The organism is Bosea sp. F3-2, from assembly GCF_008253865.1.
Taxonomy (GTDB): Bacteria; Pseudomonadota; Alphaproteobacteria; order Rhizobiales; family Beijerinckiaceae; genus Allobosea.
Genome location: NZ_CP042331.1, coordinates 5,045,078 through 5,102,360 on the forward strand (window position 1 = coordinate 5,045,078; position 57,283 = coordinate 5,102,360).

Below are 57,283 nucleotides of genomic sequence, written 5' to 3' on the forward strand. Positions count from 1 at the left end.
CGGCCGGCTCGCGATGACGAAGGTCAGGAGCGCTTGCGCTTGCTCCGGCGTATCCGCGATCACCGGACCGATCACTTCGCCGCGGCCGAACTGGCGCAGCGCGGCGTAGCCGACGACCTGGCCGGCTTCGCGCAGGACGGCGATCCGCCCGGATTCGGCCAGGAGCTTCAGCAGAGGGCGCCGGTCCATGCCCAGCGCCAGGCGGTCGAGCTCGACCACGGCGGAGAACTCGGCGGGGTCGGCCCAGCCCAGGTCCATGGCACTGATCGCGGCGTCATCCGGCAGCGGGGCGGGAATGCCCTGGTGCTGGCGGATCTCATGGGTCGCGTGGAAGCCCAGCTTTTCATAGAGGGGCACACCCTCCGCGGTGGCGATCAGGCGGCATTCCCGCCCGCCACAGGCCTCGAGAGCAGCATCCATCAGCCTGCGGCCGAGGCCGCGCCCGCGCGTGCTGGCCGCCACGATCACCATGTTGATGGTCGCGCACGTGTCCCCGAACGGGGTCAGCATGGCGGTGCCGACCACATCATCTCCCTGCAGCGCGACGAAGCCGTGGCTGAGCGACAGGAGCATGGCCCAGTCCTCGCGCCGATGGGGCCAGCCCGCCTCGCGCGACAGGCGCAACGCACCGTCGAGATGGCTTTCGTCGCATGCAACGAGGTCGATCGTATCCTGATCCATGATGCTCGCCTGGTTCGTCTGCATCATGGATAAGCCGCTCGCGGGCGCAGTTCCTCCCGAGGATAGGCGCCGCGCGGTATCTTCGACCGTAGGAATGCGCGCCGGCCGCATGGAATGCCACGGCCGGTTCGAGCGGTGCCGGCGAGCGGTGCGGAAAGCGGCGCCTGCGACGGTGCCGCGCAACACTCTCTGCCAAAGCCTCCAAGGCGGACGGCAGTTTGTGCTTCGAGCCGGCGGCAATGCGGTGCTCGCGCTGTCCGGCACGCGGTTATGATCCCAGTCATAACGGACACAAATGTTTCGCCACAGGGGACCTGCGCGGATGACTGTCTTCAAGCCCAAATATGTGACGTTCGATTGCCACGGCACGCTGATCTACTTCGCGATGGCGGATGCCGCTCGTTCGCTCTATGGCGCCAAGCTGGACGAGCCGCGCATGCAGAAGTTCATCGCCGATTTCTCGGCCTACCGGCTCGATGAGGTCCTCGGCGCCTGGAAGCCCTATGAAGAGGTCGCCTACAATGCCCTCGAGCGCACCTGCCGCAGGAACGGCGTCCCCTTCCGCCCGGAGGATGCGCGCTGGGTCTATGAGCAGGTCCCGACCTGGGGGCCGCATCCCGACGTTCCGGCCGGGCTCGCCAAGGTGGCCAAGGAGATCCCGCTCGTCATTCTGTCAAATGCGATGAACGACCAGATTCCTCACAATGTCGCCAAGCTCGGCGCGCCGTTCCATGCGGTCTATACGGCCGAGCAGGCCCAGTCCTATAAGCCGCGCATGAAGGGCTTCGAATACATGTTCGACATGCTCGGCTGCGGTCCGGAAGACGTCTGCCACGTCTCCTCCTCGTTCCGCTACGACCTGATGACGGCTCACGACCTCGGGATCAAGAACAAGGTCTGGGTGAACCGCGGGCACGAGCCGGCGAATCCCTACTATGGCTACACCGAGATCAAGGATATCTCCGGCCTGCCCGGCGTCTTCGGTTTGTGAGGCTGCATCGATGCAGTTCAAGTCCTATTGGCACGATACGGCGGCGCCCTTTTCCGGGGGCGCCGCCGGCCCGGTCGAGGGCGCCTATGACGTCGCCATTGTCGGTGGCGGCTTCACCGGCCTTTCCGCCGCCCGCCAACTGGCCATGGCGGGGGCGAAGGTCGTCGTGCTCGAGGCCGGCACGGTCGGTTGCGGCGCCTCCGGCCGCAATGGTGGGCATCTCAACAACGGCCTCGCTCACAGCTTCACCGCCGCGAAGACCGCGTTAGGCGTGGAGCGAGCCGTTGCGCTCTACAAGGCTTTCGACGATTCCGTCGACACGATCGAGCGGATCGTCGCGGAGGAGGGCATCGATTGCGCCTTCCGGCGCGCAGGCAAGCTCAAGCTCGCCTCCAAGCCCGAGCATGTCGCTTCGCTCACGCGCAATTTCGAAGTGCTGCATCGCGAGGTCGATCCCGACACGGCCATGCTCAGCCGCGCGGAGCTCGCCGCCGAGATCGGTTCCGACAGCTTCCACGGCGCGATGCTCTCGAAAAAGAGCGCGATGATGCATATGGGCCGTTTCGTCGCCGGCCTGGCCGATGCGGCAGTCCGGCACGGCGCGGTCATCCGCGAGCATGCGCCGGTTACCGCGCGACGGCTGGAAGGCGGCCGCCATGTCCTCGACACCCCGCGCGGCAGCGTCTCCGCGAAGGAGGTGCTTGTCGCAACCGGCGCCTATACCTCCAACCCTTTCGGCTGGTTCCGGCGCCGGATCATCGCGGTGGGCAGTTTCCTCATCGCGACACGGCCGCTGAGCGCAGCCGAGGTCGCAGCCACCATGCCCGGCAACCGGACGGCGGTGACCTCGCTCAACATCGGCAACTACTTCCGGCTGGCACCGGACAACCGGCTGATCTTCGGCGGGCGAGCGCGCTTTTCCGCGACCTCGGACCAGACCTCCGACGCCAAGAGCGGCGCCATCCTGCGCGCGAGCCTTGCTGGCATCTTCCCGCAGCTGAGGGATGTCGAGATCGACTATTGCTGGGGCGGGCTGGTCGACATGACCAAGGACCGTTATCCCCGCGCCGGACGCGAGGACGGCGTCTGGTACGCGATGGGCTATTCCGGCCACGGCGCGCAGATGTCGACGCATCTCGGCATCATCATGGCCGATGCGATCCTCGGCCGGCCTGATCGGAATCCCCTGAAGGGCCTGTCCTGGCCGGCGGTGCCCGGGCATTTCGGCAAGCCGTGGTTCCTGCCGCTGGTCGGGCTCTACTACAAGGCGCTCGACCGCATCCAGTAGCGCGCTGTTCCTTGCTGAAAGCCGCCGTTATTCCGGGCTTGACCCGGAATCCATCGTAGAGTGCCGAGCCCTATGATGGATTCCGGATCGGCGCCGCTCTCGCGGCTTGTCCGGAATGACGGACAGGTTCCTCCATCGACGCGGCTCGCTCAGCCGAGGCCGCCGATATGGAAGGCCTTGACCTCGAGATATTCCTCGATGCCGAGCTGCGAGCCCTCGCGGCCGAGGCCGGACTGCTTGACGCCGCCGAAGGGGGCGACCTCCATCGAGATCGCGCCGGTGTTGAGGCCGACCATGCCGAACTCCAGCGCCTCGCCGACGCGCCATGAGCGCCGGATGTCCTGCGTGAAGAAATAGGCCGCAAGCCCGAAGGGCGTGCCGTTGGCGATGGCGAGCGCCTCCTCCTCGCTGCGGAAGCGGAAGAGCGGTGCGACCGGGCCGAAGGTCTCCTCGCTTGCCAACAGCATCTCGGTGGTGGCCTCGCCCAGCACGGTCGGCGTGGCGTATTGCCCGCCGTTGGGCATGTCGGCGGCGCTGGCGAGGCGCCTGGCGCCCTTCGACAGCGCGTCGTCGACATGGCGCTCGATCTTCTCCAGCGCGGCGGCGTTGATCATCGGGCCGATGTCGATGCCCGCATTGGTGCCGGGGCCGACCTTCATCGCTGTGACGCGGGCGGACAGCTTCTCGGCGAAGCGGTCGTAGATCCCGTCCTGCACCAGGATGCGGTTGGCGCAGACGCAGGTCTGGCCGCCATTGCGGAACTTGGACGCCAGAACGCCGTCGATCGCGATGTCGAGATCGGCATCGTCGAAGACGATGAAGGGCGCGTTGCCGCCCAGCTCCAGGCTCAGCCGCTTGATGCTGTCGGAGGCCTGTTTCATCAGCAGCGCGCCGACGCGCGTCGAGCCGGTGAAGGAGATCTTGCGGACCGCGAGGTTGCCGGTGAGCTCGGCGCCGATCTCGGTCGGCATGCCGGTGACGATGTTGATCACGCCGGCCGGGATGCCGGCCCGCTCCGCCAGCACGCCGAGCGCCAGCGCCGAATAGGGCGTGAGCTCCGAGGGCTTGATCACCACGGTGCAGCCCGCGGCGAGCGCGGGCGCGACCTTGCGGGTGATCATCGCGTTCGGGAAGTTCCAGGGCGTGACGATGCCGCAGACGCCGACCGGCTGCTTCAGCACGACAATGCGGCGGTCGGCCGTCGGCGCGGGAATCGTCGAGCCGTAGATCCGGCGGGCTTCTTCCGCGAACCACTTCACGAAGGAGGCGCCATAGCGGATCTCGCCGCGCGATTCGGCGAGCGGCTTGCCCTGCTCGCGGGTCAGGATCAGCGCCAGATCCTCGATGTGCTCGATCATCAGCGCATGCCAGGCTTCCAGCAGCGCGGCGCGCTCGGCATTCGTCTTGGCCCGCCATGGGCCGAAGGCCGCGGCGGCGGCTTCGATCGCGGCGCGGGTGTCGTCGCCATCGGCATCCGGCACGGAGCCGATCGCCTCCTGCGTGGCAGGATCGATCACGTCGAGCGTGCGGCCGGAAGCGGCGGCCCGCCAGTCGCCGCCGACGAGGCATGCCTCGCGCAGAAGGGCGGGGTCGCGCAGGTCCTGGATGGTCATGGTTCTGGTCTCCTTCAGCCGAGCGCCGAGAGCACGGCGGCGGTGATGTCCTTGGTGCCGTGCTTGCCCGGCTCGGTGCCGATGCCGCGCACTGTCGCGGCCTCGATTGCTGCCATGACGGCCGCGGCGGCAGCGGTCTCGCCGAGATGCTCCAGCATCATCGCGCCGGACCAGATCGCCGCGATCGGGTTGGCGATGCCGAGATGGGCGATGTCCGGCGCCGAACCGTGGACCGGCTCGAACATCGAGGGCGCGTTGCGTTCTGGATTGATGTTGGCGGAGGCCGCGAAGCCGAGCCCGCCCTGAATGGCCGCGCCGAGATCGGTGAGGATGTCGCCGAAGAGGTTGGAAGCCACCACCACATCGAGGCTTTCGGGCACCATCACCATGCGCGCGGCCATGGCGTCGATATGGTAGTTCGTGACCTCGACGTCGGGATATTCGGCCGCGAGCCGGGCGGTGATCTCGTCCCAGAACACCATGGAGTATTTCTGGGCGTTTGACTTGGTCACGGAGGCGAGCTTGCCACGGCGCTTGCGCGCCTGCTCGAAGCCGAAGCGCAGGATGCGCTCGACGCCCTTGCGCGTGAAGATCGAGGTCTCGACCGCGACCTCGTCGGCCGTGCCGGTGTGAACGCGTCCGCCGGCGCCGGCATATTCGCCCTCGGTGTTCTCGCGGATGCACAGGATGTCGAAGGCGCTTGCACGCAGCGGCCCCTCGACGCCCGGTAGCAGGCGATGCGGGCGGATATTGGCATATTGCACGAAGGCCTTGCGGATCGGCAGCAACAGCCCGTGCAGCGAGACCGAATCCGGCACGCGCGCCGGCCAGCCGACGGCGCCGAGCAGGATGGTGTCGAAGCCGCGCAGCGTCTTGATACCATCAGTCGGCATCATCGCGCCGGTCTTCTCGTAGAAGTCGCAGGACCAGGGGAAGGTCGTCCCCTCCAGGGAAAAGCCGGCGCTGCGGGCGGCCCGGCCGAGCACCTCCCAGGCGGCTTCGGTGACGGCGACACCGATGCCATCGCCCGGGATCAGCGCAATCTTGTAGGATTTCATGGGTCTTCTCTTTCAGATCGCGATGAGCACGCTCTTGGATTTGCGGTTTGCAAGGTAAGCCTCGCGGCCGAGATCCTTGCCGAGGCCGGATTGCTTGTAGCCGCCGGTCGGCAGGATGTGGTCGCGCGAGCGGCCGTAGCGGTTGACCCAGATGGTGCCGGCCTGCAGGCGATTGATCGTACGCAGCGCACGCGAGAGGTCGCGCGTGTAGAGGCCGGCGCAGAGCCCGTAGGTCGGGTGGTCGGCGAGCGCGAGCCCTTCCTCTTCGTCGCGGAAGGTCTGGACGGTCAGCACCGGCCCGAAGATTTCCTCGGTTACGGCCGGGGAGGTGGCGTCGACGCCTTCCAGCAGCGTCGGGGCGTAGAAATAGCCCGGCTGGTCGAGTCGATCTCCGCCGAGCCGGCAGCGGGCACCGCGCGCCACGGCCGTGTCGACGATGCTCTCCATGCGACCGATCTGGCGTTCGGAGATGATGGGCGAATAGGCGCTCGCCCCATCCCAGGTCGGGCCGGGCCGGATCTGGCCCATGCGGTCGGCGATGAGGGTAACGAGTTCCTCGGCGACGCTCTCCGCGACGATCAGGCGCGATCCGGCGACGCAGGCCTGGCCGGCATTGCCGAGGATGCTGCGGGCGATGGCGCCGGCGGCCTGCGCCAGGTCGGCATCGGCGAAGACGAGCTGCGGGCTCTTGCCGCCGAGTTCGAGCGTCATCGGCTTGATCCCGGTGCGGGCGATGTTCTCCATGATCGCTGCGCCTGCGACGGTCGAGCCGGTGAAGCTGACCTTGGCGATGTCGGGATGGCCCGTGATCGCCGTGCCGGTCGTACGACCATCGCCGAGCACGATGTTGATCAGGCCCGCGGGCACGCCGGCGCGGACCGACAGCTCCGCCAGATAGAGCGTGGCGAAGGGCGTCATCTCGGAGGGCTTCAGCACCACGGCATTGCCGGCCGCCAGCGCCGGGCCGAGCTTCCAGCCGGCCATGTTGACCGGGAAGTTCCAGGGCGTGATCGCGCCGACCACGCCATAGGGCTCGGTCGCGATCATCCCGAAGCTGTCGGCGGCGGTCGGGACGAGGCTGCCGCCCTCCTTGTCGGCGAACTCGGCGAAGAAGCGAATCTGCTCGGCCGTCACCGGGATGTCGACGACCATGAGTTCGGAAATCGGTCGCGTCGAGGCGATCGCCTCCAGGCGTGCCAGCGTTTCCGCCTCGGCGTCGATGAGATCAGCCCAACGATGTAGCGCGCGGGCTCGTTCGCGCGGGGCCAGGTGCGCCCAGCCGCTCGTGGCGAGGGCCTGCCTGGCGGCGGCGACGGCCCTGTCGACGAGATCGGCATCGGCGACGGGGCAGGCGGCGAAGGCCACCCCGTCGGACGGGCGATGAAGGTCGATGCCGCCCTTGGCATCGACCCATTCGCCGCCGATGAAATGGCCGCCCGGAAGCGTGACCGAGGAAGGATCGAAGCTCAGCGACACGACGGACATCTCCGGATGGTGGTCGTGTCAGCCTAGATCGATCCCGCCCGCAGTTTGCGCCTGTGAGTGCGCTCGCATCGACGGGAAATCCCGTTTGCCGCACCTGCCACGGCGGAATCTTCGGCGCGAACTCAGCCGACGATGACGTAGATCTTCCGCACGGTCTCGATCGTCTTCCAGACGCCGACATAGCCGGGCTTCATCACGAAGCTGTCGCCGGCTCGAAACGTCCGCGGCGGCTGGCCTTCTTCGGTCAGCTCGACCACGCCGGAGAGGATGTAGCAGAACTCCATCGTCTCGCCCTTGATCGAGCGGTTCTCGCCCGGCGTCGCTTCCCAGACGCCGGTGCGGACCTTGCCCGTGCCGTCGCGGGACTCGTCCTGAGCCCAGGTCTTGAACGAGGGATCGCCGGAGATCAGGCGATCCGCAGCCGCCTTGGAATGCTTGGGCTCGCCGGTTCCGGCGAGGTCGAGCTTGACGAGGAGGGACATGGGAAACCTTTCGTTCGGGGGCTGGTGAGGGGTCAGTAGCCACGGCTGCGATCGACGAGGCCGATCGGCGGCAGGCCGCAGTGGTGACGGCGGAGGTTCTCGATGACCGCCTTGGCCGCAGGCTCGGCCTCGACCTTGCTCGCGATATGCGGCGTCAGGATCACCTTGGGATGCCCCCACAGGCGATGCTCGGCAGGAAGCGGCTCCGGCGCCGTGACGTCGAGGACGGCGCCGGAGAGATGGCCGCTGTCGAGCGCGTCGATGAGGGCGGCATGGTCGAGATGCTGGCCGCGGCCGACATGGACGAGGCCCGCCCCGGCCGGAAGTTTTGCAAAGAGCTCCGCATCGAGGATGCCGACCGTCTCCGGCGTGAGCGGCAGCAGGCAGATCAGGATGTCGGTCTCAGTGAGTAGGGTGGACAGGCCATCTGCCCCATGGAGGCAGCGGATGCCGTCGATCGCGCGCGGCGACCGGCTCCAGCCGGAGATCGGGAAACCGAAGGGCTTCAGGCGCTCGATGACGGCCGTCCCCATCATTCCCAGGCCCAGCACGCCGATGCGGCGATCGGTGGCGGGTACGAGGTCGTAAGGCTGCCAGTGCGCGGCCTTCTGCTGGGCGATATAGAGCGGCCATTGCCGATGCAGGGCGAGCACGCTGAGGGTGACGTATTCCTGCATCATCCGAGTGATGCCCTCCTCGACCATGCGGACGACGAGGACATGCTCCGGCAACCCTTCCGTCTTCATCTGGTCGATGCCGGCGCCGATGGAGAACAGGATTTCGAGATTGGAGTAGCGGGCGAGATCGTCCGGAGCCGTCCAGGTGATCAGGTAGCGGATCTCGGCGGGGTCGTGGTCGTCGCTGCTTCGGACGAAACGGATGTCGGGCAGTTCCTCGGCGAAACGCGCCGCGAACACCCGCGCACGTTCGTCGGTGGAGTTGAAGAGGAAGGTCAAGGCGTTCTCCGGGAGATCGATGGCCTTAAGGAGCCTGCCGCGCAAATTCCGTGCAGAGCCGGCGAAGCAACCCGACGCAGTCTGCAAGCTCGCCGCGCGTGATGTATTCGTCCGGCTTGTGGGCGCGCGCGATGTCGCCAGGACCGCAAATGATTGCGTCGATGCCGGCGGCCTGGTAGAGGCCGGCTTCGGTGCCGTAGCTCACGGCTGGCAGGGGCGGGGAGCCCGCGATCCGCGACAGCAGCTGGGCGATTGGCGCCTCGGTTGACAGCGACAGCGCGGGATAGGCAGCGATCGGCTGCCAGCTCGTCTGGAAGCCGTGCGCTCGGGAGCGTTCGAGAGCCTCGCGGATCGGTTCGAGGAGCGCCGCGGGCGAGGCGCCGGCGATGGCGCGGGCCTCGATCTCGATGATGCAGCGGTCCGGAATGATGTTCAGCGCCTCGCCGCCGCGGATCATGCCGATCTGGATGGTGGAATAGGGCGGCTCGAACACCGGATCGAGCGGGCCGCCGCGCAGCCGTGTGGCCGCCTCTTCCGCGGCCGCGATTACCCGTCCCATCGCATGGATGGCGTTGAGGCCGAGGTCGGGGCGCGAGGAATGGCCCGATCGGCCTTGGATCTCGACACGTGCGGCCGCCTTGCCCTTATGGGCGAGGATGGGCCTGAGCCCGCTCGGCTCCCCGATCACGGCTGCCGCAGGCGGGGCGCAGAGCGACGGAAGCTGTGCGATGAGATGGGGAGCGCCGCGGCAGCCCGCCTCTTCGTCATAGGAGAAGGCGAGATGGATGGGCCGGGCAGGCTTCAACGCCACGAGGGCCGGAATGACCGCAAGCGCCGCCGCCAGGAAGCCCTTCATGTCGCTGGTGCCGCGGCCGAAGAGCCTGTCGCCTTCGGCGCGCAGCTGGAACGGATCGGCGCTCCATTGCGGCTCCTGCGCCGGCACGACATCCATGTGCCCGGACAGGATGAGGCCCGGCACGTCGCGTGGGCCGATCGTGGCGAAGAGGTTCGCACGATCACCCTCCGGACCCGAAAGGACCTGCACCTCGACGCCGAGATCCTCGAGATACTGCGCTATCCAGCCCGCGATGGCCGCATTGGGCTGCCCCACGACGGAGGGGAAGCGGACCAACTCCGCCAGGATCTCATCCGGCCTCACGGGCGGCTCCGACACTTGCTGCGTTCTCTCACTTAAGGTTCGAGACGGATTCACCGATCAGGTTGTTTCAACCTGATCGGATCCGGCTCTAGCCGCAGCATAGGGTGTTCCGAGCGGCCATCGCTGCGGTCCAGAGCCATGATACGGTCATCCCTGCCGAAATGCTGCGAAAGAACGGTGCTTCCTTTTGCCGATTTGCTTTAAACCGGGCGGCAGCCCATCGGAATCGCCAGCCGGGCGAAGCCGCGGGAGCATCGGAGGCCGCGTTGGAGACGATCGCTCGACTGCATCTCGATACGTTCGAGCTCACGCTGCGCGACATCCAGGACGTCGGCACCGAAAAGCTGCACGCGCTTTCGGTCTCGGTGGGGTGGTCGCACCGCGAAGGTGACTGGCAGACGCTTCTGGACCTGGGGCAGGGCATCGCGGCCGTCGACGAAATCGGGCGTGTCGTCGGTACCGTGATGTGGCTGCACTACGGGCCGGATCACACCATGATCTGCATGCTCATCACCGTGCCGCGGCTGCAGGAGCAGGGAGCTGGGCGCTGGCTCATGGACAGGGCCCATGAGCTGAATGGGGCGACGACCAATTTTACCCTTACAGCGACGCGGGAAGCACGGCGGCTCTACCGCTCGATGGGCTACGGCTACGAGCAGAAGGTCCTGCAATGCCAGGGGCAAAGCGCGCCGGGGGACCGCCCCGGCGGTCGTGTGGAGGGTATCGTCCGGCCGGTTCGTTTCGAGGACTATGAGAGCCTGCTCAGGCTCGATCACGCGGCGAATGGTTACGATCGGTCAGCGGTTTTTCGTCGGCTTGCTCCAGAGTCGACCGGCCATGCGCTCGTCCGCAACGATGAGATCATCGCCTTTGCCCTGTGTCGCCGGTTCGGGCGAGGGCATGTGATCGGCCCTGTCGTCGCCGCGACGGAGGACGATGCGATCGCTGTTTCGCTGCCGCATGTCGCGGCGCATGCCGGAAGCTTCCTGCGTGCGGACACGCCGGCGAGCAACACGGCCTTCACGAACTTCCTCGTCGCCAACGGCATGCAGATCCATGACACCGTGACGTCGATGGGGCTGAAGAGCGCGTCATTCAAGCCTGTGAAACCGGAAGGCCCGCGACGGATCGCGCTGGCCAGCCAGGCGCTTGGCTGATCCCGCGCCTAGAGCATTTCCGTGATTCGGAGAAACGCGGAAATGCTCCAAGTCTTTGTTTTGTCGCATTTTCTTCACGCGAACCGGTATCCACTTCGCTCGAAAATGCTCTAGGTTGCACGCTGACCGGAGATGTCGCGACGCTAAGCCTCCTCCGTCAAATGGAACGCGTCTTCGGTCCTGACGAATCGCTGTCGTCGAAGCGGGGCTCCATGCCGGTCAGTGCATCGAGCTCCCGAGCGATCCGGGCCTGCAGCCAAAGAGCCACCTCTGCAACGACTGGGTTGAGTGGCTTTGACCGGGGCGCAATCAGGCTGTGATGTTGGCCTGTGCGAATGATCAGGTCCGAGGCGGGAACCAATGTCCCTTTCAGCAGGGTGCTCGACACCACGCTGAGCCAGCCGAGAGCGATGCCCTCTCCATTCAATGCGGCCTGAAGGATTACGGAATAATCCGTGAACTCGTGCCACACTCCTTTGGAGGTGCTGCGATTGGCGACGTTGCCCCATTCCTTAGCCCATCGGTGCATCGCATGGTCCGTGAGCCACAAGAACACGTGTCCGGCTCCGTCGCCCTTATGGTCCAGCTTGCCTCGCGCCTGGAGATAAGCGGGGCTGCAGACGGGAAAGACGATCTCGGGTGCAAAAAACCAGCGATGATAGCTTTGGTCATCGTCGGCCACGATCCGGGTCGCCAGATCAACGTTGTCCGGGATGCCGCGCAAAACGCCTGGAACCAGGTCGAAACGGATATCGATCTGCGGAAAAGCGGCATTGAATTCGCTGAGACGCGGCAGCAGCCAATGAGCCACGAACGAACTCGACACGGAAAGCGTGACGATCGGCTTCGTCGCGTTCTGCCGGCGTTGAATGGCCTGAACCGTTTCCGCGATCCGTCCGACCGCATCGCCGACCACACCGTATAGGTCGCTGCCGTCGGCGGTCAGATCGAGCCCCCGCGCGCGGCGTTCGAAGAGCTTCGCCCCGATGGCGGCTTCCAGCTCGGCGACGCCGCGGCTGACGGAAGGTTGGGTGACGTTGAATTCCGCTGCCGCAGCCGTGAAGCTGCCGGTGCGCGCCGCAGCCTCGAAGATCAGAAGCCCTCGCGCGGAGGGTACAAGGCGGGACAGGAGAGCCATACGCTCAGCGTATGCTTCTCCCAGGTTTTTTCAATCTACTCAGATTCTAGAATCTTCTTCACTGTTCGAGCCGATACGCCCAGTCGACGGCGGTTTCGCGTTGTTCCGGCATCAGTCCGAGGAAACGCCAGCACGTGCATAGAGGGGAGGGGCATTCGGTGAGTGCAGTGGTCGTCATGGCAGATCGTCCGTCGGTTGCGGCACGCGATCCCCTGCTCGAGCCATTCGCGATCAAGAAGCTGCGCTTTCGCAACCGCATCGTCAGCACCAGCCACGCGTCGATGCTGGACGAGGGCGGCCTGCCGCGGGAGCGCTATCAACGTTACCATGAGGAAAAGGCGCGCGGCGGCCTCGCGATGACGATGATCGGCGGCTCGGCGATGACCTCACCCGATTCCAGCTGGGGTGGTGGGCAGCTCGATCTCTCCAGCGACCGCATCGTTCCCCATCTGGCGGCACTCGCCGAGCGGATCCATGGCCATGGCGCTGCGGTGATGTGCCAGGTCTCGCATCTTGGCCGGCGCGCAACCTCCTATGCCGCGAACTGGCTCCCGGTGCTCGCGCCGTCGCGCGTCAGGGAGGTGCGCAACCGCAACTTCCCGAAGGAGATGGACGATGCGGACATCGCGCGGATCGTTCGAGACTACGCAGATGCCGCCCTGCGCTGCGTGCAAGGAGGGCTGGACGGCGTCGAAACCGTGACCGGCGGCCATCTCATCGGTCAGTTCCTGTCGCCACGCACGAACAGGCGCACGGACGGTTTCGGCGGCTCGCCCGAGAATCGGGCCCGCTTCGGGCTCATGGTCCATGAAGCGATCCGCAAGCGCGTCGGCGATGATGTCGTGGTTGGCATCCGCTTCGTGATCGATGAAGGTGTTGCCGACGGTTCAGATTTCGAGGATTGCCTGCAACTCGCCCGCATCTTCGAGCGCGAGGGGCATATCGACTACTTCAACTGCATCTACGGCCGCATGGATACCGACCTTGCTTTGGCCGAGGACAACATGCCCGGCATGTTCCAGCGCAGCGCGCCCTATCTCGGCAAGGTGGCGCAGTTCCGCCGCGAGACGGAGCTGCCTTTGATCCATGCAGGAGGCATCCGCGATGTCGCCACGGCCCGCCATACGATCCGCGAGGGCGTCGTCGATCTGATCGGCATGACGCGCGCCCATATTGCCGACCCGCATATCGTCAACAAGATCATGCGCGGCGAGGAGGAACGGATCAGGCCCTGCGTCGGGGCCTCCTACTGCCTCTACAAGAAGGTCAATTGCATTCACAACGCCGCCAGCGGCCGCGAAACCGTGCTCGGCCATGAGGTGGAGCCCGCCTCGCGACGCCTGAAGGCGGTCGTGATCGGTGGTGGGCCGGCTGGCCTCGAAGCCGCGCGAGTCTGTGCCGAGCGCGGGCATGCGGTCGTTCTGTTCGAGGCCGCCCCAAAGCTGGGCGGGCAATTGCTCGTCGCGACGGCAGCGGCCGAACGGCGCGATCTCATGGGCATCGTCGATTGGCGGATCAGCGAGCTCGAGCGCCTTGGCGTCGATATCCGGACGAACTGCTATGCGGAGGCCGACGCCGTGCGTGGGGAGGAGCCCGACCTGGTCATCGTTGCCACGGGCGGCATTCCGGACACCGATTGGCTGGAGGGCGCGGAACTCTGCGATACCGTTTGGGACGTGCTGACCGGCACGGTGCCGGGCAAGAGCGACGTGCTCGTCTATGACGGGACCGGCCGCCAGGCCGCGGCGTCCTGCGCCCTGCATCTGGCCCAGCAGGGCAAATCCGTCTGCATCGCGACCCCTGACGATGCCCTCGCCATCGAGATGTCCTATATCGACAAATCGAGCTTCCGGAAGCGCTTTGCCGAACTGGGCATTCGCTCGATCGTCGAGGTCAGGCTGGAGAAGGTCGAGCGCCGAGGCAACACCCTGCAGGCGACGTTCCGCAACGAGCTGACAGGGGCGGAAAGCCGGCTCGAAGCCAGCCAGATCGTCGTCGAGCATGGCACTCTGCCCGCCGCCGACATCTATCACGAATTGCGGCATCTCTCCGCCAATGACGGCGTGACCGACGTCGCCTTCATGATGGGCGGCGAGGAAGCCACCGCGCCCGCGCCGGGCAGCTTTCTGCTGCACCGTATCGGCGATGCCGTGTCGAGCCGGGACGTCTATTCCTCCATCTACGAAGCCTACCGGCTCTGCTCGAAGCTCTGAGCGGCGCGAGGCCATTCTGAGTTGATGTTTCCTGCCCCCACGGCCTCGCGCTTATATTTCCGAACGCGAAGTCGTGGCTTGCGCGCCAGAACCCTATTCCTTTGCGTCATTCTGCTCACCCGGGACGGCAGCTCTTGGCAGATCCGTGCTTACGTAGAACAAGCGTCTCGGAAGCCGTGTCAAAATTTACCATCCTCGCGAATAGTCCCGGATGTTTAACGCCTGCCAGTGTCTTGCTGGCTATAGTCCGAGTGGCGCTGATAGACTCGGAAATATCTCGGCATGTGCGGTTTTGGCGGCTATTTCGGGACCGTCCCGGATGGAAGGGCGCTCCTTGAGAGGATGACGGCCGCCATTGCGCATCGCGGCCCCGATGAGCAGGGATTCTTCACCGCAAAAATCGCCGGCCTCGGCCATGCGCGGCTATCGGTCGTCGGCCTGGGCGATGGCCAGCAGCCCATGTCCGACACGACGGGCGAGCTCACGATCGCCTTCAACGGCGAGATCTTCAACTATGTGGAACTGCGCGAGCAGCTTCGCGCCAAAGGCCGCCAGTTCCGGACAGCCAGCGACACCGAGGTGATCCTGCATCTCTATGACGAGATGGGGGAGGATTGCGTCTCCGTACTCAATGGCGATTTCGCCTTTGCACTCTGGGACGGCCGCCGCCGCCGCATGGTTCTGGCGCGCGACCGCATGGGGGTCCGGCCGCTCTTCTATACGAGGCAGGGCGAGCGGCTCTACTTCGCCTCGGAGGTCAAGGCGCTGCTCCAGGTCCCGGGCGTCGTGGCTGAGCTCGATCCGGTTGCGCTCGACCAGATCTTCACGCTCTGGGCCCCGATCGCGCCGCGCACGGCCTTCCGCGACATCTACGAACTCGAACCCGCCAGCCTGATGATCGTGCAGGAGGGCAGCATCGCGACGCGGCCCTACTGGAGCTTGACCTATCCCGACCGGGACGCGCCGCCGCGGCACCGGGATGAACGCGCAGTGGCCGAGGAGCTGCGCGCCCTCCTGACGGAGGCGACCCGCATCCGCATGCGCGCCGATGTGCCGGTCGGCTCCTATCTGTCGGGCGGCCTCGATTCCTCGATCACATCGGCGTTGGCGGCGGGCATGGCGCCGGGAGGCTTGAGAACCTTCTCGGTGACCTTCGAAAGCACCGAACATGACGAGAGCGCCTTTCAGCTCGAGATGGCTCGCGCGCTCGGCACGCATCACAGCGCCGTCACTTGCGGGGAAGGCGATATCGCCGCTGTCTTCCCCGACGTCATCCGCTTCACCGAACGGCCGATCCTGCGCACCGCACCCGCCCCGCTCTACAAGCTCTCGCGCCTCGTGCGCGAGGCCGGCCTGAAAGTGGTGCTGACCGGCGAAGGCGCCGATGAAGTCTTTGCCGGCTACGATATTTTCAAGGAAGCCAGGGTTCGCCGCTTCTGCGCCAGGCAGCCCGGCTCTCGCATCCGGCCGCATCTGTTCCGCAAGCTCTACCCCTATCTGCCGGGGCTGAGGCAGCAATCGGCCGAATATCTCGCCTCCTTCTTCGGGGCTGGCGGCACGGGGCTCGACGACCCGCTGTTCTCCCATCGGGCGCGGCTCGACGGCACGGCGGCGACGAAACTGTTCTTCTCGGGCGATCTGCGCGCCACCTTGTCGGGATATGATGCAGCCGAGGAGCTCGTCGCGCGGCTGCCCGGGGCTTTCGCCCGCTGGCACCCTCTGCACCAGGCGCAATATCTGGAAGCCCGCTTCCTTCTGCCCGGCTACATCCTGTCGAGCCAGGGCGACCGCATGGCGATGGCCCATGGCATCGAGGGCCGCTTTCCCTTCCTCGACCATCGTCTAGTCGAGTTTGCCGCCGGTCTTCCTCCCGAGATGAAGCTGAAGGGGCTGGTGGAGAAGCATATTCTCCGTGAAGCGACCAAGGATCTGCTGCCGCCCGCGATCGGCAGGCGAACCAAGCAGCCCTATCGCGCGCCGGACAGCCAATCCTTCGTCGGGCCGGGGGCGAGAGACTATGTCCAGGCGGCGCTGAGCGAGGCCGAGATCGGCGCCGGCGGGCTCTTCAATCCGAAGGCGGTGGCAAAGCTGCATGAGAAATGCAGTCGCCACCCGGCCTCCGGCTTTCGCGACAACGCGGCCTTCGTCGGCATCCTGTCGACGCAGCTTTGGCTGACGGCCTTCACCGGCACAGGCCGTTGCAGCGCCAAGGCCGCCTGACACCATCCAAGAGGGGGAAAGACATGACAGATACGATCCGAGACGCTGTGAAGGCCTTTGTCGTCGAAAACTTTCTGTTCGGCGACACCACCCATGCCATCGCCGATACCGACTCGCTCATCGAGAACGGCATCATCGACTCGACCGGCGTACTGGAACTCGTCGCCTTTATCGAAGACCGTTACGGGATCACCGTCGCGGACGCCGATATCGTGCCGGCCAATCTCGATTCACTGGCGCGCATCACGGCCTTCATCACCTTGAAGACCGCATCGCTCGTCACGGCGTGACGGCTGGAACATTTCCGCGTTTCTCCGAATCGCGGAAATGTTCCAAGTTTTTGTTTTGTCGCATTTTCTTCACGCGAACCGGTATCCACTTCGCTCGAAAATGCTCTAGCAGCGCAGGCCTTGGTTCATGCGGGTCGAGCAATTCCTCATCACAAGCGCGGCCGCGCATGGCGCGAAGACGGCGCTGGTCACCGACCGGAAGCGGTTGCGCTATGACGAGCTGGACGATCTGTCGAACCGGCTAGCGGCCGCGCTCGCCGCGAATGGCGTGCAGCGCGGCGACCGCGTTCTCGTCTTCATGGACAATTGCTGGGAAGCCGCCATCTCGATCTTCGCGGCGCTCAAGGCCGGCGCGACCTTCAGCCCGATCAACGCCTCCACCAAGGCCGACAAGCTCGCCTATATCATCGGCGATTGCGAAGCCGCGGCGATCTTGACCCAGGCGAAGCTGATGCCGGTGGTGATGCAGGCGCGCGCGCTGTCGGACCGGCCGCTCTTCGTCGCGTCGACGCAGGCTCCATCTGGCCCTACGCCGGACGGTGCCACCTCCTTCGAGGATTGTCTCGAAGTCGCGCCCGAGCTCGTTAGCCACGGCGGAATCGACATCGACCTCGCCATGCTGATCTATACCTCGGGCTCCACCGGCAGGCCCAAGGGCGTGATGATGACGCACCGCAATATCGATGCGGCGGCGGAGTCGATCACCACCTATCTGTGCAACACGCCCGACGACATCATCCTCAATGTCTTGCCCCTGGCTTTCGACTACGGCCTCTATCAGTTGCTGATGGCGATGCGGCTCGGGGCGACCCTCGTCCTCGAAAAATCCTTCGCCTTCCCGCAAGCGATCTTCGAACGCATTCGCGCCGAGCAGGTCACCGGCTTCCCGCTCGTGCCGACGATGGCCGCAATGATCCTGCAGATGCGCGATCTCGAGCCGGGCTTCCTGCCGAGCCTGCGCTATATCTCGAACACCGCCGCGGCCCTGCCGCCGGTGCACATCGCCCGCCTGCGCGAACTCTTCCCCGGCGTGCGGCTCTATTCGATGTATGGCCTGACCGAGTGCAAGCGCTGCACCTACCTGCCGCCGGAGGAGCTCGATCGCCGGCCGGGATCGGTCGGGATCGCCATTCCCAACACCGAAGCCCTCGTTGTTGACGACGACGGCAACCGCGTGCCGCCAGGCGTGGCGGGTGAGCTGGTCATCCGCGGCCCGCATGTCATGCAGGGTTACTGGCGCAACGACGCCGCAACCGCGCAGATGCTGCGCTCCGGCCCGTTTCCCTGGGAGAAGCGCCTCCATACCGGCGACCTGTTCCGCACCGACGAAGAGGGCTTCCTCTATTTCGTCGGCCGCAAGGACGACATCATCAAGACCCGCGGCGAGAAGGTCGCGCCGAAAGAGGTCGAAACCGTCCTGCATGCCCATCCCGGCATTGCGGAAGCCGTGGTGATAGGGGTGCCGGATCCGGTGCTCGGCCACGCCATTGCTGCGGTCGTGGTGCTTGCGGATGAAAGCTTGAGCGAACGGGACATCATCCGTCACTGCGTCGCTCATCTCGAGGATTTCATGGTGCCGAAGATCGTGGAATTCCGCAGCGAGCTGCCGAAGACCGATACCGGCAAGGTCAGCCGCAGGCTGGCGGCTGAAACGCTGGGAGCCGCGGAATGAATTTTTCCCCTGCATCGGGCGTGCTCGCCTTCTCGGCTGAGGCGCTGAAGATCGACGGCGCGGCGGAGACTGACCGCATCGTCGCGGCGCTGCGCGAGCAATTGCGCGGCATGCGCAAGCGCGGCCTCGTGCTCGGCCTTTCCGGCGGCATCGATTCCAGCGTCTCGGTCGCGCTGGCGGTGCGCGCCGTCGGCGCGAAGAACGTCTTCTGCCTGTTCATGCCGGAAAACGATTCCGATCCCGAGAGTCTGCTACTCGGCCGGCTGGTCGCCGAGACCTTCGGCGTCGAGGCGGTGGTGGAGGATATCGGACCGACGCTGCGGGCGATGGGCTGCTATGAGCGGCGCGATGCCTTCATCCGCGAGCTGGTGCCCGATTACGGGCCCGGCTGGGCCTCGAAGATCGTCATCGCCAATTCGCTCGCAGGCGACGGCTACAACATCTCCTCGCTGGTGGTTCAGGACCCCGAAGGCCGGCAAACGAAGCTGCGCATGCCGCCTGCGGTCTATCTCGGCATCGTCGCCGCCACCAACATGAAGCAGCGCACGCGCAAGCAGATCGAGTATTATCATGCCGACCGGCTGAATTTCGCCGTGCTCGGCACGCCGAACCGGCTCGAATACGATCAGGGCTTCTTCGTGAAGAACGGTGATGGCGCCGCAGACGTCAAGCCGATCGCGCATCTCTACAAGAGCCAGGTCTATGCGCTCGCCGCCCATCTCGGCATTCCCGAGGAAATCCGCCGGCGGCCGCCGACGACCGACACCTATTCCCTCGCGCAAACGCAGGAGGAGTTCTACTTCTCCCTGCCCTATGACCGCATGGATCTGTGCCTCTACGGTCTCAACAATGGCCTGTCCGCCGAGGAGGTCGGCGCAGCAGCGAAGCTGACGGCGGTCGAGGTCGAGCGGGTCTGGGCCGATATCGCCGCCAAGCGCAGGGCGACGCGCTACCTCCATCTCGGGCCGCAGCTTGTCCGCGCCGTAGAGGAAATCGCCGGCTGAGGGCCTGTTTGGGCTGTGGGGGGCCAAACAGGCGCTGAGATCGGCGCCGCTATTCGAACCGGCCTCCGGCCAGGCGCCCCCAGTTTTCGCCAGCCAACCCATTGAAGAAGCCCTGTGAGCTCAGGAACAGGTTCACCAGGTCCTTGTCGCGCGAATGCACGACGGTCGCGGCAGGTTGCGTGAAGGCAACCCGCCGGCCCAGCATCGCTTCCAGCAGGGCTGGCTGCGTCCGGCCGCGCAGGCCGGCGGCGCCGCGCCGCGCCGCATCGCCGATCAGGCAGTCGATGACGGCACCCGCTTGCGCCGGCACGGCCAGGATCTGCAGGACGCGCGCGATCCTGCCCGGGCTGACATGATAGAGGAACGCGCCGACGGGCTCTCCGCTGGAGGAGGAGACGGACGCGAACACGGCCTCGCCATAGTCCGGCTTCTGGGAAGCTTCCGCGATGATGTGGGCAAGCTGCCCTCCGCTCCAATCGGGGCGGAGTGGAAACTGCCGCGTCAGTGGCTCGACCAGAGCCGTAAAGCCGGCCTGGTCGATTTCGGTGGCCTTGACGCCTGCCTTGCCGCTCCAATTCTCCGCGACGCCCGACCAACGCAGCTCATTCTCCTGCATCCGTCCGCGAAGATGGCGATCGATCCCGCGTGTGAGCGGGGCGAGCCAGCGGATGGCGCCGTTCCGCTTTGAGGCCAGGTCGAGCAGGAAGGCGGAGGGTCGGATGACCCGGTGCCAGTCGAGGCTGTATTGCGGCAGGGCGACGCCACGCAGTCTCGTCCACATCTGGGTCGAGAGGGCGCTCGCGGTTTCGCTGAAGGAGATGTCCTGCGGCCCAGTCAGGAATGTCCTGAGCAGCCTTGCGCCGGCCATCGGGTCGTTCGCTTGCGGCTCGACCATGAGCGAACCGCAGATGGCGGCGAGCAGCTTGCGAGGGCCATGGCTCATCGGCAGCGCATTCACGCCGACAAAGCCTGAAACGCCGCCGTCGCTCGCAATATGGACGAGAGACGCGATCTTCGGGTCGCATACCGGAGCGTCGAGATAACGCTGGCCCAGATAGGTCTCGAGCGCCGGGGGCGGCGGTTTGCTGCCGTTCCGGAAGGTTCTTTGAAAGAGCCCGGCGACCGCCGGGATATCCGCGGCCTGCAGAGGACGAATCTGGCTCATGCTGAGAGGCTGTTATGGACCATGGGATCGATTTGACGCTGGCGATTTTGCGCGACTGCAAGGAGTTCGAGGACGCAAACCTTGCGGTTTGCTACGAAGAACGACGTGGCAGTCGCGCAAAAGCGCCGCGCCCTGCGGGTGAGGTGAAAACTGCAGAGCTGCAGCGTCGCACCGCTTGCCGATACGGACGTATCGGCGGCGCGATGCTCCTCCCATCTTTGCGGTTTTGACCTCATCAAATCGTTCCCATGGTCCATAACAGCCTCTAGCCCGCCAAGGACGAGGGCGCGGACGCACCGTTCCCCAGTTTGCGGAGGAGTGCGACGCGCGGCACTCCATCCTCGTTCTTGGCGAATGTCACGGGTCCATAGGCTTTGGCTCTGGCTGTCAGGGCCGCCACCTGGCGCTCCTGCCCCTGTCCGAACTCGAACAGCAGCCAGCCGTCGGGCTTGAGGAAATCGACTGCGTCCCGGATCAGCCGCTGATGGATCGAGATGCCGTAAGGCCCCCCGTCGAAGGCCTCGCGCGGTTCGGCTTCGAGCAGATGCGCGCTCTCGCCTTCGAGGCGCGCGGTCGAGATATAGGGTGGATTGCAGACGATCATGTCGGCCGCGCCGGCAAGCCCGTCGTTTTCCAGCGCACCGAACAGGTCCCCTTGCCGGATGGTGACCCGGTCCTGAACGGCCAGGCGTTCGGCATTGCTCCGGGCAAGCGCAGTCGTGCTGTCGGTCAGGTCGACCGCCCAGAGACGGGCTGATGGAACTTCCGCTGCGATTGCCAAAGCAAGGTTGCCCGAGCCGCAGCACATGTCGATCACCATGGAGCCCGGAGCGCGATCACGAAGGATCGTGATCGCGCTCCTTCCGAGCAGCTCGGTTTCCTGACGCGGCACGAGAACGTCAGGAGCAAGCTCCAGCGTCACGCTCATGAAACGATGCAGGCGGGGCGCGAAACCGCCGGCTAGGGCAGCTGCTCTGGGCGGCACGGCGGCTCCTCCGTCACTGGACGGTCATGTATGCACGATGAACTATCGCGCTCCGGTAAACGGCCGCTGAAAAAATCAAGCTGCTGTGCAAGATCGGACCCGATGCCATTATCAGAGAGGTCGCGAGGCAGAGCTTTGGTGGCTATCGCGATAAGCGCTTGATATCCGGATAAGGCTCAGGCTGGCCCAGATGCATTTTGCCTAACCTGGACATCTGGCGCAGGCGTCTCGCATTCACGAAGGCCTCAAAGCTCCTGATCGGGAGAGCCTCGCTAAAATAGTAGCCTTGAGCAACGTCAGCCCCTTCCTTCATCATGAAGGCCAGATCTTCCGCCTGCTCAATGCCCTCGACAATGGTGCCGAAGCCCAGCGAGCGCGCCAACGACAGAATCGTCCGGACGATTACCTGCTGTTCGACGCTCGCTCGAGCACCCTGAACCAGCGAACGATCGATCTTGAGCGTATCGAACTGCAAGCGGGCCAGCATCGAGAGATTGGAATAGCCGGTTCCGAAATCGTCGATCGAGAAGCGGACGCCAAGCGCCCGCAACTGCTTTAACTGCCTCAGAACGACGTCTGAAGCACGCATGGCGACGGATTCGGTCACCTCCAGCTCGAGGCGCGAGGGCGGTACCCCCGCCTTCAGGAGGCAGCTCTCCACCGAGGCGGCAAAAGTCGGATCCTCCAGTTGCAGGACCGAGACATTGACCGAGATTCTGATGTCGCTGACATGGCGAACCTCCTCGATCGCTCGCGCGAGGACAAACTGGCCGAGTTCGGCGATCAAGCCTGCCTCTTCCGCGATGCTGATGAACTTCCCGGGAGGAATATTGCCCCGCGAGGGATGCGCCCAGCGTACCAGAGCCTCGGCCCCCACAACTCCGCTGTCGGCCAGGGAGATCATCGGCTGGTAGAAGACATCGAGCGAGCCGTCCCGCAATGCCGTTCGCAGGTCCTGCTCGAGCGCTCTCCGCTCATGCACGAGCTCCGCCGCTTCCGCGGTGAAGAACGCGAAAGAATTCCGCCCTTTCCGTTTCGCTTCGTACATCGCAACATCGGCATTGACGAGAAGCTCGTCATATCTGGCGCCATCTCGGCCGGAGATCGCGATTCCGATACTTGCTCCGATCGTCATATGAGCGCGGTCGATGACGTAAGTCTCGCCCAACCTCTGGATCAAAGCCTCCGCGCAAGCACGAAGACCATCAATGGTCAGCGCGCCGCTCAGAATGATCAGGAACTCGTCGCCGCTCAAGCGTCCGGCCGCGAATTGACGGAAGTCTCCAGCCTCCTGCCGCTCCTCGAAGAACTGCTTGAGACGAGAAGCCAACTGCCGAAGCAGAACGTCCCCCGTCTTGTGGCCGAACGTATCGTTGATGGATTTGAAGCGGTCGACATCGATGAAGAAGAAGGCCACGTCACCCTTGCCGCTCAGCAAGGTGCTCACCCCGTCGATGCGGATCTTCTCCCGGTTGGCGAGTTCCGTCATCTGGTCGAAGAAGGCAAGTTGCCGAATGCGGCCAAGGCTCTCGCGAAGATTGGAGAGCATCACTTCGAAGGCGCGCCCGAGGCTGCGCACCTCGCCGATACCGGACGCGTTGAACGGGATATCAAGGTCGCCGCGCGCGACCGATGTCGCGGCGGACGCCAATTGAGGCAGACCACGGGTCGCGCGCTTGACGCTGATCAGGACCACCAGCACCAGAACGCCGAGCGAGCCTGCAGCCAGAAACAGGAACCATCGAAACAGGGTGCCGGCCTGACGCTCGCTGATGCGCTGCAGTTCTTTTTGCGTTTCCTCGACCTGCCCGGCATCGACGTGAACGCAGACCAGAAGACCGAGTTCATCGGTGACACAACGTGCCACTCGCCCGCTCCCGGACATCGTGATCAGACCGCCCGGCGTCTGCGAAGCAATCGGCGTCAGGCCGACCGGCGGTTCACCGCCGGCGGAGATGATCCTGTCGCCATCCGTAACCGCGACACCGGCCTGAACAATTCCTGCGAAGAGTTCGAGCGTTTTCTCCGAAGGGGCGAGGGTTCTCAGCCCTATCAGCGCGCCCGCCACGTCGCCGAAGTCGTCAAAAACGGGTTCGACCGCGAGATGTGCGACGGTTCGGCCTTGCGGGAGCCCCACCGCGGCATTGAAGCTCTCCGACACCCGGTAGGTTGCATGATGCGACCATCTGACCAGGCGCCGATTGTCCTTGAAAATCGAGGTGATGGCCTCCTTGGCGCCCAGGGCGGAGAGCGCTTCCGTAGCTGCGAGCAGATCTGGCGCGCGGCTGCCGCCGATGACGGTACCGGTCGCGTCGGCGACGAGCAAAGCATCGAGCTCGCCGGTTACGCTGGCGGGAGTCAGCAACTCCTGAATCGCCACATGATTGGCGGAAGCGACCGCCTTCACGATATCGAGCCGCTGGGCGAGATACCGCGTTTGCCGACTCGCTTCACCGAGCAGCACCGAGACGCGCGCCTGAGCGAGCAAGGCTTCGGCATCGAGCCTGCGTGCGATCTGCTGGCGGGACAGTTCCGACAGCGCGTGCGCCTGTTCAACGGCATCCTCGCTGAGACGCAACAGGGCAACGAGTCCGACGACGGCAAAGGTTACGGCTCCCGTCAGCATGACCACGAAGGCAAGATGCGTCCCGATATGAGCCGTCGAAATCCAATCATGCCAGGCTGAGCGGAGACGCGCCCTCCGGACGCCGATAGAACTGAGGACGTGGCGCAGGAGGCCCCAATCCACGGTTCGGCCAGGTTCATTGACCTGCCTGGCTCTGGCCTGATCCTGTGGCACGAAGCCTACTCCACAACGGAAATTTTCCGCCCAACCTAGCAGCAACCACTGAAGCTTACGTAAATTCAAAACTAGAAGAAAAAACCTATCATTTTTATGATTTCGGTTAGAAATTGTTCATGGGGCCATGGCAATTCTGAGGGTCCCCTAGCGGAAGATTTTATCTATCTATGACATCCCGCTCCACTGCATTGATCTTTGGTCTTCTCTCTCTCTGCAACCCCGCCAAGGCCGACGAGCTGATCGTGGTCGGCACGGGAGATGGCGTGGAGATGTTTCAGGCCGTCGCCAAGCGCTTCCGGGACATCGAGCCGACTATAGAGGTCAAGATTCCTCCCAGCATCGGTTCGGGCGGCGGCATCGCCGCGGTCGGTTCCGGAACCGCGAAGCTGGCTCGCGTCGCGCGGGTTCTCACTGATGCCGAGCGGGCTCGCGGCTTGATCTATGTGCCAGTGGCCAAGATATCCTGCGCCTTCTTCGTTCATCCCAGCGCCGGCGTCACACAGTTGAGCGGAGAGCAATTGGCGGGCATCTATGCCGGCCGGATTTCCAACTGGAAGGACGTCGGCGGAGCCGATCAGCGCATTCGCGTCGTCCGGCGCGAAGAAGCCGACAGCACGCTCACGACCTTGCGGGCGACCATGCCAGGTTGGCGCGATCTCGAGATTACCGAACGCTCGAAGACCGCGACATCGACCCAGGAAGCTGTCGAGACCGTTCGCCTGACGGACGGTGCGATCGGCTTCGGGCCGTTCAGCCGGCTTCTCGATATCGGCACACAGGTGCTGAAGATCGACGGTCTCCATCCGTTGGATCCGCACTATTCGAGCAGCGGTGAGATCGCCTATGTCTACAAGCAAGGCGCGCTGACGCCGGAGGCCGAGAAGTTCATCGCCTTCACCCGCATAACTGATGCGGGCAGCGTGATCCGGGAATTCGGCGCCATTCCGATTGCGCCCTAGAGGCCGTTATCGCATCGGTTTTTCTGAAAAGTGGATTCCACTTTTCGGTTCGATGCGGTGAGCGTGGCGGAACACCGCTGCTTCAGGGGCGGAGGTTTTCCGTAGACTGGGTCTGCGCCGTCTTGGGCCAGTTCACGGCGCGCGCAAAGAAGAAGCCAGCGATCCTGTCCCGGATCGTCCGCTTTGCCACGGAGGCGACAAACGGGTCGGCGTGGCAGGTCGTGCCGGCGGCCTCGCAACGCGCCTGCACCGCCGCTACCATCTCGAAGGAGCCGGCCACGTAGACCGTGTCATCCGTCCGGAGCGCCGGCATATGATCGGTGGGGCGACCACTCAGGATGCCGGCTGCCTTGCCGCCGCTGCTGGTGGGCATGATCCTGGCAACGCCGGTCTCGGCCAACCAGGCGAGCGACTCGGCCATGTAGAGATTGCGGGGGTCGCGCGCGCCGACGATCACGATCATCTCCCGCGACGGCTCCCGGTAGCGCGCTGCGCGGGCAATGGCCCAGATGGGAGCCCAGCCGGTGCCGGCGGCAATCAGAATGATCCGCCCGGTATCAACCCGATGGAACGCACTGCCGTAAGGCCCTTGCACGGTCACCTTGTGCCCAGGGCGGATGCGCGTCCCGAGATCTGCCGACACGACCCCGCCGACCTGCCGGCGGATCTGCAGGATCAACTCATTGCGCTCCCCCGTCCCGTCGGTGCGCAGGGTGGGGCTGTAGTCGCGGCTCGGATAGCCGCTGAATTTGCATTTGACGTATTGCCCCGGGAGATAGGTGAAATCCCTCTTGAGCAGGAGCGTCGTTTCGATGATGTCGGGCGAGAGCGGGCGAATGCCCGAGACGGTTGCGGCCAGCTTGCGTACCTCGGGAACCGCATCGAATTGGAGGACGGCGTCGCCGGTCACGCGCGCCTGGCAGGCCAGCACCGTATCGCCCTGTTGCGTTCCCTGCGCATCGACTTCGCCAGCATAGACCCGGACGCGACAGGTCTCGCATTGCCCTGTGCAGCAATCATGCGGAATCAGGATGCCCGCGCCCAGGGCCGCTTCCAGCAAGCTATCGCCCCGCGCGACCGGGGCTGCTTTGCCGTTCACGACAAGAGATACCTGCTTAGCCATGGCCTGCTCTGTTCATGATCGCTGATCGAGGCGAGTTGCCCTGGCTAGCGCAGCTTGAGGGTGATGGGGCGGACGTGCCGCGTATGGCGCGTCTGCGTGTGGTCGAACACCGCCACCCACAGGTAAACGGGCGTTCCGGGCTCGAAATCGACATCGAAGGCACTGCCCGTTTTGAGGTCGCGCGAGGCTTCCAGGGTCCAGTATCCGTCCTTCCAGCGTGCTCCTGCGCGGATCTGGGCGCGATCTCCTTCATAGGCACCGAGGATGAGCACGCCGGGCATGGCGGTGCCGGCCGGTATGCGTGCATCGGCCTCTTCGCTGTAGGGTACGCTGTTGGCTTCCGTCAGCCACCATTGTGCGCCCTCGTCGTAGTTCAGGCCGGGGTTCTTCGGGTCGAACCGGCCGAGCGCGGCCATGGCGGCGGCGGGATCGATGGGCAGGCGTTTCGGCTTGATCGGGCCGGCATAGCCGCCGGGCCCCTCGAAGCCAAAATTATAGGCGTAGAAGGCCCGGCCCGGATCATTCCAGTAGCCGCCCTGATAGCGGGCTCGCTTGGCCGCCTCGTCGGCCGTCGGCTCGCGCGGCGGACCGATATATTGATCATCCATGTAGCCGAGCAGGCCGCCACGCGAGGCTTTCCATTGCCACATGTCGATGATCGAGCCATCGCTGGTGTAGTGGAGACCGCGCTGATTGAGCGATGACGGCTTGTCGTCGAGCGGCTTCGGGCCGAGATGCGTCGCTCCGCCCGCTCCAAAGCCATTTGAGCGCGAAAAGATGACGGCGAACTTGTCCTCGTAGAAGTCGACCACATCCGCCTCGCCGGCATGGCCGCCGAGAAGGTGCCAGCCATCCTGCTGCTTGACCAGGGGGAGCCGGGCGAGCGAGCGCGTCGGGTCTTGCCAGCGGAACGCAAAATAGATCTTGGCGCCATCGTGCACGGCGCGGATTTCGACGGTCGACTCGCCCGATCCGCCGAGATTGGCTCCCTGCTGCGTCCTGACCCGAACCGGCCGGGCGCTGCGCCAGATGTCTTCGTCGAGCACTCCGTCCAGCGTCGGCGGGGTTCGCGTCTGCCCGACGATCAGTTCGTCACGGCTGCCGAAGTCGAGGCTGACCGCAGCCGCTGCGGCCGGTATTGCGACGATCGCGGCCAACAGCAACGGTCGCTGGCTGCGTCGCCCCGCGGTCGGTACGAGCCGGGCAGGCCTGAAGATCCGGAGCAACTGGAGCCAGCCGCCATAGCCGAAATGCGACAGGATGTGGACGAGCGTATAGGCGATCATGCTCATGGCCGCCGCCACATGAACGGAAACGACCCAGCCGCCGAAGCCGAGATAGAGCAGGATGCCCGAAACGGTGAGCACGACGACCAAAACGTAAAGCAGCCAGTGGAGCAGGATGTTCGCGCTCATCCAACGCAGCTTTGACGTGCTGGCCATCCGCCACGTCTTCAGCCGCCGAAGAGCGACGCGGTTGCCGAGGCCGCTGAGCGCCATATAGGCGAGATAGCCCGTCGAAGTCCCGAAAAGCGTGAGGCCGGCGACGATATGGACGGTCCAGATCTCGCCTTGCGGTAAGATCGGCGCCATCCATCGCGAAATTACGGCATCGAGCGCATCGGCCGAGATGCGCAATCCGGTAGCGAGGCTCACCATGACGGCCCCGACCGTCAGCCAATGCAGCAGCAGCGTGCCCACATCGGTTGATGGCCAGCTCGCTTCCGACAGATCTGGCTTACTCCGCTCCATCCCTGCGGCGCTCGAGGTCGGCTGTACCTCTCGCGCTCGCGGCCTCTCGGCCGAGTCCATAAGCTCCATATTCGATCCGGTCATGACCAACCCCGATCTGGCAGGACGCGTCGTAATGAAGCCTGCAGACTATATGGTTAATGAAACTTAACCGCGCCGCGGGAGCAAGCTCAGGATCCGGCAAGTCACAGGGTTAAGTCATCTTGAGGGTTACGGAGCGTTGACGCGGGCCCGAGTGGGATACTGCTCGAATGCGAGGACGTCATCGATCTGGGGATAGCAAAGGATGGGCGGCGCAAGAGACTCGCCCCGCCTACGAAAGATCTTTGTCACCCTGCATCCGAGGTTCGACAAGGTCACTCTCGCGCCCGTCATCACCAGCGGCATGGCGCAAGCTAGAGCACGCTGCGTTTGATGGAAGCGCGCGTCATCCCGGCCGCAGCGAAGCGCAGAGCCGGGATCCGTGCCGAAACCTTTATCGGAAGCGCTCAGGCATGGATCCCGGGTCAAGCCCGGGATGACGGCGTGTTTCCGCGTAAAATCAGCAGGCTCTAAGACGCGCGCCGCTCATTGTCCTCAGCCGGCCAGCCCGGTGTGACGCTTCACAAACGCATAGGCGCTCGTCCAGGCGCCGGCATTGGCTTGGGCATTCGCGGCCGGCGCTCCGCCCATGGTCGAAGAGGTTCCGTTCATCGGGTGGCGATGGGAGATGCGCGTCGCCGGGGTGTAGGGGAACAGGATGGAATGCCCGGCTTCCGGCCAGTTCTGCCAGACCACCTCATGCGGATGACCGGCTGCGAGCAGGCTCGACTGTACGATCAGGGAATAGAGGTCCGAGGGCCAGGCACCGTCATCCCCGCCCGAGAGCAGCAGCACCGGCCCGGCGATGTGCTCGACGGGAATCCGCGCCCGGGCCATGGCTTGCGGGTCGCCGAGCGCTGTCCGCATCGCATCGGCATTACGCCGCTCGCCCTTGGCCGCGTCGTAGGAGGCCCAGCTCGCCGTGCGATTGTCCTGCCACTGATGCACCAGCGGCTTGCCGCCGAGCGTCCAGCATGGTCCGTCCCGTCCGATCGCCGGATCGCAGGCAGCCTGCCCGCCATGGACAAAGGCGCTCGGGACATAGGCCAGCACCGCCGAGACGCGTTCAGGAAAGGTCGAGCCCAGCAGCAGCGCGAGCTCGCCGCCGCGCGACTGCCCGGCCACAGCGACGAAGCCGTCACGTGGATGCACCGTGGCGCGCAGCCAGTCGAGACCGCGTGCGAAGTATTCGAGCGGCGTGTCGGAGATGTATTTCGGGAGGCCCGGCGCGCCGAAATAGCCGAGCGCCAGCGCAGCGACCCCGCGCGAGGCCCAGAGCGCCGCGCGCGGTTCATTGATGCCGCCGCCTGAGCCGTTGAGGATCATGATCGCCGGGTGCGGCCCATCCCCCGCCGGCAGGAAGAGCGTGCCGACCAACCCATCCTCTGCGATGGGCCGGCGTACGACCCCCTCGGCCATCAGGACCTGGGTGAAGCCGCCTGAGGCAACGGGCTCGCCGCCGAGACGGGCAGTCAGCTCCGTCTCCAGCGGGTGGGCCATCTCCGGATGGAACAGGTCGCCGGCCCCGGTTTGAGCCCAGATCAACCCCATCGGCTCGACGCCGGCATAGTCGCCGCGCAATGGCGCATCCCGCGTCAGGTCGACGGTTCCATCGGCCGCGGCCATGAAGACCGCCTCCGCCCGCCAGAGCTGGTCGCCCCGCAGCGTTTCCGCTGCGAGGGTCACCTCGGCGCCCGCCGGCAGCCCCGAGAGGGCAATCCGGCGCGGCACGTCGATCAGATCGACGGCGGGCTCGACGGTCAGGGCGACGGCCATGGCGGAGACCGTCACTTCACCTTGCTGACCTGCATGGCGACGGTGCGGTCGCTATGCCAGGGCACGACCTTGAGGTCGGGACGGCTCGCCCAGATGTTCTTGTAGTGGAACAGCGGGATGATGCCGACGTCGTTCATGACCGTCTTGACCGCATCCTTGATGATGACCTCGCGCTTGGCGTCGTCGAATTCGGAGCCGGCGGCTGCCAGCGCCTGGTCGAGCTTGGGGTTGCTGTAGCGACCCCAGTTGGAGGCGCCGAGCCCCTTGGCGTTGTCATTGGTGGCCAGGATCGAGGTCATGGCATAGGTGCCCTCACCGGTGCCGTTGCCCCAGCCGATCATGCTCATCGCATATTCGTTCTTGTTGGCGGCGCCAGAGTAGACCGAGAACGGCACGACCTCGACCTGCGTCTCGACGCCGATGCGGGTCCAGAACTGGGCGACCGCCTGGGCGGTCTCCGGCCCGAGCGGGTAGCGGTCGCTGGGGACATGCATGGTCAGCTTGAAGCCGTTCGGATAGCCGGCCTCGGCCAGCAGCGCCTTGGCCTTGGCCGGATCGTTCTCGATCTTGGCGTTGTCGGGGTCGTAGCCGAAGGTTCCCTCCGGCATCCATTGCGTTGCGACCGTCGCGCCACCGCGCGCCACGCGGTCGGCGATGGCCGCGCGGTTAACGGCGATGGTCAGCGCCTTGCGGACCTTGACGTCGAGCAGCGGGTTCTTGTCGAGCGGCTTGCCGGCCTTGTCGGTGATGAACTTCGACGGGTTGGGGTTGAAGCTCGGCTGCAGGATCAGGACGCGCAGGCCGGGATAGGACCAGACCTTGACCTTGGGGTTCTTCTCCAGCTTCTCGATGTCGGAGACCGAGAGCTTGTCGATGACGTCGACATCGCCGGAGAGCAGCGCCGCCGTGCGGGCGGCCGGGTTCGAGATGTAGCGGTAGGAGATCTTGTCCCACTCCGCCTTCTCGCCCCAGAAGGCCTCGTTGCGCTTCATCTCGACGCGATCACCCGGCGTGTAGCTGACGAAGGCGTACGGACCTTCCGTAACCATCGCCTTGCCGCTGTTGTAGTCGTCGGTCGTCGCGCCCTGGCCGACATGCTTCGAGACGACATAGATGCTCGACAGGTTGATTGGCAGCAGCGGGTCGGGCTCCTTGGTCGTAATGACGAGGGTGTGCGGATCCTTCACCTCCACCTTGGCGACGCTGCGCAGGAAGCTCTTGAAGCTCGCGACGCTGCCCGGGACGTTCTGCGCCCGCTCATAGGAAAACGCGATGTCCTCGGCGGTGACGGGCTTGCCGTCGCTCCAGACCGCCTTGTCGCGCAGCTTGAACTCCCAGGTGGTCGGCGAGGTGTTCTTCCACTCGGAGGCGAGGTCCGGAACCAGGCCGCCGGAGCTCTTCTGCGCGACGATGCGTCCCCAGAAATGCTGCGACACCGAATGGTCGCCGGCATGGTTGTTGAGCTGCGGGTCGAGCGACGACAGCGGATCGGCGAAACCGATGCGCAGATCCTCGGCCCATACCGTTCCCGACGCGCCGATCAGCGCCGCGGCGAGGGCAAGCATGCTCAGTTTGCTCGTCATCATCTCTCTCCTGGTTGCGCGCCGGGCTGCGGTTCGGGCGCGTCATTGAGGTGGCAGGCGCTGAGGTGGCCGGGTGCGATCGCCCGCAAGGCCGGGCGCTCGACGCGGCAGCGATCGAAGGCGAACGGGCAGCGCGGATGATAATGGCAGCCCGGCGGCGGGGCCGCGGGGCTGGGGATTTCTCCCTTGATCGGGGCATAGGCCCGGCGGCGCTGCTTCAGATCGGGAATCTCCGCCAGCAGGCCGCGCGTATAGGGGTGGTTGGGACGGGCGAAGAACTCGCGTGCCGGCGCATCCTCGACGATGCGACCGAGATACATGATGACGACGCGGTCGGCGATGTGCTGCACCACGCGCAGATCATGGCTGATGAAGAGATAGGTCAGGTCCAGCTCGCGGCGGAGCTGCATGAACAGATTGAGGATCTGGGCCTGGATCGAGACGTCGAGCGAGGCGACCGACTCGTCGCAGACCAGGAAGCGCGGCTGCATGGCGAGCGCCCGCGCGATCGAGATGCGCTGGCGCTGCCCGCCCGAGAACTGATGCGGGAAGCGCTGGCGGAAGGCCGGGTCGAGCCCGGCACGGCCCATCTGCTCGCAGACATAGTCGTCGAGCCCGGCCCGGTCGGTCAGTCCGTGGACGAGTGGCGCCTCGCCGATCGCCTGGCTGGCGCGCAGGCGCGGGTTGAGGCTGGCCTGCGGGTCCTGGAAGATGAGTTGCACGTCGCGATGGACCGAGCGGTCGCCCTGCGGGTCGCGGCCGAAGACGCCGACCTCGCCGCCGCTCGGATTGAGCAGGCCGGCGGCGATGCGCCCGAGCGTCGACTTGCCGCTGCCGGACTCGCCGACGAGGCCAACGAACTCGCCGGTCGCGACGGTCAGGTCGATGCCGTCCAGCGCCCGGATCAGCGGGCGGCGGGGCGTCAGGCCGAGGCGGGCGGCGAGCCCGTTATGCTGGCCGAAATTGCGGGTGACGCCGCGCATCGACAGGGCGGGGGGCGCGGTGGCGATCGACACAGCCTTGTTCATGCCGCCACCTCAGCCATGGAAGCGTGGCCGGCCAGCGGGTGGAAGCAGCGGGCGGCGTGCCCGTCCGTGTCGGTCAGGGCCGGCTGTCGGGTGCAGCTGTCGGTGCGGTGCGCGCAGCGTGGCCCGAAGGCGCAGCCGGGCGGCGGGTTGGTCATGTCCGGGGTGGTGCCGGGGATCTGCACCAGCAAGGCGCCCGGCGGAGTCGTGCCCGGCAGGCTGCCGATCAGACCCGCCGTATAGGGGTGGCGCGGATTGTCGAGAACTGCGTCGACGCTGCCCTGCTCGACGATGCGGCCGGCATACATCACGGCGATCTCGTCGGCGATGCCGGCGATGACGGAGAGGTCGTGCGTGATCCAAAGCAGCGCCGTGCCGCGTTCGCGGGTCAGTGTCTGCACCTCGGCCAGGATCTGGGCCTGGATCGAGACATCGAGCGCCGTCGTCGGCTCGTCGGCGATGATCAGGTCGGGGCGGTTGATCAGCGCGATGGCGATGGCGACGCGCTGGCGCATGCCACCCGAGAGCTGGTGCGGGAAGGCGTCCAACCGTGCGTCAGGGCTCGGAATGCCCATGGCACCGAGCATGTCGCGGGAGCGGCTCCAGGCGGTCGTCTGATCGACCTTCTCATGGGCGCGGATGGTCTCGATCATCTGGGTGCTGATCCGCAGGACCGGATTCAGCGTCATCATCGGGTCCTGGAAGACCATGGCGATGCGGTTGCCGCGCAGCCTGCGCATGGCCTCTTCGTCGAGCTTCGCGAGATCCTGCCCATGAAACAGGATCTGCCCGCCGACGACCCGGCCCGGCGGGTCGATCAGGCCCATGATCGAGAAGCCGGTCACCGACTTGCCGGAGCCGCTTTCCCCGACCAGCCCCAGCGTCCGGCCGGGCGCGAGCGTGAAGGAGACGTCGCGCACGGCGTCGAGATTGCCGCGCTCGGTGTGGAAACGTGTCCGCAGATTGCGGACTTCCAGCAGGGGGGCGCTCATTTCAGCGCCCTTGGATCGAGGACTTCGCGCAGCCGGTCTCCGACCAGATTGATCGCGACGATGGCGAGAAGCAGCGTCAGGCCCGGGAAGAAGCTGATCCAGTATTCACCCGAGAGCATGAACTGGAAGCCGTTGGCGATCAGCAGTCCGAGTGAAGGCTGCGTCACCGGGGCGCCGAGGCCGAGGAAGGAGAGTGTCGCCTCCAGCGTGATGGCGCGCGCGACCTGAAGGGCGGCGATGACCAGCAGCGGCGGCAGGCAGTTGGGCAGGACATGGCGCAGCAGGATGCGCGTGGTCGAGAGCCCGAGCCCACGCGCCGCCTCGAAATAATCGCGCTTGCGCTCGACCAGCGCCTGGCCGCGGGCGGTGCGGGCGTAATAGGCCCATTCCAGCAGCACCAGCGTCAGCACGACGTTGCCGAGCCCCTTGCCGAGCAAAGCGAGCATCAGCAGCGCGACGAGGATCGAGGGCAGCGACATGATGAGGTCGACGAGGCGCATGATCAGGGCGTCGACCACTCCGCCGCTCCAGGCGGCGATCAGACCGAGCAGGATGCCGAGAATGCCGGCGATGGTGGCCGAGCCGACGCCGACGGTCAGGCTGGTGCGCAGGCCGTAGAGGATGGCGGAGAAGAGGTCGCGCCCCTGCCCGTCCGTGCCGAGGAGATAGGTCAGCTCCCCGCTGCTCGCGGCTGAGCCCGGCGGCATGCGCGCATCGAGCACGTCGATGGCGGCGAGGTCGAAGGGGTTCTGCGGCGCGATCTGCGGGGCGAAGAAGGCACCGATGATCAGCAGTGTCAGCAGGCCGAGCCCGATGATGGCGGAGGGCGCCTTCAGGAAGCGGCGCAGATGGCCGCTGCCGGCGCGGCGGGGAGTGGCGACGGGGACCGTCGTCATGCCGAAGCCTCCTCCCGCACACGCGGATCGAGCACACGGTAGAGGATGTCGACCACGAGATTGATCAGGACGAAGAGCGTGACGACGACGAGCAGATAGGCCATGACCACCGGCCGATCGAGCGCGTTGATGCTGTCGAGGATCAGCTTGCCGGAGCCCGGCCAGGCGAAGATGCTTTCGGTCACCACGGCGAAGGCGATGGTCGAGCCGAGCTCGAGGCCGAGCACCGTGACCAGCGGGATCATGATGTTGCGCAGGATGTGCATGGTCATGATGCGGCGCGGGCGCAGGCCCTTGGCGCGGGCGAAGCGGACATAGTCCAGCGGCAGCACCTCGCGGACGCCGGCCCGCGTCAGCCTGACGACGAGCGAGACCTTGAACAGCGACAGGTTGATCGCGGGCAGCAGCAGGTGCCGCCAGCCATTGAGGGTGAGGAAGGACCAGTCGGCGCCGAGGAAGCGGACGGTCTCGCCGCGTCCGCTCGCCGGCAGCCAGCCCAGCGAGACGCTGAAGGTCATGATCAGCAGGAGCCCGACCCAGAAGGTCGGCAGGGAAAAGCCGAGGATGCTGCCGGTGGTGATCAGCTTGGCGAGCCGCCGCTCGGGGTAGAGCCCGGCATAGAGCCCAAGCGGGACACCGATGACGACCGAAAGGATCGAGGCCGCGAAGGCGAGCTCCAGCGTCGCCGGCAGTCGCTGCATGATCAGCGTCACGGCTGGCACGTTGTAAACGAAGCTGCGGCCGAGATCGCCCTGGAGCGCGCTCAGTGCGAAGCTGAGATACTGCTCCCAGAGCGGCTTATCGAGGCCGAGCTTGGCGACGAGTTCCGCGCGGTCGAGCTGTGTCGCATCCGGCGCAAGCAGGATGTCGGCTGGATTGCCGACGGCATGCAGCCCCAGGAACACCACGAGCGACATGGCGAAGACCACGAGAAGCGCCTGCCCGATGCGCTGGAGCAACCAGAGCACCATCAGCCTGCAACCGCTATCAGATCGCGCGGGGCGGGCACCCACTCGTCGCCGAAGATCTCGGGCTCGGCATAGTCCTGTCCGCGCTGGAAATGGGTCTCCACATCCTCGACATAGAGCCGTCCGGCGATGGCCTGCGAGAGCCGCAGGGCTCCGTCGCTGATCGCCGGAATGTCGCCGGATACGGTGCCGTGGGACATCATCGCGGGATAGCAGAAGCAGTGCACCCGCGCGAGGCCGGGGCAGGCGCCGGGAATCTTGGGCTGGAACTCGAAGGCGGGGCCGAGATCGGGCATGGCGCCGAGGCTTTCCTCCACACCAGGCGGGAGGCCGCGATCGACCCAGTTGCGGGCGCAGGCGGCGATCTCCGAGAGGAAGGGGCGATTGCCCCAATCGACCTTGAAGCCGGTCGAGAAGATGACGAAGTCATAGCGCATCGGGCCGATGCTGGTTTCGATGACGACCTCGTCATCCTCCATCCGGGCCGAGACCAGCGAAGTTCCGAGCCGGAAGAAGGCATTGGGATGGCGCGAGACGCGCAGGACGCTGGCGCGCGGGGGCGGCACCTGCTCGCGGGCGACGTAGCTGTTGATCCGCCACTTCCATTCGTCGGACAGATAGCGATAGCCGGCAACGGCGCCGGCGTGACCCATGCCCTTGCCGCGGTTGATGCGCGGCAGGTCGTGCCGGCGGATCAGCAGGTCGACCTGGGCCGCGCCGGCTTCGAGCGCTGTGCCGGCGCTGTCCATCGCCGAGGCGCCGGCACCGATGACAGCGACGCGCTTGCCGCGCAGCGCGGCGTAATCATTGGGGTCGGAGGAATGGGCCCAGCGCTCGCGCGGCAGGTCGCGGGCGAGCTCGGGCACGGCCGGGCCGCCGAGCCCGTCACGGCCGGTCGCCAGCACGACGTGGCGGGCGCGCACATGGCGAGGCCCATTCTCGGTCGCCATCTCGACCGTGGTGTACTCCGAGCCGAGGCGGATGGCGGTGACGTCATGGCCGTTGCGGACGTCGAGTCGCAGCACGTCGCGGAACCAGCGCAGATAATCCATCCACATCAGGCGCGGGATCTTGTCGAGCTGCTCCCAGTCATTGGCGCCGAATTGCGCCTCGAACCAGGCCCGGAAGGTCAGCGAGGGAATGCCGAGTGCCGGCCCGGTCAGGGTCTTGGGCGAGCGCAGCGTCTCCATGCGCGCCGTGGTCGCCCAGGGCCCCTCGAAACCCTTCGGGCGGCGATCGTAATTGACCGCACGCACGCCGATATTGCGCAGCGCGCCCGCCGCAGCCAGCCCGGCCATGCCGGCGCCGATAATCGCGGCGTCGAGCAGCGGTTCGCCTTCGGCGCTGCGCGCGGGCACCCAGTGAGCTGCTGGCAGAGTCAGCAGTTCGAGCTCGCGGGCGACGCGCCGGTTCAGCGCTGCCAGCGCTTCGGAAAGGTTGCCTTGATCGGCTGTCACAGCCGCGTCTCCTGTTTGGTCAGCGAAGCGAGGAGGGCGTGGTGCTCCTCGGGCGGGATCAGGGTGAAATCGTCGAGCCGCTCCTGCGCCACCGTCTGCAGTGCTGCGATCAGCTCACGGACCTTGTCGGGAACGGCGACGCCGCGCGCCGTCACCACCCCGAAGCAATAGGGAATCGACGTCGCCAGCGGCAGGATGCGGACACCCGGCGTGGGGCGGCCGGTCAGCGTCAGGGGCTCGACGATCGCCACGCCCGCTCCGGCCTGGATGAAGGAGAGCGCATTGATCGTCGAGGTGGTGCGGACCCGGACGCGAACGTCGACGCCGGCCGCGTTGAGGGCCGCGCGGATGCGCGCGGGCACGCCGCGGCGCATCGACATGCCGACGAGGCTGCGCCCGGCGAGCGCTTCCAGCTCCACGGGTCCTTCGAGACGCGCCAGCGGGTCGCCTTCAGGCACGGCCAGCACGCAAGGGGCGGTCCCCAGCCATTCGACTGTCAGGTCCCGATGCAGCAGGGGGGCACTGGTCGCGCCAATCTGGGCGGTGCCGGACATCACCGCGTTCTGGACGCGGTCGGGATTCTCGACCTCGATCGCGAGCCGCGGCGGCTCGTCGAGGCAGCCGATCGCCTTCCAGGCATCGGTCAGCAGTCCGAAAGCCAGGGCGGAGACCGCCGAAACCCGGATGGGCGGCTCGGTCTCGCCCACAACTTCGCGAGCCCGCTCCCAGAGATTGACGAAGCCGGCCAGCGCCCGCTCGACATCGTCGCGCAGCACCATACCCTTCGGCGTCAGGACCAGCCGCTGGCCGGCGCGCTCGAAGAGCGGCTGGCCGAGGTCGCGCTCCAGCTCCTGGATCATCCGGCTCACCGAAGGTTGCGACACGCCGAGTTGGCGTGCCGCCGCGGTGACGCTGCCCAGGGAGGCAACCTGCAGATACGCCTCGAGGATCTTGAGGCGGCTCATCGCGTCAGTCGTTGCGGACGGGATCGCCGAGCACGTGCATCAGCCGGTTGGCCCAGCCGAACAGCGACGTGGACAGGACGAGGTCGACCGTCTCAGCCTCGTTGACGCCGGCCTCGCGCAGCCGGGCGGCATCCGCCTCGGTGACCGTCGGCGGCGATTGCGAGAGCTTGACCGAGAAGTCGAAGATCGCCTGGTCGCGCGGCGAGAGCTTTGCCTGCTCGCCACGCGCGAAGAGCTCGTCGGTGACTGCGGTGTCCTTGCTGAGCTGTGCATGGCGCGAGGCATGCACAGCAGCGCAATAGATGCAGCGATTGACGATCGAGGCGCCGATGGCGCCGAGCTCGCGCTCGGCCCGGCTCATGCCGCCGGGATCGTACATGATCGCGTTGAACAGTGGCGAGCGCACTGCCAGCGTCTCCGGATCATGCGCCAGGACGAGCACATAGTCCGAGACCTTGGTGTTTGACGGCGTGATCTTCAGTGCGTCACGCTGCTCGGGTGTGGCGCTCGCCAGATCGACCGGCGTGACCCGCGGCTGCCAGTCAGGGACAGTGCGGGTGAAGCGATGGACGACCCGGCTCATGCCGCAGCTCCCTTGAGGACAGCGAGCCCGGCGAAGACCCGACACTGGTAGCTCATGAAGGCGTTCAGTTCGCAAAGGCGCACGATGTCGGCCTCGGCGACGCCTGCCGCCTTCAACCCCTCGATATCCCCGGCGACGACCGCACGCGGCTCGGCGGCGACCTTGTCCATGAAGGCAATGACGGCCCGTTCCCGTGCGTCGCTGCCGGTTTGGGCCGGATCGCCAAGGTTGCGAAAAGCCGGCTCAGTAATCGATGCAAGATAGTGCTCGGCCAGATTCGCCAGGCCATTCAGGGCCGCGATGCGGGCTGCGATCGCGAGGCGCCATTGTGCGGGAAATGCACCGGCATCCCGGGGCTGGACGACGGCGGTTTCGGCCTGGCGGCTCAGTTCGATGATGTTCGCGCGCGCTCGCGCCGCAATCAGAGCCTCCGCATCGAGCCAGGGAGACGCCTCCGGGCTTGTAGGCTGAGTCATAGCAATTCCCTCTATGCATCAACTTAGGGAGTTGATGCTTGTAGCGAATGAAGCGTGCTGTTTGCGCCAAGTCAAGGATCGATCGCGGCCAGCTGATAAGCTGACCGGTTTTGCAGTCGCTGTTCGCGGGGCCGACGCTGCTCGACGTTTAGCGCGGCCGACCCATCGCCCTTGTCAATCGACAGCGACGCTGCTTCCTTAACCTGCTGCCGCCAGGGCCTTGCCCCGGCGGCTGGTGCCAAAAGGAGGATCGTTCCCATGACGAAAGTCCTGGTTCTCTACTACTCCAGCTATGGACATATCGAGGCGATGGCGCAGGTGGTCGCCGAAGGCGTACGTGAAGCTGGCGCCGAAGCGGTCGTCAAACGCGTGCCGGAGCTTGTGCCGGAGGAGATTGCCCGCAAATCGGGGTTCAAGCTCGATCAGGCCGCACCAATCGCAACGGTCGACGAGCTCCCCGACTACGATGCGATCATCCTCGGCGTGCCGACCCGCTTCGGCAACATGCCGGCGCAAATGAAGAACTTCCTCGACCAGACTGGCAGCCTCTGGATGCAGGGCAAGCTTGTCGGCAAGGTCGGCAGCGTCTTCTCCTCGAGCGCGACGCAGCATGGCGGCCAGGAAAGCACGATCCTCTCGACCCAGATCGTGCTGCTGCATCAGGGCATGGTCATCGTCGGCCTGCCCTACGCTTTTCAGGGCCAGATGACGATGGCGGAGATCAGCGGCGGCTCTCCTTACGGCGCCAGCACCATCGCCAGCGGCGACGGCTCGCGCCAGCCTTCCGAGAACGAGCTTGCCGGCGCGCGCTATCAGGGCCGTCATGTCGCGCAGATCGCAGGGAAGCTCGCGGCGCGCTGACGACCGGAAGGCAGGCTTACGAGCCCGCTTCTTTTTGTCTTGAATACTCTAAGCTGGTGCGTCTGGAGCGTATCGCTCTGCCATAATATTTATAGAAATGTGTTCTTGTTCCATGGTTTGAGGCGCCTAAGACCGATGCGCGTTTCGAAGCGGGAAAAATAATGACCCACGTGAATTGGCTTTTTTCCTATATATGGAAGAACAGCTATCGAGAGCAGGTGGGTATTATATTAATAGTCGTTTTGTCTCTGCCATTTTACTATCTGTCTCTCGAATTGCCTAAATATATCATTTCAGATGCATTGCAGGGAAAAGCTTTTCCGAATGGAAGAGAATTTATAACAATAATATCTTTTAATTATGGCTTTAGATTGTTTGGTTCAGAAATAAAATTTGATGGTATTAATGTAGATCGTATTTCATATCTTTTTGTTCTATCGCTTTTATTCCTGATATTGATCATGATCAATGGGTGTTTCAAGTATATCATCAATATGAGAAAAGGGGCGCTAGGCGAAAGATTGCTGCAGCGCCTCCGTTTCGATCTGTTTTCGTCCTTGCTCCTGTCGACGCCGGAGCAGCGCCAGCGTCTGAAGCCTTCGGAGGCCGCCTCGATCATCAAGGATGAGGTCGAACCCATCGGGGGCTTCGTCGGAGATGCGTTCGTTCAGCCGGTTTTCCTGGGCGGCCAGGCCCTGACTGCACTCATCTTCATCCTGATACAGAATGCTCTGCTCGGCCTTGTCGCCGTCGCGATGATCTCCTCGCAGGTTCTGGTCATTCCGCGGTTGCGGCGAGAGCAGATCCGGCTTGGCAGGCAGCGCCAAATCGCCTCCCGCGCCTTGGCCGGCAAGATCGGAGAGGTGGTCGAGACGCTGGACGAGGTTTCCAATCACGGGACCGCCGCGCTCGAGCGCGGACAGGTCGCGCAAAGGCTCGAAACCCTGTTCGGCATTCGTTACCAGCTGTACGGACGGAAATTCGCCGTCAAAGCGCTCAACAATCTGATGGCGCAGATCACGCCGTTCTTGTTCTACACGATCGGCGGCTATGCCGCCCTGACCGGGAATCTCGGAATCGGCCAGCTTGTTGCGGTGATCGCGGCCTATCGCGATCTGCCCCCACCCGTGAAGGACCTCATCGACTGGGACCAACAGCGTCTGGATGTCGAAGCCAAGTTTCAGCAAGTTACGGAGCAGTTCGCTCTCACTGTTCCTTCCGCTCAAGTAGAGGCGGTCAGCAACCCATTCCCCGAGACCGGCGTGATCGTCTTGCAGGGCCTCACCGCGGTCAGTGCAACCGGCGACCGAATGCTCGATCGGGTCTCCCTGACACTGCCGCTGAAGCAGCATGTCTGGCTGTCAGGAATGGGAGAGGGTGCGGGTTGTGTCGCACGTATCCTCGGCGGACGACTGACGCCGAGCGGTGGTTCACTCAAGATCGGCGATGTCTCGCTCGACGCGATCTCTGATGCGGCGCGGGGGCGCTGTATCGCTTATGCGGGCAGCGAGCCGGCGATCTTCGATGGAACCCTGCGCGACAACATTGTCTACGGTCTGCGCGGCCATGGTTCGCAGGCAGATCGCGATGTGGGGCCGACGAGCGAAGAGGCGGCTTTGGGAACAGCCGACGGCGAGCTACCGGCGGCTCAGCTGGCCGCCACGCTGCACATCGTAGGCCTTTCCGACGTCGTGTTCCGCTATGGCCTCGCAAGCAAACCCAACGCGGACGACGTTCCCGTCCTGATCGCCCGTATGGCGGAAATCCGGGCGCATATCCGCAAGGTGCTGGCCGCGCGAGGAGCGGAGGATGCCGTCGAGCCCTATGATGCGGCGCAGTACATCCACACCGCCACGATCGGCGAAAACATCCTCTTCGGCGTCCCGAGTAATGCGGTGATCAGCGGAGCCGGGCTGGCCGAGCATGATCTGACGCGGGAGGTTTTGGGTTCGCTTGGCCTGAGCGATGATCTCACGATGGTCGGCCAGCGCATTGCCGCGACCATGCTCGAGATCTTTTCCGACCTGACCCCTGACCACCTTCTTCTGGAAAACTTTTCCTTCATCCCGGCTGAGGAATTCCCCGCCTATCGCGAGCGCCTGGCGCGGGCGGAGGCCGGACAGATCGACGAGGCCGATCGGGCACGGTTCCTGGGGCTGTCGTTTCTCTATGTCGAGCCGCTGCATCGCCTCGGCCTTCTCGACGCGGAGATGGAACAGCGCATCCTGCTGGCGCGCCAGGCCTTTCGCGCACGCATTTCGCAGGATGCCGCGCGGATCATCGATTTCTACGACTCCAATGAGTGGGGAGCCGTATCTGTCCGGGAGAACCTTCTGTTCGGGCGCGTGGCCCAGGCGAGCGCCGGTGTCCGTGAACGGGTCGACGAAGCCATTCGCGATGCCGTGACCGAGCTCGGCCTGGATCACGAGATTGCTCGGATCGGTCTTGCGCAGCCGGCCGGCTATGCCGGTCGTCTGCTGTTTCCAGCCGTCAAAACCCAGGTTGCGCTGGCACGCTGCCTGATCAAGCGCCCGTCGCTGCTGATCCTCGACAACGCCTTGAGCAGCTTGAGCCCGACGGAGGGCAAGGCAATCCTGCGGCGCCTTCGCCATGCGATGAAGGACAGAACTCTGATCGTCGTCGCGCGCGACTACGATAGCGACGTTCCCATGGATATCTCCATCGTCTTCGATGGTGCCAGGTTGCGCCCGACTCCCGGCCTGCAACCCGCCGCGGCCGGGGCTCCGATCGCGGAGGAAGGCAGTGAGCGTGACGATGTCGCTGCGCTGAGAGCCGTGCCGATCTTTGCCAATCTCGATCTTGCGCGCATCAAGCTGCTGGCCTTTACCAGCGAGCGAACCGTCTTCGCTGCCGGGGACCTGCTGTTCGAGCAGGGGGCGGAATCGGATGCAGCCTATGTCGTGATCGCGGGCGCGGCGGACGTCTTGATCGGCCCACAAGAAAGCGCTGTGCGCGTTTCCCGGATCGAAGCTCCTGCGATCGTCGGTGAAATGGGGGTGGTCACCGGGGAGGTGCGATCGGCGAGCATCCGTGCTACCAGCGAATTGACCGCATTGAAGCTCCGCAAGGAGGTGTTCATCGCCTTGATGGAAGAGTTCCCCGACATGATGCTCTCCGTCATGCGGCTGATGATCAAGCGGTTGCAAGATAATGTCGCGATTGTTTCCAGGCGCGAACTCGAAGGCCCGGCGCGTGACTGAGACGGCGGGGTTGCTCGATTGCAGCTTCGGCATCCGGTTCTGGGGAACGCGCGGATCGATCCCGGTTTCCGGCCGCTCCTATGACCGTTTCGGCGGCGATACGACGTGCTTCGAGATCCGGATCGCCGGTCGTCGTATCATCGTCGATGCGGGGTCCGGGCTACGCCGGCTCGGGCAGGCGATGGCTGCGGCCCAAGAGCGTGATGCGACGCTTCTTTTCAGCCATCTGCATCTCGACCATGTCATTGGCCTGACCGCCTTTGCGCCGCTCTGGCGCATGCGCGGCGAGATTGCGATGCACGTGCCGGCCTGCACGCCAGGGGGCGCCGAGGCGAAGCTGTCGGCCCTGTTCAGTGAACCGTTCTTCCCCGTCAGCTTCGCCCAGGCGCCCAGCCGGGTTCGCTTTTCGAGCTTCACGGCGGGAGACGATCCCGGCCTTTCGGGCATCGACGTCGCGACGATCGCGTTACGGCATGATCCCTGTGCTGCCGGCTTTCGGTTCCGCCATGGCGGGCAGACACTGGTGATCCTGACGGATCATGAACATGCCGCCGATGATCCGGACCCGGCGTTCATCGCCTTCTGCCAAGGCGCCGACCTTCTCGTATACGACGCGATGTGGGACGAAGCGGTCGACTACGAACCGCATCGCGGCTGGGGGCACTCGACCTGGCAGGCGGGACTGCGTTTGCTGGAAGCTGCCGGTGCGAGGCGCCTTGCCTGCGTTCACCATCCGCCCGAGCTATCCGATGCGACGCTCGAACTGCGCGAGGCAGATCTGAAACGATGCCATTCACAGAGTTTCTTTGCGCGACAGGACGATGTCGTCGTGCTGGTGGCCTGACGCCGTTGCCTTTCGAGCAAAACACGAATGGTCCTCAGCCCGATTGCAGCCGCTTCAGCTTGAGCGCCGGTCACTTCTCCGGAAGGCGTTGCGCTCGCGTCTCGTCGCTTGTCATCTATCGAGTCCCAGCAGTGAACGGTTGGTGGCGAGATCGATGCCGCTGGCCGCGAAATCATCGAAGGCCCGCGCGGCGACGTTGATGAGATGGCTGGCGATGAAGGGCGCGCCTTCCGCGGCGCCCTGTTCGGAATCCTTGATGCAGCACTCCCATTCCAGCACGGCCCAGCCGTTGAAGTCATATTGGGCTAGCTTCGAAAAGATCGCGCTGAAATCGACCTGACCATCACCAAGGGAGCGGAACCGCCCGGCGCGCTCGATCCAGGGCTGGAAGCCGGAGTAGACGCCTTGGCGACCGCTCGGATTGAACTCCGCGTCCTTCACATGGAACATGCGGATGCGCTGGTGATAGATGTCGATGAACGACAGGTAATCGAGCTGCTGCAGCAGGAAATGGCTGGGGTCGTAGAGGATGTTGCAGCGCGGATGATTGCCGACCCGCTCAAGGAACATCTCAAAGGTGATGCCGTCATGCAGGTCCTCGCCGGGATGGATTTCGTAGCAGAGGTCTATGCCGGCTTCGTCGAATGCGTCGAGGATCGGACGCCAGCGCTTCGCCAGTTCGTCGAAGGCGGTCTCGACGAGACCGGCCGGTCGCTGCGGCCAGGGGTAGATGAAGGGCCAGGCCAGCGCGCCGGAGAATGTCGCATGGGCTGACAGGCCGAGATTGCGGGAGGCCTGCGCCGCCAGCAGCAATTGCTGCACGGCCCATTCCTGGCGCGCCTTTGGATTACCGCGCACCTGCTGGGTGGCGAAGCCATCGAAGGCGAGGTCGTAGGCGGGGTGGACCGCGACGAGCTGGCCCTGAAGATGGGTCGAGAGTTCGGTCAGCGCGATGCCGGCCTCAGCGAGGATGCCTTTCACCTCGTCGCAATAGGTCGTGCTTTCGGCGGCGCGCGCGAGATCGAACAGCCGCGCATCCCAGCTCGGAATCTGGACGCCCTTGTAGCCATGTCCCGCTGCCCAGTGGGCGATGTCCGCCAGATTGTTGAATGGCGCCGCGTCGCCCGCGAACTGGGCGAGGAAGATGGCCGGTCCCTTGATCGTCTTCATCCCTGTCCCCTTTCGAGTTGGCCGCGAATCCCTGAAGCAGCAGGATGCGCTTTCCTGCAGCCGAGCGCGATCGGCTGGAGATGTCGAGGGTGTTGTGTCGAAAACGAGCTGCCTGGCGCTTCGCAGGGAGCGACCTTGGAGCCGCTAGGCTCCTTTGATCAGCTCCCGCGCGATGATGGTGCGCTGGATCTGGTTGGTGCCTTCGTAGATCTGGGTGATCTTGGCGTCGCGGTAGAGCCGCTCGACCTCGAAGCCGCGGATATAGCCTGAGCCGCCGAAGATCTGCACGGCGTTGGCGGTCTGCGCTACGGCCATGTCGCTGGCGAAGCACTTGGCCATGGAGGAGGCGGAGGTCGCCGGCTTGCCGTGGTCGATCAGCAGCGCGGCGCGCTCGACGAGGGCGCGGGCGGCGGCGATGTCCTTGGCCATGTCGGCCAGCATCCATTGCAGGCCCTGATTGTCGAGGATCGGCTTGCCGAACTGGCGCCGGTCGCGGGCATAGGCGAGGGCGGCCTCGAGACCGGCTTGCGCAATGCCGACGGCCAGAGAGGCGATGCCGACGCGGCCCTTCTCCAGCACGCTCATCATGATGTGGAAGCCGCGGCCCTTGGGCCCGAGCAGCGCCTCGTGCGGCACGGTGACGCCATCGAAGGTCAGCGCGCCGACCTGGCTCGCGCGCTGGCCCATCTTGTGCTCCTTCGGCCCGCGCGAGACGCCCGGCGCGTGCAGGTCGACCAGGAAGATGCTCATGCCGCGATGGCCTGCGGCGGGATCGGTCGAGGCCAGCACGAAGCCGAGATCGGCGACCGGGGCGTTGTGGATCCAGAGCTTGCTGCCGTCGACGACGTAGCCTTCGGCGGTCTCGCGCGCGGTGGTGCGGACATTGGAGAGGTCGGAGCCCGCTTCGGCCTCGGTCAGGCAATAGGCAATGCGGGTCTTGGCCGTGAGGATGTCAGGCAGGCGCTTCAACTGCTCGGGCGTGCCGTAGCGCGTCAGCAGCGTGCCGATCAGCTCGACCAGCCCGCACTGGTCGGCGACGGAGGAATAGCCGCGCGACAGCTCCTCCATCACGATCGCATAGGCGAAGGTGTCGAGGCCGGCGCCGCCATGCTCCTCCGGCACCGTGATGCCGAAGAGGCCGAGCTCGCCCATCCGGCGATAGATATCGGCGGGGAAGGTCTCGTCGCGGTCGAGATCGGCGGCGGCGGGCTTGACGACATCCTCGGCGAAGCGACGGGCGGTGTCGCGGATCTGGTCGTAGATCTCGGCGTCGAGCAGGGGGGCGTGCATGGCTTGCTCCTCAGGCGATGCCGTTGAGGGCGCAGAGATGCGTCATGCGGCGCGCCGCCAGCTCCGGATCGGCGAAGAGCCCGGCCTGGTCGGCAAGGCGGAAGAGATCGGCATAGTGCAGGATGCCGCGCGCGGACTCGGCGCCGCCGACCATGCGGAAATGGCTCTGGAAGCCGTTGAGCCAGGCCAGGAAGACGACGCCGCATTTGTAATGCTGCGTCGGCGCCTCGAAGAGCCGGCGCGAGAGCGCGACGGTCGGGTCGAGGATGGCGTGGAAGCCGGCGCGATCTCCCGCTTCCAGCCTGGCGAAGGCGGCGGCGGCAGCCGGCGCGATCGGGTCGAAGATGCCGAGCAACCCGTGCGAGAAGCCTTGCTCGTCGCCGGCGATCAGTTCGGCATAGTTGAAGTCATCGCCGGTATACATGACGACGCCTTCCGGCAGGAGGCGGCGCATCTCGATCTCCTTGCCGGCATCGAGCAGCGAGATCTTGATGCCGTCGATCTTGTTGGCGTGCTCGCGGATCAGGGTGAGCACCGTCTCCATGGCTGGCTTGAAGTCGCGGCTGCCCCAGTATCCGGCGAGCGCAGGGTCGAACATCTCGCCGAGCCAGTGCAGGATCACCTTGCCGCGGCACTGGCGGATCAGCTGGCCATAGACGGAGAGATAGTCGTCCGGCCCCTTCGCGACGCGGCAGAGCGCGCGGCTCGCCATCAGGATGATCTTGCCGCCATGCTTCTCGACATGGCCGATCTGCTCCTCATAGGCGCGGATCACGTCGTCGAGGCTGCGCGCGGCCTGCGGATCGAGCTGGTCGGTGCCGGCGCCGCAGGCGAGATCGGCACCCGGCGTCGCCTTGGCTTCGGCGAGGGAGCGGGCGATCAGCTCGGCGGCGTTCGGCCAATCCAGCCCCATGCCGCGCTGGGAGGTGTCCATCGCCTCGGCGATCTTGAAGCCCAGGCCCCAGAGATGGCGGCGAAAGGCGAGGGTGGCGTCCCAATCCACCGCCGGGACGCGCCAGGGCTCCTGCAGCTTCAGCGGATCGGCTACGACATGGGCCGCCGCATAGACGGTGCGGACGCCATTGGCCGGGGCGGTGCGGGGGTAGGGCGAGGGCGGAGCCAGCCTGTAACGCTCGCTGCTGCCGTCCATGCGGGGCAGGGTGATCTCGGCCATCGCTTCCTCCGAATCTTAATTATTGGAACGTTCCACTAATGAAACGTGCTTCCAGCCTTAACAGGGCGACAGAATCGTTTTAAAGAGGGAGATTGCGCGCATAATCAAAGACTGGTAGTGGAACGTTCCAAGATAAGAACAGCGCCTCGCGCTTCAGGGACGAAACGATGCCGCGGCCGAAAGGCAGCAAGGGAAAGGTGACGATCATCGAGATCGCGGACGCAGCCGGCGTCTCGAAATCGACGGTCTCGCTCGTCCTGACCGGGCGCGGCGCCGTGAAGTCCGAGACCCGCCAGCATGTCCTGCAGGTCATGGACCGGCTGGGCTATGTCTATAATCGCGGCGCCGCCAATCTGCGCAATGCGCAGTCCCGCATCGTCGGACTCGTCCTCAACGACCTCTCCAACCCGTTCTTCGCCGAATTCGCGATCGGGGTGGAGAAGGTGCTGCAGATGGCGGGCTATGTCGCCTTCATGGCCAACACCGCTGAAAGCGTGGTGCGGCAGGAGCAGGTGATGCGGATGATGCGCGAGCACGGCGCCGGCGGCATCATTCTTTGTCCTGCGCTGGATACGCGCCCCGAGCATCTCGACTGGATCAGGGCGGCCGATACGGCGCTGCTGGTGGCGATCCGCCGCCTGCCTGGTGCGGAGGTCAGCCATGTCGTGCCGGAAAACCTGGCCGGGGCGAGCCGCGTCACCCGCCATCTCATCAATCTCGGCCATGAGCGCATCGCCTATCTCGGCGGCATGCATTCGATGGTCGTCCGGCAGGAGCGACATGGCGGCTTCCTCGCGGCCATGGAAGCGGCGGGCCGCAGCGTCGATCCGGCGCTCAACCTCGAAAGCATGCCGACGCGCGACGGTGGCTTTAGTGCGATGAGCGCCATGCTCTCGCTCGCCGACCGTCCGACTGCCGTGGTCTGCTACAACGACGTCGTTGCCATCGGCGCGATGCTGGCGGCGGCCCGGCACGGCCTCGTCGTCGGGCGCGATATCGCTGTGGTCGGCTTCGACGACACCAGCGAGGCGCGCCATGTCTCGCCGGCGCTGACCACCGTCGCGGTCGATCCCGTCGGCCTCGGTGAACGCGCCGCGGCCCTGCTGCTCAAGCAGATCAATGATCCCGCGATGGAGCCGGAAAGCTTCATCGGCCCCGCCAACCTCGTCATCCGTGAATCCTGCGGCGCCTATCAGCGCGCGCTCGCCGCCGCCGGCTGAAACCTTCTCCAAGAGACAGACCCATGGCCTTTCCCCGCATCCTTTCCGCCGACGAAGCCGCTGCCCTGATCCCGGACGATGCGATCGTCACGGTATCCTCCTCCTCGGGGCTCGGCTGTCCCGATGCTGTGCTGGCGGCGATCGGTCGGCGCTTCGACACCTCGGGCCATCCGCGCAATCTGACGACGCTGCATCCGATCGCGGCCGGCGACATGTGGGGCGTCAAGGGCATCGACCATCTCGCCAAGCCCGGCCTGCTGGCGCGGATCATGGGCGGCTCGTACCCATCCGGCCCGTCCTCGGCCGAGCCGCCGGAAATCTGGAAGATGGTTACGGGCGACCAGATCCCGGCCTACAACATCCCGAGCGGCATCCTCTTCGACATGCATCGCGAGGCCGCGGCCAAGCGGCCGGGCGTGCTGACCAAGATCGGCATGGACACCTTCGTCGACCCGAAGCATCAGGGCTGCGCGATGAATGCGCGGGCCGCAGCCGAGCCGATCGTCAGCCGGATGGAGTTCGACGGCGAGGACTGGCTCTATTTCCGCAGCATCGTGCCGAAGGTCGCGATCATCCGCGCCACCACGGCCGATGAGCGCGGCAACCTCTCCTACGAGCATGAGGGCGGTTATCTCGGCCCGCTCGATCAGGCGCTGGCGGTGCGCAACAACGGCGGCATCGTCATCGCGCAGGTGAAGCGCGTGGTCGAGGCCGGCAGCCTCAACACGCAAGCCGTCTTCGTGCCCGGCATCCTCGTCGATGCGATCGTGGTCGCGCCCGAGCAGATGCAGACGACGCAGACGGTCTACGATCCCGCCATCTCCGGCGAGGTGCGGCGGCCGCTGTCGAGCTTCGAGACACCGGCCTTCGACGTCGCCAAGGTGATCGCGCGGCGCGTGGCGCAGGAACTGCGTTACGGCGATGCCGTCAATATCGGCTTCGGCATCTCGGCCAATGTCCCGCGCATCCTGATCGAGGAAGGCCAGCACGGCACTGTCACCTGGGTGATCGAGCAGGGCGCCGTCGGCGGCGTGCCGCTGCTCGAATTCCAGTTCGGCTGCGCCTCCAATGCCGAGGCGATCGTGCCCTCGCCCTACCAGTTCACCTATTTCCAGGGCGCGGGCTTCGACATGTCGCTGCTCTCCTTCCTGCAGATCGACCGGCAGGGCTGCGTCAACGTCTCCAAGCTCGGTGTGCGTCCGCATGTCACGGCCGGCGCCGGCGGCTTCATCGACATCACCGCGCGGGCCAAGCGCATCGTCTTCTCCGGCTATTTCAGCGCCGCCGCCAAGCTCGCGATTGCCGATGGCAAGCTCGTCATCGAGAAGGAGGGCAAGGTGAAGAAGCTGGTCGAGGCCGTCGAGCACATCTCCTTCTCCGGGCCGCGCGCGGTGGCCCAGGGGCAGGACGTGACCTTCATCACCGAGCGCTGCGTGATGAAGCTGACGGCCGCGGGCATCGTCGTCACCGAGATCGCGCCGGGCGTCGATCTTGAGCGCGATATCCTCGCCCAGAGCGAATTCCCGCTGCTGGTGCCCAAGCCGCCCAGGCTGATGGACGCGGCCTTGTTCAATGAGGCGCTGATCGGCCTCGAAGTCCCGGCGAGGGCGGCATGAGCGATCCCGTCCGCCTCGACATCGCTTCCGGCATCGCGACGATTACGCTTGCCCGGCCGGAAAAGCTCAACGCGCTCGACGACGTCATGGTCGGGCTGCTCGGCCGCTTCGCCGACGCGATCGACGCCGATCGGTCGGTGCGCGCCGTGATCCTGACCGGGGAGGGCAAGGCCTTCTGCGCCGGCGGCGACATCGTCGCCTGGGGCGGGCTCTCGCCGCTGGAGATGGGGCAGGGCTGGGTGCGCTCCGGCCATCGCGTCTTCGACAAGCTGGCGCGGATGAAGCCGCCAGTTATCGCCGCGATGAACGGCCATGCGCTGGGCGGCGGGCTGGAACTGGCCGTCACCGCCGATATCCGCATCTGCGAGGCGCAGGCCAAGATCGGCCTGCCCGAGACCGGGCTCGGCATGATCCCCGGCTGGTCCGGCACGCAGCGTCTGGTGAAGCGGCTGGGCGGGCAGGTCGCGCGCCGGCTGGCGCTCACCGGCGAAATCGTCACCGCCGAAACGGCGCTCACGCTCGGCATCGTCGATCAGGTCGTCGAGAAGGGCGAGGCACTCGCGGCGGCGCAGGCCATGGCCGAGCGCATCAGCCAGCGCGGGCCGGTGGCGAACCTCGTCGTCAAGCAGCTCATCAATGCTGCGGAGGATGAGGATAGCGGCGCGATCATGGAGACGCTGGCGAGCTCGCTCGTCTCCTATACCGAAGACGTGAAGGAGGGCGTCGCCGCCTTCCAGCAGAAGCGCACGCCGCAGTATCGGGGAGAGTGAGATGACGCGTCCCGTCGCGCTGATCACCGGCGCAAGGCGCGGCATCGGCCGCGCGATCGGTGTCGCCCTCGCCAAGGCTGGGTGTGACATCGCCTTCACCGACATCGCCGAGGATGAGGCCGTCGCCGAGGCGTCGAAGGTGTTCGAAGCAGCGGGCGCCAAGGCCCGGTTCTTCAAGCATGACGTCGCCGCGGTCGCGAGCCATGCCGGCCTCGTCGCGGATGTGAAGCAGGCTTTCGGCCGGCTCGATCTCTTCGTCTCGAATGCTGGTATCGGCGCGCCCGTGCGTGGCGACATGCTGGAGATCACGCCGGAGACCTTCGATGTCGTCATGGACGTCAATCTGCGCGGCGCCGCCTTCCTCAGCCAGGAGGTTGCCAAGGCGATGCTCGCGGACAGGCCTGGGTGCCCCGCGATCGTCTTCATCACTTCGGCCTCGACGGAGCTCGTCTCGATCGATCGGGCGCAGTACTGCGTCTCCAAGCTCGGCCTTTCGATGTGGGCGAAGGCGCTGGCCGTCAGGCTCGCGCCGGAGGAAATCCCCGTCTTCGAGGTCCGGCCGGGCGTGATCCGCACCGACATGACCGCGAAGGTCGCGGCGAAGTATGACGCGCGCATCGCCGATGGGCTGATCCCCGCCGGTCGCTGGGGTGAGGGCGAGGATGTCGCCGCCTGCGTCGCCGCTCTGACGAGCGGGCAATTCGCCTATGCAACAGGAACAGTGATTAACGTCGATGGCGGCTTGCTGATCCCGCGATTGTAGGGATGGTGCGACGGCATCGGCCGAGCCTGCGGAACAACGCTGGCCGGGAGGATTGGATGAGGAAGGCGCATGAAGGCGGTTCGGCTTTCACAGCCCGGCAAGGGCGGCTCGCATGAGCTATGAATTCGATTTCGCCGACGTCTTCGCGGCGTGGCCGGAGCTGCTGCAGGGGCTGATCAACTCGCTCGTGCTCTCGGCGCTGGCGATGGCGATCGGCATGGTGGTCTCGATCGCCGGTGCGCTCGGCAAGACGTCGGGGCCGAAATGGCTGCGCTGGATCATCGACGAGTATATCGAGCTGATCCGCAACACGCCGTTCCTGATCCAGATCTTCATGATCTATTTCGGCCTGCCGTCCATGGGCTTGAAGATGTCCTCGAACACGGCGGCGCTGCTGGCGCTTGTCGTGAACGTCGGCGCCTACGGCATCGAGATCATCCGCGCCGGTATCGAGAGCATCCAGAAGGGGCAGATCGAAGCGGGCAAGTCGCTCGGCATGCGCCCGCTCCAGATCTTCCACTACATCATCCTGAAGCCGGCGATTCAGGCGATCTACCCGTCGTTGACCAGCCAGTTCATCCTGCTGATGCTGAACACCAGCGTCTGCTCGGCGATCGCGGCGAGCGAGCTGACGGCAGTGGCGGGCGACATCCAGTCGCGCACCTTCCGCAGCTTCGAGGTCTATTTCATCGTCACCTGCATGTATCTCGGCCTCTCCGTCTTCTTCTGGACGGTCTTCGCCGGGATCGAGCGCGCCTTCCTGCGCAAGCCAACCCGGTGAGGTGACGACGATGCGCACTCTCGGATCTGCCGACATCATCTACATCATCATGGCGGTGCGCTGGACGCTGCTGCTCTCGCTCGTCGCCTTCCTCGGCGGCGCGCTGGGCGGTGCGCTGGTCGCGCTCGCTCGCACCGGCGAATACAAGTGGCTCAGGATCGTCTCGGCCGGCTACATCAAGGTCTTCCAGGGCACGCCGCTGCTGATGCAGCTTTTCCTCGCCTTCTTTGTGCCCGGGCTGTTCGGCTGGTCGGTCGACCCCTGGACGGCGGCGGCGCTCGGCCTGTCGCTCCATGCCAGCGCCTTTCTCGGCGAGATCTGGCGCGGCGCGATCGAGGTAGTACCCCGCGGGCAATGGGAGGCGGCGACCTCGCTCGGCCTACGCTATGCACCGAAGATGGCGCTGATCATCGCCCCGCAGGCGATCCGCATCGCGATCCCGCCGACGATCGGCTTCCTCGTGCAGCTGATCAAGGGCACCTCGCTCGCTTCGATCATCGGTTTCGTCGAGCTGACACGCGCGGCGCAGATCATCAACAACGCCACCTTCCGGCCGTTCACGATCTTCGCGCTCGTCGCGCTGATCTACTACGTCATCTGCCGGCCGCTCTCGGCCTACAGCAAGAGAATGGAGCAGAAGCTCCTCGTCGCCGCGCGTTAACAAGCGTCGATGCAACGCCAGCCTGCCCTCAGAGGAGAACGACCCATGTCCCTGTTCAAATCGATCTGCCGCCGCGGCCTCGGCGCGCTGGTCTTCGCCGGCCTCGCCGCCGCCTCGCTCGGCGCCGCGCCTGCCCAGGCCGCCACCCCGGACGAGATCAAGGCTCGCGGCAAGCTGACGGTCGGCGTACTGACCGACTATCCGCCGTTCGGCGGCACCGACGCGAACCAGCAGCCGGCCGGCTACGATGCCGACGTCGCTGCGCTGCTCGCCAAGTCGCTCGGCGTGAAGCTCGAGCTCGTGCCGGTCACCGGCCCGAACCGCATCCCCTACCTGCTGACCAACAAGGTCGACGTGCTGATCGCCACCTTCGGCATCACCGCCGAGCGCCAGAAGCAGGTTCTGTTCTCGAACCCCTACAGCACGCTGACGATCTATGTGCTCGCGCCGAAGAGCGTGAACATCAAGACGCCGGAAGACCTGAAGCAGGTGACGATCAGCGTCGCGCGCGCCTCGACCCAGGACACTGCGATCAGCGCCGTCGCCCCGCAGGGCACGCCGCTGAAGCGTTACGATGACGACGCGACCGCGCTGCAGGCGCTGATCTCCGGCCAGGTCCAGGCTATGGGCGCGAGCAACACCATCCTCGCCCAGCTCCTCAAGGACTATCCGCAGCTCAACATCGAGCCGAAGATCACGCTGCGCGAGCAGGCTAACGGCATGGCCTTCCGCAAGGCGGATACCGCTCTGGCCGAGTACGCCAACAAGTTCATCGCCGAGATCGAGGGCAATGGCGAGCTGTCGAAGATCAACCAGAAGTGGTTCGGCATTCCGCTGCCCAAGCTGCCGGCGATGCCGCAGTTCTGATCTGGAGCCTGATGATTTTTTACGGAACCACATCGTCATCTCGGGCCTGACCCGGGATCCATGCCAGAGCGCTTCCCGACAGAGGCTCAGGCATGGATCCCGGCTCTCCGCTTCGCTGCGGCCGGGATGACCCGTGGTCTGTAAAATCGCACCAGATTCTGCGGAAACGGATGCGGCCGGCCTTGCCGGACGCATCTCCCGCCCCCCAATCCAGAACGGTTTTTGCAGATGTCCGCGACCGCCCCTTCCGCCGCCGACCATGAGATCGGCGACGTGATCATCGAGATGCGCAAGGTCGACAAGTTCTATGGCGACTTCCACGTCTTGCGCGATATCGACCTCACCGTGTCGCGGGGCGAGCGCATCGTCATCTGCGGGCCGTCCGGCTCCGGCAAGTCGACGCTGATCCGCTGCTTGAACCAGCTCGAAGAGCACCAGAAGGGCGAGATCGTCGTCGACGGCACGACCGTCCATGCCGGCTTGAAGGGCATCGAGAATGTCCGCCGCGAGATCGGCATGGTGTTCCAGAGCTTCAACCTGTTCCCGCATCTGACGGCGCTTGAGAACTGCACGCTCGCGCCGATGAAGGTGCGCGGCATTCCGCGGCCTCAGGCCGAAGCAAACGCCCGCAGGATCCTGGAGCGCGTCCATATCCCGGAGCAGGCGAACAAGTTTCCGGTCCAGCTCTCCGGAGGCCAGCAGCAGCGCGTCGCGATCGCGCGTTCGCTCTGCATGAACCCGAAGATCATGCTGTTCGACGAGCCGACCTCGGCGCTCGACCCGGAGATGGTCAGCGAGGTGCTGGACGTCATGGTCGAGCTCGCCGAGAGCGGCATGACCATGCTCTGCGTCACCCATGAGATGGGCTTTGCGCGGAAGGTCGCCGACCGGGTGATCTTCATGGACGCCGGCGAGATCGTCGAAGTGGCGCCGCCTGACCAGTTCTTCACTGCGCCGCAAAACGAGCGCACCCGGAAGTTTCTCGGACAGATCCTGCACGCGCAGACGCAGGCGCATTGAGGCGGTCCATGCTCGACCTGTCGCCCGCCGGCCTGCAGCGCTGGACCTACGAGACGCTGATCCCGGCCTGGATCGCGCGCGCGGTCGATCGCAAGGCAGGCGGCTTCGTCGAGGAGTTTACGGCGGAGGGCCGGCCGCTCGCAGCACCCGATCGCGGCGCGCTCACCACAGCGCGCCTGACCTATACCTTCAGCCACGCTGCTCGGTTGAGCGGAAGCGGGCCGGCGCTTGAGGCGGCGCGCCATGGCTTCGCGCTTCTCCTGAAGACGCATCAGGCCAACGGCTATGTGCCGAAGCGCTTCCTCCCCGATGGTGGGGCGAGCGTCCCGCGCCGCGACCTCTACGACCTCGCCTTCGTGCTCTTCGGCTGCGCGCATTATCACCGGGCGACCGGCGACGCCGCGGCCATCCGCCTGGCGGGGGCGACGATGGATCTGATCGAGTCGGAGCTCTCCGCGCCGCTAGGTGGCTATGCGGAAGATGATCTCGGCACGCTGCCGCGCCGGCAGAACCCGCATATGCATCTGCTCGAAGCCTTCCACGCTTTGGCCGAAGCGACCGGCGATCAGCGCTGGTTCGACGCAGCCGACGGCATCGTCCAGCTTGCGGCGGAGCGCTTCATCGATGCGAATGGTGCGCTGGGCGAGTTCTTCACGCCGGACTGGCAGCCCGTTGCGGGCGATGCCGGCCGGCTGCGCGAGCCCGGCCACCAGTTCGAATGGGTCTGGCTGCTGCATCACCATCACCGCTTGACCGGCTGGGACAAGGCGCGCGCGCTTGCCGACGGGCTCTACTGCTTCGGCCTCACGCAGGGGCTCGACCGTGATCCGGGATGCCCGCCATTGGTGCTTGACGGCGTGGACCCGAATGGCGCCGTTGTTGCCCTGACGAAGCTGCTCTGGCCGCAGACCGAGTTCATCAAGGCGCTCGGCGCGCGCTTCGAGTTCGCCGGGGACGAAGACGCCGGCGCACGACTGCCGCAGCATATCGAGCTGATGTTTCGCCATTTCGTCGATGCGCGGACCGGGCTCTGGCACAACCAGCTCGATCATGCCGGTCAGCCTCTGCCGGTATCGCTGCCGTCCCGCGTCCTCTATCATCTCTTCCTGTGTCTGGCCGAGACGCTGCGGATCATGCCGCCTCCGGCCGTATCTCCGGAATCGGATGATGGAACAGGAGCGCGCTGACCCGGCAGGGTTCCCGATCCTCCGCGACGCCAGCGGGGCCTTCGTGCTGGACGCCGAGCGCATCGCGGCCCGCTTCGGCTGGTCGGCAGAGGAATGGCTGAGCATGCAGCGCCGCGGCCTCGTGACCAGCCGCGTCGAGCGCGGCGAAGGCGAGGATCAGGGCCGCTGGCGACTCTTCGTGCATTGCGGCAACCGCCGCTGGTTCGCCATCGTCTCCGACGACGGCGCCGTGATCGAGGAGAAGCTCGATTTCCTGCCCTCGCCGCCGCGCCGCGGGTTTCGGTCGAGCTGACGACGTGTTTTCCGCGCAGCTCCGCATGTTCTAAGTTGACCCTGCCGTATGCAGAGGAATGGAGGCGGGCGATGAACGAGACGGAGAAACCGGCCGAGCAAGGCGATAACCCGGTCTTCGACGGTGAGATCGGCATCCTGGCCCGCAGGCGGATCGAAGCGGGCATCATAGCGCCGATCTATGAGGAGATGCGCGAGCGCCTTGGCGAGGAGATGGCGCAATCGATTCTTGATCAGGCGATCCGCAAGGCTGCGATCGCGGCCGGGCAATCCTTCGCGGCGAAGACGCCGGGCGGCACCAGCCTGCGCAGCTTCCAGGAACTGCAGGCGCTGTGGACGCAGGACGACGCGCTCGTCATCGAAGTGGTCAAGGCGACGGACACTGAATTCGACTACAACGTCCATCGCTGTCGCTATGCCGAGACCTATCGCGAGATGGGGCTCGGCAAGATCGGCCATCTGCTCTCCTGTAATCGCGACGGCGTCTTTTGCACGGGCTACGACCCGCGCATTACGCTCGAACGCACGCAGACGATCATGGGCGGCGCGACC

Annotated in this window: 50 protein-coding genes (2 of these 50 cut by a window edge); 23 read left to right on the top strand and 27 right to left on the bottom strand. The window is 65.5% G+C overall.

Annotated features, from left to right (window positions below):
- On the bottom strand, positions 1-681 hold the 5' portion of the coding sequence (locus FQV39_RS23295) for a GNAT family N-acetyltransferase (RefSeq protein WP_149133993.1). Its footprint begins 171 nt before the window's first position; only the first 681 of its 852 coding nucleotides appear in the window; the start codon lies at positions 679-681; its stop codon lies beyond the left edge, outside the window.
- Positions 682-1,003: 322 nt separating this feature from the next.
- Here FQV39_RS23295 and FQV39_RS23300 point away from each other — a divergent pair, with 322 nt between their 5' ends.
- Positions 1,004-1,672, top strand: coding sequence for a haloacid dehalogenase type II (locus FQV39_RS23300; protein ID WP_149132464.1), 669 nt, complete (start codon positions 1,004-1,006; stop codon positions 1,670-1,672).
- A gap of 10 nt (positions 1,673-1,682) precedes the next feature.
- A complete protein-coding gene (locus tag FQV39_RS23305) occupies positions 1,683-2,960 on the top strand; it encodes an NAD(P)/FAD-dependent oxidoreductase (protein ID WP_149132465.1) in 1,278 nt (425 codons plus the stop codon).
- A gap of 149 nt (positions 2,961-3,109) precedes the next feature.
- On the opposite strand, the gene FQV39_RS23310 is transcribed toward FQV39_RS23305, so the two are convergent.
- From FQV39_RS23310 to argE, 6 genes are all read right to left on the bottom strand, one after another.
- Positions 3,110-4,573: an NAD-dependent succinate-semialdehyde dehydrogenase gene (locus FQV39_RS23310; protein WP_149132466.1), complete on the bottom strand. Its 1,464-nt coding sequence runs from the start codon at positions 4,571-4,573 to the stop codon at positions 3,110-3,112.
- Positions 4,574-4,587: 14 nt separating this feature from the next.
- Complete coding sequence (locus FQV39_RS23315; protein WP_149132467.1) at positions 4,588-5,631, bottom strand: tartrate dehydrogenase; 1,044 nt, start codon at positions 5,629-5,631, stop codon at positions 4,588-4,590.
- A gap of 12 nt (positions 5,632-5,643) precedes the next feature.
- Positions 5,644-7,107: an aldehyde dehydrogenase family protein gene (locus tag FQV39_RS23320; RefSeq protein ID WP_149132468.1), complete on the bottom strand. Its 1,464-nt coding sequence runs from the start codon at positions 7,105-7,107 to the stop codon at positions 5,644-5,646.
- Between the two features lie 131 nt (positions 7,108-7,238).
- Complete coding sequence (locus FQV39_RS23325) at positions 7,239-7,598, bottom strand: cupin domain-containing protein (RefSeq protein WP_149132469.1); 360 nt, start codon at positions 7,596-7,598, stop codon at positions 7,239-7,241.
- 32 nt (positions 7,599-7,630) lie between these two features.
- Positions 7,631-8,554, bottom strand: coding sequence for a 2-hydroxyacid dehydrogenase (locus FQV39_RS23330; protein WP_149132470.1), 924 nt, complete (start codon positions 8,552-8,554; stop codon positions 7,631-7,633).
- A gap of 25 nt (positions 8,555-8,579) precedes the next feature.
- On the bottom strand, positions 8,580-9,713 hold the full coding sequence (argE, locus tag FQV39_RS23335) for an acetylornithine deacetylase (RefSeq protein ID WP_149132471.1): 1,134 nt from the start codon (positions 9,711-9,713) through the stop codon (positions 8,580-8,582).
- A 266-nt stretch (positions 9,714-9,979) separates the two neighbouring features.
- Between argE and FQV39_RS23340 the strand changes: the two genes are divergently transcribed.
- A complete protein-coding gene (locus FQV39_RS23340) occupies positions 9,980-10,870 on the top strand; it encodes a GNAT family N-acetyltransferase (RefSeq protein WP_149132472.1) in 891 nt (296 codons plus the stop codon).
- 157 nt (positions 10,871-11,027) lie between these two features.
- Here the strand turns inward: FQV39_RS23340 and FQV39_RS23345 are convergent, their stop codons facing one another.
- Positions 11,028-12,008 carry a LysR substrate-binding domain-containing protein gene (locus FQV39_RS23345; RefSeq protein ID WP_149132473.1) on the bottom strand — a complete coding sequence of 327 codons (981 nt, stop codon included), beginning with the start codon at positions 12,006-12,008 and terminating at the stop codon, positions 11,028-11,030.
- A gap of 176 nt (positions 12,009-12,184) precedes the next feature.
- Between FQV39_RS23345 and FQV39_RS23350 the strand changes: the two genes are divergently transcribed.
- The 5 genes from FQV39_RS23350 to nadE all read left to right on the top strand — a co-directional run bounded on the left by FQV39_RS23350 (position 12,185) and on the right by nadE (position 19,407).
- Entirely contained in the window at positions 12,185-14,221 is a 2,037-nt protein-coding gene (locus FQV39_RS23350) for an NADH:flavin oxidoreductase (protein WP_149133994.1), read from the top strand.
- Between the two features lie 282 nt (positions 14,222-14,503).
- Entirely contained in the window at positions 14,504-16,441 is a 1,938-nt protein-coding gene (asnB, locus tag FQV39_RS23355) for an asparagine synthase (glutamine-hydrolyzing) (RefSeq protein ID WP_149132474.1), read from the top strand.
- Positions 16,442-16,464: 23 nt separating this feature from the next.
- Positions 16,465-16,731 carry an acyl carrier protein gene (locus FQV39_RS23360; protein WP_149132475.1) on the top strand — a complete coding sequence of 89 codons (267 nt, stop codon included), beginning with the start codon at positions 16,465-16,467 and terminating at the stop codon, positions 16,729-16,731.
- 127 nt (positions 16,732-16,858) lie between these two features.
- Positions 16,859-18,403, top strand: coding sequence for a class I adenylate-forming enzyme family protein (locus tag FQV39_RS23365; protein ID WP_149132476.1), 1,545 nt, complete (start codon positions 16,859-16,861; stop codon positions 18,401-18,403).
- Positions 18,400-19,407, top strand: coding sequence for an NAD(+) synthase (gene nadE / locus FQV39_RS23370; protein ID WP_149132477.1), 1,008 nt, complete (start codon positions 18,400-18,402; stop codon positions 19,405-19,407). Before FQV39_RS23365 ends, nadE begins: the two co-directional genes overlap by 4 nt.
- A gap of 49 nt (positions 19,408-19,456) precedes the next feature.
- On the opposite strand, the gene FQV39_RS23375 is transcribed toward nadE, so the two are convergent.
- The 3 genes from FQV39_RS23375 to FQV39_RS23385 form a co-directional block, all read right to left on the bottom strand.
- Positions 19,457-20,572, bottom strand: coding sequence for a hypothetical protein (locus FQV39_RS23375; RefSeq protein WP_149132478.1), 1,116 nt, complete (start codon positions 20,570-20,572; stop codon positions 19,457-19,459).
- 265 nt (positions 20,573-20,837) lie between these two features.
- Complete coding sequence (locus tag FQV39_RS23380) at positions 20,838-21,500, bottom strand: N5-glutamine methyltransferase family protein (protein ID WP_187640337.1); 663 nt, start codon at positions 21,498-21,500, stop codon at positions 20,838-20,840.
- A gap of 199 nt (positions 21,501-21,699) precedes the next feature.
- The gene (locus FQV39_RS23385; protein WP_248313454.1) at positions 21,700-24,183 is read right to left on the bottom strand and encodes a bifunctional diguanylate cyclase/phosphodiesterase; all 2,484 of its coding nucleotides are present in this window, start codon (positions 24,181-24,183) and stop codon (positions 21,700-21,702) included.
- Between the two features lie 344 nt (positions 24,184-24,527).
- Between FQV39_RS23385 and FQV39_RS23390 the strand changes: the two genes are divergently transcribed.
- On the top strand, positions 24,528-25,319 hold the full coding sequence (locus FQV39_RS23390; protein WP_149132481.1) for a PstS family phosphate ABC transporter substrate-binding protein: 792 nt from the start codon (positions 24,528-24,530) through the stop codon (positions 25,317-25,319).
- Between the two features lie 82 nt (positions 25,320-25,401).
- Here the strand turns inward: FQV39_RS23390 and FQV39_RS23395 are convergent, their stop codons facing one another.
- The 13 genes from FQV39_RS23395 to FQV39_RS23455 all read right to left on the bottom strand — a co-directional run bounded on the left by FQV39_RS23395 (position 25,402) and on the right by FQV39_RS23455 (position 39,255).
- Positions 25,402-26,442 (bottom strand): 2Fe-2S iron-sulfur cluster-binding protein, encoded by a 1,041-nt coding sequence (locus FQV39_RS23395; RefSeq protein WP_149132482.1) that lies wholly within the window; start codon positions 26,440-26,442, stop codon positions 25,402-25,404.
- 44 nt (positions 26,443-26,486) lie between these two features.
- Positions 26,487-28,193, bottom strand: a complete 1,707-nt coding sequence (locus tag FQV39_RS23400; RefSeq protein WP_149132483.1) for an ethylbenzene dehydrogenase-related protein — start codon at positions 28,191-28,193, stop codon at positions 26,487-26,489.
- A 576-nt stretch (positions 28,194-28,769) separates the two neighbouring features.
- The gene (locus FQV39_RS23405; RefSeq protein WP_248313114.1) at positions 28,770-30,065 is read right to left on the bottom strand and encodes an acyl-CoA thioesterase/bile acid-CoA:amino acid N-acyltransferase family protein; all 1,296 of its coding nucleotides are present in this window, start codon (positions 30,063-30,065) and stop codon (positions 28,770-28,772) included.
- Entirely contained in the window at positions 30,062-31,636 is a 1,575-nt protein-coding gene (locus tag FQV39_RS23410) for an ABC transporter substrate-binding protein (RefSeq protein ID WP_210251135.1), read from the bottom strand. Before FQV39_RS23410 ends, FQV39_RS23405 begins: the two co-directional genes overlap by 4 nt.
- Positions 31,633-32,661 (bottom strand): ABC transporter ATP-binding protein, encoded by a 1,029-nt coding sequence (locus FQV39_RS23415; protein ID WP_149132485.1) that lies wholly within the window; start codon positions 32,659-32,661, stop codon positions 31,633-31,635. The genes FQV39_RS23410 and FQV39_RS23415 overlap by 4 nt, the downstream gene beginning before the upstream one ends.
- Positions 32,658-33,650, bottom strand: a complete 993-nt coding sequence (locus FQV39_RS23420; protein ID WP_149132486.1) for an ABC transporter ATP-binding protein — start codon at positions 33,648-33,650, stop codon at positions 32,658-32,660. The genes FQV39_RS23415 and FQV39_RS23420 overlap by 4 nt, the downstream gene beginning before the upstream one ends.
- Entirely contained in the window at positions 33,647-34,546 is a 900-nt protein-coding gene (locus FQV39_RS23425) for an ABC transporter permease (protein ID WP_149132487.1), read from the bottom strand. The genes FQV39_RS23420 and FQV39_RS23425 overlap by 4 nt, the downstream gene beginning before the upstream one ends.
- Positions 34,543-35,517, bottom strand: a complete 975-nt coding sequence (locus FQV39_RS23430) for an ABC transporter permease (RefSeq protein ID WP_149132488.1) — start codon at positions 35,515-35,517, stop codon at positions 34,543-34,545. The genes FQV39_RS23425 and FQV39_RS23430 overlap by 4 nt, the downstream gene beginning before the upstream one ends.
- Positions 35,517-36,971 (bottom strand): flavin-containing monooxygenase, encoded by a 1,455-nt coding sequence (locus FQV39_RS23435; RefSeq protein ID WP_149132489.1) that lies wholly within the window; start codon positions 36,969-36,971, stop codon positions 35,517-35,519. Before FQV39_RS23435 ends, FQV39_RS23430 begins: the two co-directional genes overlap by 1 nt.
- Complete coding sequence (locus FQV39_RS23440; RefSeq protein WP_149132490.1) at positions 36,968-37,936, bottom strand: LysR family transcriptional regulator; 969 nt, start codon at positions 37,934-37,936, stop codon at positions 36,968-36,970. The genes FQV39_RS23435 and FQV39_RS23440 overlap by 4 nt, the downstream gene beginning before the upstream one ends.
- A gap of 4 nt (positions 37,937-37,940) precedes the next feature.
- Positions 37,941-38,519 carry a peroxidase-related enzyme gene (locus FQV39_RS23445; RefSeq protein WP_149132491.1) on the bottom strand — a complete coding sequence of 193 codons (579 nt, stop codon included), beginning with the start codon at positions 38,517-38,519 and terminating at the stop codon, positions 37,941-37,943.
- Entirely contained in the window at positions 38,516-38,995 is a 480-nt protein-coding gene (locus FQV39_RS23450) for a hypothetical protein (RefSeq protein ID WP_149132492.1), read from the bottom strand. Before FQV39_RS23450 ends, FQV39_RS23445 begins: the two co-directional genes overlap by 4 nt.
- 71 nt (positions 38,996-39,066) lie before the next feature.
- Positions 39,067-39,255, bottom strand: a complete 189-nt coding sequence (locus FQV39_RS23455) for a hypothetical protein (RefSeq protein WP_149132493.1) — start codon at positions 39,253-39,255, stop codon at positions 39,067-39,069.
- On the opposite strand from FQV39_RS23455, the gene wrbA reads away from it, so the two are divergent.
- The 3 genes from wrbA (at position 39,254) to FQV39_RS23470 (ending at position 43,921) form a co-directional block, all read left to right on the top strand.
- Entirely contained in the window at positions 39,254-39,856 is a 603-nt protein-coding gene (gene wrbA, locus FQV39_RS23460) for an NAD(P)H:quinone oxidoreductase (RefSeq protein WP_149132494.1), read from the top strand. The two genes, FQV39_RS23455 and wrbA, sit on opposite strands and share 2 nt — an antisense overlap.
- Positions 39,857-40,017: 161 nt before the next feature.
- Positions 40,018-43,077, top strand: a complete 3,060-nt coding sequence (locus FQV39_RS23465) for a cyclic nucleotide-binding domain-containing protein (RefSeq protein ID WP_149132495.1) — start codon at positions 40,018-40,020, stop codon at positions 43,075-43,077.
- On the top strand, positions 43,070-43,921 hold the full coding sequence (locus tag FQV39_RS23470) for an MBL fold metallo-hydrolase (RefSeq protein WP_187640033.1): 852 nt from the start codon (positions 43,070-43,072) through the stop codon (positions 43,919-43,921). Before FQV39_RS23465 ends, FQV39_RS23470 begins: the two co-directional genes overlap by 8 nt.
- Before the next feature lie 111 nt (positions 43,922-44,032).
- Here FQV39_RS23470 and FQV39_RS23475 read toward each other — a convergent pair whose 3' ends face one another.
- The 3 genes from FQV39_RS23475 to FQV39_RS23485 all read right to left on the bottom strand — a co-directional run bounded on the left by FQV39_RS23475 (position 44,033) and on the right by FQV39_RS23485 (position 47,555).
- Entirely contained in the window at positions 44,033-45,091 is a 1,059-nt protein-coding gene (locus FQV39_RS23475) for a sugar phosphate isomerase/epimerase family protein (protein WP_149132497.1), read from the bottom strand.
- A 144-nt stretch (positions 45,092-45,235) separates the two neighbouring features.
- Positions 45,236-46,381 (bottom strand): acyl-CoA dehydrogenase family protein, encoded by a 1,146-nt coding sequence (locus FQV39_RS23480; RefSeq protein WP_248313115.1) that lies wholly within the window; start codon positions 46,379-46,381, stop codon positions 45,236-45,238.
- Between the two features lie 10 nt (positions 46,382-46,391).
- A complete protein-coding gene (locus tag FQV39_RS23485) occupies positions 46,392-47,555 on the bottom strand; it encodes a dihydrodipicolinate synthase family protein (RefSeq protein WP_149132498.1) in 1,164 nt (387 codons plus the stop codon).
- Positions 47,556-47,722: 167 nt separating this feature from the next.
- On the opposite strand from FQV39_RS23485, the gene FQV39_RS23490 reads away from it, so the two are divergent.
- The 11 genes from FQV39_RS23490 to FQV39_RS23540 form a co-directional block, all read left to right on the top strand.
- Positions 47,723-48,775: a LacI family DNA-binding transcriptional regulator gene (locus tag FQV39_RS23490; RefSeq protein ID WP_149132499.1), complete on the top strand. Its 1,053-nt coding sequence runs from the start codon at positions 47,723-47,725 to the stop codon at positions 48,773-48,775.
- Between the two features lie 23 nt (positions 48,776-48,798).
- Positions 48,799-50,391, top strand: coding sequence for an acyl CoA:acetate/3-ketoacid CoA transferase (locus FQV39_RS23495; RefSeq protein WP_149132500.1), 1,593 nt, complete (start codon positions 48,799-48,801; stop codon positions 50,389-50,391).
- Positions 50,388-51,161, top strand: a complete 774-nt coding sequence (locus tag FQV39_RS23500) for an enoyl-CoA hydratase/isomerase family protein (RefSeq protein WP_149132501.1) — start codon at positions 50,388-50,390, stop codon at positions 51,159-51,161. The genes FQV39_RS23495 and FQV39_RS23500 overlap by 4 nt, the downstream gene beginning before the upstream one ends.
- Position 51,162: 1 nt before the next feature.
- On the top strand, positions 51,163-51,924 hold the full coding sequence (locus FQV39_RS23505) for a 3-ketoacyl-ACP reductase (RefSeq protein WP_149132502.1): 762 nt from the start codon (positions 51,163-51,165) through the stop codon (positions 51,922-51,924).
- 112 nt (positions 51,925-52,036) lie between these two features.
- Positions 52,037-52,705: an amino acid ABC transporter permease gene (locus tag FQV39_RS23510; RefSeq protein ID WP_149132503.1), complete on the top strand. Its 669-nt coding sequence runs from the start codon at positions 52,037-52,039 to the stop codon at positions 52,703-52,705.
- Between the two features lie 10 nt (positions 52,706-52,715).
- Entirely contained in the window at positions 52,716-53,366 is a 651-nt protein-coding gene (locus tag FQV39_RS23515; RefSeq protein ID WP_149132504.1) for an amino acid ABC transporter permease, read from the top strand.
- A 45-nt stretch (positions 53,367-53,411) separates the two neighbouring features.
- Complete coding sequence (locus tag FQV39_RS23520; protein WP_149132505.1) at positions 53,412-54,233, top strand: transporter substrate-binding domain-containing protein; 822 nt, start codon at positions 53,412-53,414, stop codon at positions 54,231-54,233.
- Between the two features lie 285 nt (positions 54,234-54,518).
- Complete coding sequence (locus FQV39_RS23525) at positions 54,519-55,253, top strand: amino acid ABC transporter ATP-binding protein (RefSeq protein ID WP_472840660.1); 735 nt, start codon at positions 54,519-54,521, stop codon at positions 55,251-55,253.
- 8 nt (positions 55,254-55,261) lie between these two features.
- Positions 55,262-56,440 (top strand): AGE family epimerase/isomerase, encoded by a 1,179-nt coding sequence (locus tag FQV39_RS23530; RefSeq protein ID WP_149132507.1) that lies wholly within the window; start codon positions 55,262-55,264, stop codon positions 56,438-56,440.
- Entirely contained in the window at positions 56,418-56,732 is a 315-nt protein-coding gene (locus FQV39_RS23535; protein WP_248313116.1) for a DUF6522 family protein, read from the top strand. The genes FQV39_RS23530 and FQV39_RS23535 overlap by 23 nt, the downstream gene beginning before the upstream one ends.
- Positions 56,733-56,803: 71 nt before the next feature.
- Positions 56,804-57,283, top strand: partial view of an L-2-amino-thiazoline-4-carboxylic acid hydrolase gene (locus FQV39_RS23540; protein WP_149132508.1) — the 5' portion only. It continues 48 nt past the right edge of the window; the window shows 480 of its 528 coding nt (coding positions 1-480); its start codon is at positions 56,804-56,806; its stop codon lies off the right edge, out of view.

Bases quoted from the DNA above. Each gene is read 5' to 3' on its own strand.
- FQV39_RS23300 (WP_149132464.1), top strand. From the start codon at position 1,004: ATGACTGTCTTCAAGCCCAAATATGTGACGTTCGATTGCCACGGCACG.
- FQV39_RS23305 (WP_149132465.1), top strand. From the start codon at position 1,683: ATGCAGTTCAAGTCCTATTGGCACGATACGGCGGCGCCCTTTTCCGGG.
- FQV39_RS23310 (WP_149132466.1), bottom strand. From the start codon at position 4,573: ATGACCATCCAGGACCTGCGCGACCCCGCCCTTCTGCGCGAGGCATGC.
- FQV39_RS23315 (WP_149132467.1), bottom strand. From the start codon at position 5,631: ATGAAATCCTACAAGATTGCGCTGATCCCGGGCGATGGCATCGGTGTC.
- FQV39_RS23325 (WP_149132469.1), bottom strand. From the start codon at position 7,598: ATGTCCCTCCTCGTCAAGCTCGACCTCGCCGGAACCGGCGAGCCCAAG.
- FQV39_RS23345 (WP_149132473.1), bottom strand. From the start codon at position 12,008: ATGGCTCTCCTGTCCCGCCTTGTACCCTCCGCGCGAGGGCTTCTGATC.
- FQV39_RS23350 (WP_149133994.1), top strand. From the start codon at position 12,185: ATGGCAGATCGTCCGTCGGTTGCGGCACGCGATCCCCTGCTCGAGCCA.
- asnB (WP_149132474.1), top strand. From the start codon at position 14,504: ATGTGCGGTTTTGGCGGCTATTTCGGGACCGTCCCGGATGGAAGGGCG.
- FQV39_RS23360 (WP_149132475.1), top strand. From the start codon at position 16,465: ATGACAGATACGATCCGAGACGCTGTGAAGGCCTTTGTCGTCGAAAAC.
- FQV39_RS23365 (WP_149132476.1), top strand. From the start codon at position 16,859: ATGCGGGTCGAGCAATTCCTCATCACAAGCGCGGCCGCGCATGGCGCG.
- nadE (WP_149132477.1), top strand. From the start codon at position 18,400: ATGAATTTTTCCCCTGCATCGGGCGTGCTCGCCTTCTCGGCTGAGGCG.
- FQV39_RS23375 (WP_149132478.1), bottom strand. From the start codon at position 20,572: ATGAGCCAGATTCGTCCTCTGCAGGCCGCGGATATCCCGGCGGTCGCC.
- FQV39_RS23380 (WP_187640337.1), bottom strand. From the start codon at position 21,500: ATGAGCGTGACGCTGGAGCTTGCTCCTGACGTTCTCGTGCCGCGTCAG.
- FQV39_RS23385 (WP_248313454.1), bottom strand. From the start codon at position 24,183: ATGCTGACGGGAGCCGTAACCTTTGCCGTCGTCGGACTCGTTGCCCTG.
- FQV39_RS23390 (WP_149132481.1), top strand. From the start codon at position 24,528: ATGACATCCCGCTCCACTGCATTGATCTTTGGTCTTCTCTCTCTCTGC.
- FQV39_RS23395 (WP_149132482.1), bottom strand. From the start codon at position 26,442: ATGGCTAAGCAGGTATCTCTTGTCGTGAACGGCAAAGCAGCCCCGGTC.
- FQV39_RS23400 (WP_149132483.1), bottom strand. From the start codon at position 28,193: ATGGAGCGGAGTAAGCCAGATCTGTCGGAAGCGAGCTGGCCATCAACC.
- FQV39_RS23410 (WP_210251135.1), bottom strand. From the start codon at position 31,636: ATGATGACGAGCAAACTGAGCATGCTTGCCCTCGCCGCGGCGCTGATC.
- FQV39_RS23415 (WP_149132485.1), bottom strand. From the start codon at position 32,661: ATGAACAAGGCTGTGTCGATCGCCACCGCGCCCCCCGCCCTGTCGATG.
- FQV39_RS23420 (WP_149132486.1), bottom strand. From the start codon at position 33,650: ATGAGCGCCCCCCTGCTGGAAGTCCGCAATCTGCGGACACGTTTCCAC.
- FQV39_RS23425 (WP_149132487.1), bottom strand. From the start codon at position 34,546: ATGACGACGGTCCCCGTCGCCACTCCCCGCCGCGCCGGCAGCGGCCAT.
- FQV39_RS23430 (WP_149132488.1), bottom strand. From the start codon at position 35,517: ATGGTGCTCTGGTTGCTCCAGCGCATCGGGCAGGCGCTTCTCGTGGTC.
- FQV39_RS23440 (WP_149132490.1), bottom strand. From the start codon at position 37,936: ATGAGCCGCCTCAAGATCCTCGAGGCGTATCTGCAGGTTGCCTCCCTG.
- FQV39_RS23445 (WP_149132491.1), bottom strand. From the start codon at position 38,519: ATGAGCCGGGTCGTCCATCGCTTCACCCGCACTGTCCCTGACTGGCAG.
- FQV39_RS23450 (WP_149132492.1), bottom strand. From the start codon at position 38,995: ATGACTCAGCCTACAAGCCCGGAGGCGTCTCCCTGGCTCGATGCGGAG.
- wrbA (WP_149132494.1), top strand. From the start codon at position 39,254: ATGACGAAAGTCCTGGTTCTCTACTACTCCAGCTATGGACATATCGAG.
- FQV39_RS23455 (WP_149132493.1), bottom strand. From the start codon at position 39,255: ATGGGAACGATCCTCCTTTTGGCACCAGCCGCCGGGGCAAGGCCCTGG.
- FQV39_RS23465 (WP_149132495.1), top strand. From the start codon at position 40,018: ATGACCCACGTGAATTGGCTTTTTTCCTATATATGGAAGAACAGCTAT.
- FQV39_RS23475 (WP_149132497.1), bottom strand. From the start codon at position 45,091: ATGAAGACGATCAAGGGACCGGCCATCTTCCTCGCCCAGTTCGCGGGC.
- FQV39_RS23480 (WP_248313115.1), bottom strand. From the start codon at position 46,381: ATGCACGCCCCCCTGCTCGACGCCGAGATCTACGACCAGATCCGCGAC.
- FQV39_RS23485 (WP_149132498.1), bottom strand. From the start codon at position 47,555: ATGGCCGAGATCACCCTGCCCCGCATGGACGGCAGCAGCGAGCGTTAC.
- FQV39_RS23490 (WP_149132499.1), top strand. From the start codon at position 47,723: ATGCCGCGGCCGAAAGGCAGCAAGGGAAAGGTGACGATCATCGAGATC.
- FQV39_RS23495 (WP_149132500.1), top strand. From the start codon at position 48,799: ATGGCCTTTCCCCGCATCCTTTCCGCCGACGAAGCCGCTGCCCTGATC.
- FQV39_RS23500 (WP_149132501.1), top strand. From the start codon at position 50,388: ATGAGCGATCCCGTCCGCCTCGACATCGCTTCCGGCATCGCGACGATT.
- FQV39_RS23505 (WP_149132502.1), top strand. From the start codon at position 51,163: ATGACGCGTCCCGTCGCGCTGATCACCGGCGCAAGGCGCGGCATCGGC.
- FQV39_RS23510 (WP_149132503.1), top strand. From the start codon at position 52,037: ATGAGCTATGAATTCGATTTCGCCGACGTCTTCGCGGCGTGGCCGGAG.
- FQV39_RS23515 (WP_149132504.1), top strand. From the start codon at position 52,716: ATGCGCACTCTCGGATCTGCCGACATCATCTACATCATCATGGCGGTG.
- FQV39_RS23520 (WP_149132505.1), top strand. From the start codon at position 53,412: ATGTCCCTGTTCAAATCGATCTGCCGCCGCGGCCTCGGCGCGCTGGTC.
- FQV39_RS23525 (WP_472840660.1), top strand. From the start codon at position 54,519: ATGCGCAAGGTCGACAAGTTCTATGGCGACTTCCACGTCTTGCGCGAT.
- FQV39_RS23530 (WP_149132507.1), top strand. From the start codon at position 55,262: ATGCTCGACCTGTCGCCCGCCGGCCTGCAGCGCTGGACCTACGAGACG.
- FQV39_RS23535 (WP_248313116.1), top strand. From the start codon at position 56,418: ATGATGGAACAGGAGCGCGCTGACCCGGCAGGGTTCCCGATCCTCCGC.